The organism is Streptomyces odontomachicola, from assembly GCF_039605595.1.
GTDB lineage: Bacteria > Actinomycetota > Actinomycetes > Streptomycetales > Streptomycetaceae > Streptomyces.
Genome location: NZ_JBCFOK010000018.1, coordinates 112068 through 168913, shown reverse-complemented (window position 1 = coordinate 168913; position 56846 = coordinate 112068). Strand labels below are relative to the sequence as shown.

The following is a 56846-nucleotide window of genomic DNA, read 5'->3' as shown; positions in this document are numbered from 1 at the left end:
GGCCACGGTCGTCAACGACCAGGAACCCGGGGCCGGTCCGTACCGCATCACCGCCCGCTGGGTCATCGGCGCTGACGGCGCGCGCAGCACCGTACGCAGCGAGGCGGGCATCACCTCCACCACCACCCCGGCCACCTTCTCCGCGCTGGTCGGGCAGGTGCGGCTGGACGATCCCGGCGCGGTGCCGCCCGGCTGGACCCGTACACGCGGCGGCTCCCTCCTCGCCAACGTCACCCCGCAAGGGCCGAGCCGCCTGGTCACCCACACCTTCCCCGACACCCTGCCGGACCGGCGTACGCCGCCGAGCGCGCAGGAGCTGCGGGGCGCGGTGGAGCAGATCCTGGGCCGCCCGGTACCGGTGTCCGAGCCCACCCACCTCGCGCGCTTCAGCGACTTCACGCGGCTCGCCGACGCGTACCGGGCCGGCCCCGTGCTGCTCGCCGGCGACGCCGCGCACGTGCACGCGCCGCTCGGCGGGCAGGGTCTCAACACCGGTCTCCAGGACGCGTTCAACCTCGGCTGGCGGCTGGGGCTGGTCGCACGCGGGTACGCGGACGAGGCGCTGCTGGACGGCTACCACGCCGAGCGGCACCCCATCGCCGCGCAGGTCATCGCCAACACCCGGCTCCAGGCCGCGGTGATGCGCCCGGGGCCGGAGAACGACCCGGTGCGGGACTTCGTGACCTCGGCGCTCCAACAGTCCGCGCTGCACGAGCAGTTCGCGGGCCTCGTCAGCGGGCAGGGCATCTCCTACCCCGCGCCACCCGGCAGCGGCGCGTGGGCCGGCCGCTTCCTGCCCAACCACACGCTGCGCACGGCGGAGGGCACCCGCACCGTGGCCCAGCTCCTCGCCGAGGGGGTGCCGCTGCTGCTCGTACGGGAGTCGGCGCATCCCAACTGGCGTGCAACCGGTCGGAGTTGGGCGCCACCGCTGAAGGTGGTCACCATCGAAGGTGAGAGTGAGACTCCGGGCTGGGAGGCGCTGCTGTGCCGCCCCGACGGGTACGCGGCCTGGTCCGCCACGCCCGGCGCCGACCCCGGCGGGGCCTCGTACCGGCGACTGCGGGAGGTCCTGACCGGCTGGTTCGGGCGCGCGTGCGCGAGTACGCGGGCGCGGCCCGCGGTCACCGCCTGATGCGCGGGCCGGGGCGCGTGGGTCACGGCCCGGTATACCTCGCGGGCCCGCGCGTCTCCCTCGTAAGGCCGCACATCCGGCGCGTTCTAGAGTGGCGATCATGTCTTCGTCAAGAAACCCGCAGTCGTCCGCAGCTCAGCACCCGCAGTCCGCCGCGAGGCCCTTCGGCCGGATCAGGAAGCCCCTGGTCGCGGCCGTCGGACTGGGCCTCGCCCTCACGCTGAGTGCCTGCAATGGCAACGGCGGAGGCAGCGACAAGGACGCCGGCGCCGCGAAGTCGCCCGCGGCCGACGCCTCCAAGACCGCCTCGCCGAAGCTGCCCGAGGGCGACAAGCCGATGGTCGCGGGCTGGCAGGCGCAGACGTCGGAGAAGCACCACTTCCGGTACGACGTGCCCGGCAAGGCGAAGCAGTGGAAGCTCTTCCCCGAGCCCGTCGCGCTGTCGTACTCGGACGACTCCGGCAAGCCGATCGTCGTGATGACCTCGGCCTCGCACTACCGCGAGGGCGGCTGCAAGTCGACCCCGAACCCGAAGGCCGTCGGCAAGGCCAGCAAGGGGCAGCTCGCCACGGTGGGCACGACCGGCGGCCTCAAGGACGGCTCGCTCCAGGAGAACGCGCGCAACTGGGCGGGCAACTGGGGCTTCGTCGCGTACGGCGGCGAGGACAACAAGCCGAAGATCAAGGTGAGCAAGCCCAAGCCGTGGAGCAAGAACGGCATCCACGGTTACACGGCGACCGCGCACGTCACCGTCACCAACCGCCCCAGCAAGTGCGTCCCGCCGAAGGCGGTCGTGCACAGCATCGCGCAGAAGCTGCCCGACGGCACGATGCACGGCTGGGTGGCCTACGGCGACCAGGGCGTCCCGAACGCCCTCAAGGAAGCCGACTTCCAGAAGATCATGAACACGGTCCGCCCGACGGACGGCTGACACGCCGTCAGCCTCATCAGCACGACACGGTTGCTTGAGGGAAGGGCCCCGGCACGTTGCGCCGGGGCCCTTCGCGTACCCACGCACGACCCCATCGGCCGCCCGGCGCTCTCAGAGCTGCGGCTCGACCTCGCCGTCCCGGAGGTGGGCGTAACTGGCCGCGTAACGCCCGTATTTGTGCTCGCCGCAGGTGTACGGGACGTACCTCGCGGGGTTTTCCGCGCTCACACATGTCGGCACCGGCTCGACCACGGCGTCGAAATCCATGTCGATGAAGAAAGGGATCGAATAGCGCTCTGCGCCCGTCGTGTTCACGACCCGGTGCACGGTTGAGGAATAGCGGTCGTTGGTCAGGGTCTGTACGAGGTCGCCTATGTTGATGACGAAGGTGTCCTCGACGGGCGGCGCGCTCACCCATTCGCCGTCCCTGTTGCGCACTTGGAGGCCGCCGACGGCGTCCTGGGAGAGGATCGTGAGGAATCCGTAGTCGGTGTGTGCGCCTATGCCCATCTCTTCCTCGGAGACCGCGCCCTCCTGCGGCGGATAGCGCAAGAGCCGCTGGACCGAGATCGGACGGCGCTGCAAGCGCGCGAAGTAGTCCGCCGGCAGATCCAGGCTGAGCGCGAGTGCGCTGATCAGCTTGCGCGCGAGCGCCATCATCGCGGCGTGGTACTCCTCACACAGCTCCCGGAATCCGGGCAGTTCGGCAGGCATCGGGTTGGGGCCGAAGAACGGCGAGACCTCGGCCCCCGGCGCCCCGAAGTCGAAGCACTCCTTGAAGTCGCGCGTGTGGTCAGGGTCCACGTTCTCGGCGTACGTGGGAATGTAACCCCGCAGTGTCGGGCCGGAGTTCGCGATGTTCAGGCTGTTCTTGGACTCGAAGGGCAGGGCGAAGAAGCGCTCCGCCGCGCGGTACATTCCCTCGGTCGATTCCCGGGACACGCCATGGCCCGTGATGTAGAAGAAGCCGACCTTTTCGCAGACGTCGCCGATGCGGCGGGCCACACTCAGCGGATCGGTGCCGTCGAGGAGGGTCGAGACGTCGATGACCGGAATCTCGCGGAAAGCCGTCTGCTTGCTCGCGAGGCGACCGTCGGATTCAGCGCTCACGTGAACTGCTCCTTCGGGATGTCGGAGGTGTTCCCGTACGGCGGCGGCCGCGCACACCGGTGCGAGGCGCCGTCACCGCGGAGTCTTGCCTCGTTCACTGCTGAGGAAAAGCAAACGTTTTTGGAGCCAACCGTGCAATGTCCTTTCACGGAGCGCTCACGGGGCGGACGTTCGCCCCTTCGGCGCGGGCATCAGTCCGGACGAGGAGGCACGGATCAGCTCCAGGGTGCTGGCGACCACGGGATGGCGGGCGCCCCCGTTGCGCGTGGCCGCGAGGATGCGCCGGGCGGGGGCCGGCTCGCCGGAGAGCGGGATGCGGGTGACCTCCCACTCGGTGTTGATGCGGGCCAGGCGCGGCACGAGGATCACGCCGAGGCCCTGCGCGACCATCGCCGTGCCGGTGTCCCACTCGTCGGCCTGGTGCGCCACGTGCGGGGTGAAGCCGGCCGACATGCAGGCCGTCAGCACCAGTTGGTGGTAGGTGCCGCCCGGTGTGCCGACGATCCAGGGTTCGCGCGCCGCGTCGGCGAGCGACACGCGCTTGCGGGAGGCCAGCGGATGCCCCGACGGCACCACGAGGTCCAGCGGGTCGTCGAGCAGCGGCTGTTGCTCGAAGCGCTCGTCGTTCAGCGAGGGCGAGTCGGCGGTGACCACCACCAGGCCGAGGTCGGCCTCTCCGGCCAGCAGCAGCTCGAAGCAGCGGACCGGCTCCGCCTCCACCAGCCGCACGCTGAGCTGCGCATAGCGTTCCAGCAGCCCGGCCGCCGCCAGCGGCAGCAGGTGCGTCGCCGCGGTGGAGAAGCCGCAGAGCGTGAAGGTGCCCGAGGGTTCCTCGGCCGTGGCCGCCAGCTCGCTGCGCGCCTGCTCCCACTGCGCCTGCATGGCCGCGGTGTGCCGCAGCACGATCCGCGCGGCACTGGTCAACTGGATGCCGCGCCCCGCGGGCTCTATCAGCTTCACGCCCAAGTGCTCGGAGAGCTGGCGCAGTTGGTAGGAGACCGCCGAGGGCGTGTAGCGCATGGCCTCGGCCGCGGCCGTCACACCCCCGTACCGCTCGACCATCTGAAGGATCTTGAGCTTCGCATCGATCATGCGCCCAGGATCGTGCAAACCACTTTCACGGTCTACTCCAAAATCGTGCGATTGTCCGCACGAGTCATGGGTGCCACGCTGCACGCGTGTTGTCCGCATACCTCTCCAGCCGCCCTCACCGCGCCGCAGCGGTGACGCCGCCCCGTACCCGCGGACGCCAGACGGCGACGGGGCTGTACGTCCTGGTCGTGCTCACCTTCGGCGCGTATCTGCCCAGCGCGCTCTACCCCGGCTACCAAGAGGTCTTCGGCGTCGGCGATCTGACCATGACGCTGATCTACGCGGTCTTCGCGCTGGTCAGCGCGCCCGCACTCGTGCTGCTCGGCCCGGCGTCCGACGCGCTGGGCGCCCGCCCCGTCCTGCTCTCCGGCATCGCGCTGGCGGCGGCGGGATCGGCCTGCTTCGCACTCGCGCCCAGCGCGGGGTGGCTACTGCTGGGGCGCGCGGCGCAGGGGCTCGCGCTCGGCGCGGCCACCGGAGCGGCCGCCGTGCTCATCAGCGACGGCAGCGCACGCGGACCGCGGCACGGCGCGGTGCTCACCAGCATCGCGTTCGTGGCGGGCACGGCGTGCGGCGCCATGGCGGGCGGGGTGCTCGCGCAGTACGCGCCCGCCCCCACGGTGCTGCCCTTCGTGCTGCACCTGGCGCTGCTGGCTCTCGGCTGGTGGGGCGTGCACACGCTCGCCCCCTCCCCCGCCGCCCGCGCCGGAATGCGGCGCTACCGGCCGACCGCGCCCCGCATTCCCCGGGGGATGCGGGCGGTGTTCTGCACCGCGTCGGCGGTGGGCTTCCTCGCCTGGACGGCCGCCGGGCTGTTCCTCGCGATCATCCCGGCGCTGCTGGAGGGTTCAGGCCAGACCGACATGGCCGTCACCGGCGGCATCCTCGGCGCGGTGCTGGTCTTCTCCGCGCTGGCCCAGCCGCTGGTGCCCCGCCTCGGCCCGCGTACCAGCCAACTCATCGGCCTCACCGGGCTGTTGGCGAGCTTCGCGCTGCTGGCGCCGACCTCCGGCGGCTCGACGGCGCTCACCCTGGCGGCCGCCGTGGTCGCGGGCGTGGGGCACGGCCTCGCGTACGCGGGGGCGGCCGCCGCGATCGACGCCAGGACCCCGGCGGAGGCGCGCGGCGCCGTCACGGGCGCCCTCTATCCGGCCTTCTACCTGGGCTCCGGGGTCCCGGCCGTGGCGGTCGGGCTGCTCACGCTCCGGTACCCGCTGGCCACCGCGACCTCGGCGGTCACCGCCTTCGCCGCCGCGCTCGTCGTCCTGACGGGGCTCGCCGTCGTACGGGTGGACCGCCGCCCCCGCGTACCGACGCGGGTCGTCGCGCGGCAGCGCACGCGGCCCGTGCGCGAATCCCGTCTCTGAACAGCCCTGAGGAGGCGCCAAGGGCCGACCATCACGAGGAAGTTGGGAAGATTCGAGCACGATCCCCTCCGCGCTGCCCGCGCTCTTCCCGACCGACCCCCTCTACGGCGGCCGCACCGCCGATCCCGGCCACCGGGTGACGGCGGCTTCCCCCGCACGGCGGCCCCGGCAGCGCACACACTCGGCCATTCAAACGACCTTCCGGTTGACGGGTGTACCCCCAGGGCAGTCACACCGGGGTCGCCGGTCCGCCACGTGCACATCACAGGACCGGCACCACAGCACCCTGCACGCGCCGAGACCCCCACCTCGGAAGGTCGACCATGTTCCAGCCCGCCCCCGACAGCCCTCCCACCCTGCACGCGCAGCCCGACGGCCTGCTGGCCAAGCCGCTCGCGCAGGTACGCGACCACCTCGAAGGACTGGTCGCCGACTACCCCGCGGAACAGCGCCACTTGAGCGAGGCCGTCGGCCGTCTGCTCCTGCACAGCAGGGCGGACCCGCTCTCCTGCGCCCTCCCGCTGGCCGTGCACGCCGCGCTGACCGGCGCGCCCGAACCGGCCGTTCCGGTCGCCGCCGCCCACGACCTGTGGTGGCGCGCGGCCAACGCCTTCGACGACCTGGCGGACGACATGAGCGAGGAGGCCGCCGACGAGGCGCACGGGACCCCCGCCATGTCGGGCACCGCGCTGATGACCGCCGCCCTGGAGTGCTTCCACACCCTGCCGATGCGCATCCTGATGGACGTCCCCGCCGCCCCGGCGGTACGCGAGGGGCTGCTGCGGGACCTGGCGCACGGCTGCACCCGGGCCGTGGACGGGCAGCTCCACGACCTGGCCGCCACCCCCGCGGGCGCCACCCCGCACACGGTGCTCGCCGCCTACCGGCACAAGAGCGGCGCCCCGTACGCCATGGCCTGCGCCCTCGCGGCCCGCCTGGCCACAGGATCGGCCGAGGCCACGTACGGCACGTACGGCGAAGGCACGGACAACGCCGTCGCGGAGTGGGGCCGCTTCGGCGAACTCCTCGGCCTGCTGGCCCAACTCCGCAACGACTACGACGACCTGCGCACCGGCCGCTTCGAGGACTTCGCCAACGGCACGGCGACCTATCTGCTCGTCCAGCACCTCCACCGCGTCCCGGCCCCGCGCGCCGAGCGGACCCGCGCGCTGCTGCACCGGTGCGCCGAGGACCCCGGCAGCCGCTCCGACCTGCGCGACCTGCTGCTGGAGCCCGAGGCCCTGCACGCCTACCGGGAGTACGTACACGAACTGCGGCACGCCGCCGAGGACTTGCTCGGGCGGCTGGCGACGCCCGGCCCCTTCGCCGCGTACCTCCGCGAGCAGGTGACCGCCACCGCCCACGCGTGCCTGCCGGCCGAAGTGCCCTAGGACACCGGCCGGTCCGGCGCAGGGAGCCTAGCCCTGCGCCGTAGGCCGTACGACGATGTCGCCCACGTCCACGTCCGAGGGCTGCTCGATCGCGAAGGCGATGGCGCGGGCGACGGCCTCGGGCGGCATGGCGATCTCCATCCCGGCAGCGACCCGCTCCCGCATCCGCGGGTCCATCGCGTCCGCGAACTCCGTGCGCGTGATGCCCGGTGAGACCGCCGTGACCCGCAGGCCGTCGCCCGCCTCCTGGCGCAGTCCCTCGCAGAGTGTGCGCACGGCGTTCTTGGTGGCGGCGTAGACCGACTGGTCGGGCACGATGCGGAGCCCGGCCGTCGAGACGGTGTTCACAAAGTGCCCGTGCCCCTGCTCCCTGAAGAGGGGCAGGGCCGCGGCGATCCCGTACAGCACGCCCTTGAAGTTGACGTCGACCATCTCTTCCCAGTCCTCGACGCGCAGGTCGTCGAGCGGCGAGATCAGGCCGACCCCCGCATTGTTCACCAGCACGTCGACCCTGCCGAAGCGGTCGCGGGCGAGGTGCACCAGCGCGGCCACCTCCTCGCGGCGCCGCACGTCGGTGCGCGCCCAGGCGGCCCGGCCGCCCGCCTTCTCGACGCGGGCCGCCAGCTCCTCGAGCCGCTCCGTGCGGCGGCCCCCGAGGACCACGCTCGCCCCGCGCCCGGCGAGCAGCAGCGCCGTGGCCTCGCCGATCCCGCTGCCGGCCCCGGTGATCACGACGACCTTGCCCCGGACGTTCTCCGGCAAGGGGTCCCGTACGGGGTCCCGCGCTGCGTCCCGCGCGCTTCCCTGGACGTCTTCGCTCTCGTACGACATGAAGCGGCCCTTCCGGCAGGGGAATTGGACCGGCGGCGTGGCCTACCATGGAAAGCGGAGGCACCGCCGGTTAGTGTGCGCCGAGACTAAGCGGAGGCGCCTCCACTTGGCAATGCCCACCGACAGCGAGGGAGAGCGATGGCGCGGGAGACGGGGCGGCCGCTGCGTGCCGACGCACGGCGCAACCGGGAGAAGATCCTGGCCGCCGCGGTGCGGGTGTTCACCGAGGACGGACTCGGCGCGCACCTGGAGCGCGTCGCCAAGGAGGCGGGCGTGGGCACCGGCACCCTGTACCGCAACTTCCCCACCCGCGAGGATCTGATCGAGGCCGCGCACCGCAACGAAGTGGCGCGGCTGTGCGATGCCGCGCCCGGGCTGCTGGCCGCCTCTCCGCCGCCGGAGGCGATGCGTTCCTGGATGCACCGCTTCCTCGACTATGCGACTGCGAAGAAGGGAATGGCGGAGGCGCTGCGCTCGCTCGCCGCCACGGGCGCCGACCCGTACGGCTCCAGCCACGAGATGATCCAGGCCGCCGTCACGAAACTCCTCGAGGCGGGCGTCGAATCCGGCGACTTTCGCTCCGACTTCCGCCCCGGAGACCTGTTCGCAGCGCTCGCCGGCATCGCGCTCACCTCGGCTGGACCGGGGCAGCGCGCGCAGGCCGAGCGGCTCGTCGAGCTCACCCTCGCCGGCCTGACCTCCCCGCGCCCACCGGCCTGACCTCCCCGTACGACCGGGCTGACCTCCCCGTACGACATCGGCGGACCGGAGTGACAACCGCCTCACTCATCCCACCTTTACCAATTCTTGGCGTACGGTTTGCGGCGCAACGTACGTCGAGAAAGGCCGGGGGTCATGTCGGGCACCGCAGGTCGGGTGCTGGTCGTCGGGGCCGGGATCGCGGGCATGGCGACCGCGATCCGGCTGCGGGAGTCGGGCTGGGAGCCCACGCTCGTGGAGAAGGCGCCGCAGCGCCGCACCGGCGGCTACTTCATCGGGCTCTATCCGCAGGGCAAGGACGCGGCCCGGCGCCTGGGCATCTACGACCACCTGCACATCCGCACCCCCGACCCGGTGCGCACCTGGGAGATCGACGTCGAGGGCAGGCGCACCCGCAGCATCGGCCTCCTGGAGAACTCCAGCCGCCCCGACGCCGTGCTGCGCGGCGACGTCGAGCAGGCGCTGTGGGACCACCTCGACGGCGTGACCGTCCGCTTCGGCACCACCCCGGTCGCGATCAGCGAGGGCCCCGACGCGGTGGAGGTGGGGCTGCGCGACACCGCGACGGGCGAAGTGTCCACGGAGAGCTACGCGTTGGTGGTCGGCGCAGACGGCGTGCGCTCGACCGTGCGGGAGCTGGCCTTCGGACCGCACGAGCGGTTCATGCGCCCGCTGCCGCGGATCATATGCGCCTACCAGCTCCAGGACCCGGTGCCCTGTGCCGCGCCCAAGGACGGCCTGGTGCTGGCCGACCCCGGTCGTTCGCTGTGGCTGTTCCCCTTCAACGACCGGGCGCCCACGGCGCTGTTCACCTACCGCACCGACGACGTGGACGCCCAGTTCACCCGCCCGCCCCGCGAGGTGCTGCGGGACGTGTTCGGGCACCTCATGGACTCGCAGGTGGTGCGCCACGCGCTGGAACAGTTCGACCGGGCCAGTGACTTCCTCTTCGACTCGGTGCACCAGGTGCACATGCCCTCCTGGAGCACCCGCCGCGTCCTGCTGGTCGGCGACGCCGCCTGGTGCCTGACCCTGTACACGGGCATGGGCGCCTCGCTCGGCCTCATGGGCGCCACCACGCTGGGCCGCATGCTGGACCAGCACCCCGGCGACCTCGACCGCGCGCTGTCCGCCTGGGAGAAGGAGCTGCGCCCGCTCGTACGGAAGCAGCAGACCGTGGCGCGGATAAAGAGCCAGTTCTTCGCACCCGCCAACAAGTTCGTCGGCGGCATGCGCAGCACGGTGCTGCGCATGGCCGGCATGTGGGAAGCGCGCAAGGACGAGACGGCCAACTCGCTGGGCTGAGCGCCCCGTTCACCACCGCTCCGGGGCGCGCTCCAACCCGCTCCCGCGGACCTCTTGACGCGTCAGAACGCCGCGAAATACCTTGCTGTCACTCTGATATATCAGTTGCGTAGTACGGCATTCCCCCGCCCCTCCGACACCGGACCGCGCCCGCATCGAGCGCGGTCCCCTCGTCCTCGCGCAGCCCCCCCCGTCGCCCCTCGACGCCCGCAGGCCCCGGCACTTCGCGGCCGCGTGCGCCCCGGCCGGCGGCGTACGAAGTACAGGAGTCCAGCCATGCAAGAGGTCCGCGCCGTCGTCGCGAAGGCCAAGGACGCACCCGTGAGCGTGGAGACCATCCGCGTGCCGGACCCGGGCCCCGGTGAGGCGGTCGTGCGGGTCCAGGCGTGCGGCGTCTGCCACACCGACCTGCACTACCGGCAAGGCGGCATCAACGACGCATTCCCCTTCCTGCTCGGCCACGAGGCCGCGGGGACCGTGGAGTCCGTGGGCGAGGGCGTGCACAACGTCGTGCCCGGCGACTTCGTGATCCTCAACTGGCGCGCCGTGTGCGGCCAGTGCCGCGCCTGTCTGCGCGGCGAGCCGTGGTACTGCTTCGACACCCACAACGCCGCGCAGAAGATGACGCTCACCGACGGCACCGAGCTCTCGCCCGCGCTGGGCATCGGCGCCTTCGCGGAGAAGACGCTGGTGCACTCGGGGCAGTGCACCAAGGTGGATCCGGACGCCTCGCCCACCGCGGCAGGACTGCTGGGCTGCGGCATGATGGCCGGGCTCGGCGCCGCGCTCAACACCGGCAAGGTCGGGCGCGGGATGAGCGTTGCGGTGATCGGCTGCGGCGGCGTGGGCAGCGCGGCGGTCGCCGGGGCGCGGCTGGCCGGGGCGGCCCGGATCATCGCCGTGGACATCGACGAGCGCAAGCTGCGCTGGGCGCGGGAGATGGGCGCCACGGACACCGTCGACAGCAGGGAGCAGGACCCGGTCGAGGCCGTACGGAAGCTGACCGGGGGCAACGGCGCCGACGTCGTCATCGACGCGGTCGGCCGGCCCGAGACCTATGAACAGGGCTTCTACGCCCGCGACCTGGCCGGGACCCTGGTCCTGGTCGGGGTGCCCACGCCGGAGATGAAGCTGCCGGACATCCCGCTGCTCGACATGTTCGGGCGGGGCGGCGCGCTCAAGTCGAGCTGGTACGGGGACTGCCTGCCCTCGCGCGACTTCCCGCTGCTCATCGACCTCTACCGGCAGGGGCGGCTCGACCTGGACGCGTTCGTGACCGAGACCATCGAACTGGACGCCGTGGAGGACGCGTTCGCGCGCATGCACCACGGCGACGTGCTCCGCTCGGTGGTGGTCCTGTGAGCCGCGGGGGCGCCTTCGGCAGCCGCGACAACCGCGTGCGCATCGACCACGCCGTCATCTCCGGCACCTTCACCCTGGACGGCGAGACGCACCGGGTGGACAACAACGTGTGGGTGCTCGGCGACGACCAGGAGTGCGTGGTCTTCGACGCCCCGCACAACGTGTCCCGCATCCTCGAAGTCGTGGGCGACCGGCGGCTGTCGGCCATCCTGTGCACCCACGCGCACGACGACCACGTACGGGTGGCCCCGCAGCTCTCCGTACGCACCGGAGCACCGGTCCTGCTGCACCCCGACGAGCTGCCGGTGTGGCGGCTGACGCACCCCAGCAGCAGGTGGGACGTGGACCTCGCGGACGGCGAGCTGCTCAAGGTGGCAGGCACCCCGCTGCGGGTGATCCACACGCCGGGCCACGCGCCGGGCGCCGTCTGCTTCTACGCCGAGGAGCTGGGCGTGCTCTTCACCGGGGACACCCTCTTCCACGGCGGGCCCGGCGCGACCGGGCGCTCCTTCAGCGACCACGGCGTGATCACGCAGTCCATCCGGCACCGGCTGTTCCGGCTGCCCGGCAGCACGCTCGTGCACACCGGGCACGGGCCGAGCACCACGCTGGCCGCCGAGTGGGACAACGTCCCGTAGCCGGGCTCCCCGTACACCAACCGCTGTTCATCCACCGCACCAACAGGCCGCGTCCCCGCCGCGGCCCTTCCCCAGGCGTGTCCCGTCCTTAGGAGAGACCCATGAGCAGCACGCCACGCGTCGTCATCATCGGAGCCGGCATCGTCGGGGCGAACCTGGCCGACGAGCTCACCCTGCGCGGCTGGAACCGCGTCACCGTCCTCGACCAGGGGCCCCTGCCGCTCACCGGCGGCTCGACCTCGCACGCGCCGGGGCTCGTGTACCAGACCAGTCCCTCCAAGACGATGAGCGCCTTCGCCACGTACACCGTCGAGAAGCTGCGCGGACTGGGCGGCGACGGGGAGTGGTGCTTCAACCAGGTCGGCGGCCTGGAGGTGGCCACCACTCCGGAGCGCCTCGCCGATCTGCACCGCAAGCAGGGCCTCGCCGCCTCCTGGGGCATTCCCGGCCAGGTCGTCGGACCCGAGGAATGCGCCGAGCTGCACCCGCTGCTGGACGCCGGTCAGGTGCTGGGCGGCTTCCACACACCGACCGACGGGCTGGCCAGCGCGGCACGCGCGGTCGTCGCGCTGGCCCGCCGGGCCGAGTCGCGCGGCGCCGTCTTCCGCGGTTCGACCCGGGTGACGGGCATCAGCCACACCGACGGCAAGGTCACCGGCGTACGGACCGAGGACGGCGAGGTGCCGGCCGACATCGTGGTCTCCTGCGCCGGATTCTGGGGCCCGGTGGTGGGCGAAATGGTCGGCATGCGGGTGCCGCTGCTGCCGCTGGCCCACCAGTACGCGCGTACGGGGCAGGTGGCCGAGCTCGTGGGCCGCAACGACGAGCAGACCGAGGCACGCCTGCCGATCCTGCGCCACCAGGACCGCGACCTGTACTACCGCGAGCACAACGACCGCCTCGGGATCGGCACGTACGCCCACCGTCCGATGCCCGTGGGGATCGCAGACCTGCCCGAGAACGGCGCGCCGACCGAGGCGGCCATGCCCTCGATGCTGCCCTTCACCGAGGAGGACTTCGCGGCCTCCTGGGAGCACAGCAGGCGGCTGCTGCCCGCGCTGCGCCAGGCGAAGATCGAGACCGGCTTCAACGGGGTCATGTCCTTCACCCCCGACGGCGGCCCGCTGCTCGGCGAGTCCCCCTCGGTGTCCGGCTTCTGGATCGCCGAGGCGGTGTGGGTCACGCACTCGGCCGGTGTCGCGCGGGCGGTCGCGCAGGTGCTCACCGAGGGCCGCAGCGAACTCGACCTGCACGGCTGCACCGTGCACCGCTTCGACGAGATCGAGACCACCGAGGAGTACGTCAGCGAGACCGCACAGCGCAATTTCGTCGAGGTCTACGACGTGCTGCACCCGCTCCAGCCCAAGCTCTCGCCGCGCGACCTGCGGGTGAGCCCCTTCCACGCCAGGCAGCGCGAGCTGGGCGCCTTCTTCCTGGAGGCGCACGGCTGGGAGCGGCCGCACTGGTACGAGGCGAACGCGCACCTCGTCAAGGAGCTGCCGCCCGAGTGGCAGCCTCCGTCGCGGGATGCCTGGTCGGCGATGTTCCACTCGCCGATCGCGGCCGCCGAGGCGTGGAAGACGCGCACGGCGGTGGCCATGTACGACATGACGCCGCTCAAGCGCGTCGAGGTGAGCGGCCCCGGCGCGGTCGCCCTCCTGGAGCGGCTGGTCACCAGCAAGATGGACAAGTCCGTCGGCTCGGTCACCTACACCCTCGCGCTGGACGAGGCCGGGGGCGTGCGCAGCGACCTGACCGTGGCGCGGCTGGGTCCCGAACTGTTCCAGGTCGGCGCCAACGGCAACATCGACGTGGACTACCTGCGCCGGCAGGCGCCGGACGACGACAGCGTCCAGATCCGCGACATCACCGGCGCCACCTGCTGCATCGGCGTGTGGGGGCCGCTGGCCCGCGACGTGGTCCAGCCGCTCAGCCGACAGGACTTCTCCCACGAGGCGTTGAAGTTCTTCCGCTGCATGCCCGCGCGCATCGCCGGCATCCCGGTCACCGCGATGCGGCTGTCGTACGTGGGCGAGCTCGGCTGGGAGATCTACACCAGCGCCGAGTACGGGCAGAAGCTGTGGGACGTGCTGTGGGAGGCGGGCCGCGAACACGGGGTGATCGCCGCGGGCCGCGCGGCCTTCAACAGCCTGCGCCTGGAGAAGGGGTACCGGGCGTGGGGTGCCGACATGACGACCGAGCACAATCCGTACGAGGCGGGCGTCGGCTTCGCGGTGCGGCCCAAGTACAAGGGCGCGTTCGTGGGCCGCGAGGCGGTGGAAGGGCTCGCAGCGGACACCGTCACACGGCGTCTGACCTGCCTGACCGTGGACGACGGCCGGAGTGTGGTGCTGGGGCACGAGCCGGTGTTCCTGGACGGCGAGGCTGCGGGGTACGTCACCTCGGCCGCGTTCGGCCACACCGTCGGCAGGCCGATCGCCTACGCCTGGCTGCCGGCCGAGGCCACGGTCGGCACCTCCGTGGAGATCCAGTACTTCGGCCGGAAGGTGCGGGCCACGGTGGCCGCCGAGCCGCTGGTGGATCCGGAGATGGAGCGGATTCGGCGCTGAGGCCGGACTCCGCGCCGAGGCGGGGGTGCGGGTCCGATCACGGCCTCGTACCCCCGCGCCCCCAACTACCGCTCTTCGCATGCCAGTTGAGCCCCCGCAATGTGAGCCCTCCTCCCCTCTCCGAAAGAGCATGCCGATGCGCACCGACACCCTGGAGACCTTCCTGCACTCGCTGGCCGACCGCGTTCCGGCGCCCGGCGGGGGCGCCAGCGCCGCGTTGAGCGCCGCACAGGCCGCCGCGCTGGTCGAGATGGCCGCCCGCTACAGCGACGGACCGAAGTACGCCGAGCACGCCTCCGCCATCGCCGCGATCCGTACGTCGGCCGAGGAGTACCGCGAGGTCGCGCTCGCACTCGCCGCACAGGACGCCGAGGCGTTCTCCGAGGTCGGGGCCGCCTACCGGCTCCCGCGCAGCACCGAGGAGGAGAAGGCCGCACGGTCCGCCGCGATCGCCTCGGCCCTCCTCGCCGCCGGGCGGGTCCCGGCGAGCGTGATCGCCGTGAGCGCCCAACTCATCGGCCTGACCGAGCAGTTGCGCCCGCTCGGCAACCGCAACGTGATCAGTGACATCGCCGTCGCCGCGGACGCCGCGGCCGCCGCCACCTCGTCGGCCCGCGTGAACGTCGAGGTCAACCTCGGCGGCATCACCGACGCCCGCGCCCGCGCCGAACTGACCGAGGCCCTCACCGGGGTCGACGACCTGCTCGCCCGCGCCGACAAGGTCACCGCCGCCGTACGGGAGGACATCCGATGACGCAGCAGGTCACGACGGGCCAGGTAGCGACGGAGCAGCCGGCCGGCGAGAACGGCACCGCCGTGCTCTCCGGCGGCGCGCTCTCCCGCTCGCTGCGCGCCCACGTCACGGCCGAGGCCGACGAGTTGACCGCCGCCGGTACGCATCCGCGGCTGGCGGTCGTGGTCGCCACCGACGACGAGTCCAGTGCCTGGTACGTACGGTCCATCGCCAAGGCCGCGGAGAAGACCGGCATCCGCTGCGACGTCGTGGACCTGGGCGCCGAGGCCGGGCCGGAGGAGATCCGCGCCGCCCTGGAAGCCCTCAGCGACGATCCCTCGGTGCACGGGATCATGCTCCAGACCCCGCTGCCCGCCGGCGCCCGCTTCGAGGACCTGGCCTCCTCGATCGCGCCGGAGAAGGACGTGGACGGGGCGAACCCGCTTTCGCTGGGGCGCCTGGCCGCCGGCCTGCCCGCCTTCGCGCCGGCCACGGCGGCCGCCGTACTCGCCCTGCTCGACCACCACGGCGTCCCGCTCGCCGGGCGCGCCGCCACCGTGGTCGGGCGCTCCAACGTGGTGGGCAAGCCGGTGGCCCACCTCCTGCTGCAACGCGATGCGACCGTGTCCGTCTGCCACCGCCACACCAAGGACCTCGCACAGCACACACGCGCCGCCGACGTACTGGTCGTCGCGGTCGGCCGCACCGGTCTGATCACCGCGGCGCACACCGGGCCGCACAGCGTGGTCGTCGACGTGGGCACCAACCCGACCGTGGACGGCGGCCTGGCCGGAGACGTCGACGCCGCCCACGTCACGGGCCGCGTCGCAGGCCTGACCCCGGTCCCGGGCGGCGTGGGCCCGGTCACCACGGCGCTGCTGCTGCACCACACGCTCCGTTCCGCCGCACGGACCCACACCACGTCGGAGGGGCCATGACCACGACAGGGCTCACCGGGAGCACCGCGGGTACGGCGACACCTCTGACGGCGAGCGCCGCAAGCACAGCACCACCCAGCCCCGCGCCCGTCACGGAAAACCCCGTACCGCAAACCCCACTTGAGCCCCCGCCCGACCGACACCAGCACCAGCAGCACCCCGAAATGCCCGCGCCGGCCCCCGTACAGGCGCCCCCGCAGTCCTCCTCGGCCGGCTCGCTGCGGGCCGTCGGGCTGCTGGCGCGGCTGCGGGCGTCGCAGCCGCTGCTGTGCGGGATCCTCAACGTCACTCCGGACTCCTTCTCCGACGGGGGCGCCTTCCGGGACCGCGAGGCGGCGGTCGCGCACGGGCTGCGGCTGGCCTCCGAGGGCGCCGAACTCCTCGACGTCGGCGGGGAGTCCACCCGCCCGGGTGCGCGCCCGCCCTCAGCGGCGGAGGAGCTGGAGCGGGTGGTGCCCGTGATCGAGGAGCTGGCGGCCCGGGTGCCGGTGCCGATCTCGGTGGACACCTCGCGCGCCGAGGTGATGCAGGCCGCCGTGCGCGCCGGGGCCGGCATGATCAACGACGTACGGGCGCTGCGGCGGCCCGGCGCGCTGGAGACCGCCGCGCGACTGCGGGTCCCGGTGTGCCTGACCCACATGCCGGCCGCGCCCGAGGTGATGCAGGACGACCCGCGGTACGAGGACGTACTCGGCGAGGTGGCGGACTTCCTGCGCGAGCGGCTGCTGGCGTGCCGCCGTGCCGGCATTCCCTCCGGGCATCTGCTGGTCGATCCCGGATTCGGCTTCGGCAAGCTGCTGGAGCACAACCTCGCGCTGCTGCGATCGCTGCACGTCTTCGGCGAGTTGGGGGCTCCGGTCATGGCCGGGCTCTCGCGCAAGGCGATGCTCGGGCAGCTCACCGGCCGCCCGGCGGGTCAGCGCGAGGCGGCCTCGGCAGCGGCCGCCGTCCTCGCGGCGCAGCGCGGCGCGAAGGTGCTGCGGGTGCACGACGTGGCGGCGGCCCGCGACGCGCTCGCGGTCCTCGAGGCCGCGGGCTGAGGCGCCCGGTGTCCAGGCGAACAGGGTCCCGGCGTACGGCACCGGCACCCGCGCCCCGGCGGCGTACCACCACCGCACGGCGCGCCCGCTCAGATCACCGCGCGCACCGCCTTCTCGAAGCCGATGACGTGCTCGTGCGCGAGGTGCTCGGCCTCGTCCGCCTTGCGTCCCGCGATCGCCCGCAGCAGCCCGGTGTGCTCGCCCACGTGCCGGTCGAAGTGCTCCATCCGGTCGAGGAAGAGGCAGAAGATGCGGGTGGCGAGGTTGTTGTAGCGGACGAGGGTGTCTTCGAGGTACGGGTTGCCCGAGGCGCGGTAGATGGCGCGGTGCACGCGCAGGTCCCAGCGCATCAGCTCGGCGCGCTCCATGGCGTGGACGTCCAGCTTCTCGGTGGCGTCGGCCAGTTCGCGGAGTCCGGTGCGGGCCTGCGCGCCGCCGGTCGTGGCGGCGCGGTACGCGGCCAGCGGCTCCAGCTCGGCGCGGATCTCGGAGATGTGCGCGAGATCGGTGATGTCCACTCCGGTGGCGAAGGTGCCGCGGCGCGGATAGGAGACCACGAGGCGGTCGCCCTCCAGGCGCTTGAGCGCCTCGCGCACCGGCGTGCGGCCCACGCCCAGGGACTCGATCAACTCCACGTCGTCGATCGGCGCCTGCGGCGGGATGTCCAGCATGATCAGCCGGTCCTGTATCGCGAGGTACGCGCGATCGGCCTGCGACAGGGAGGCCGACTCCAGCTCCTGGCTTTCCTGAGATGCAGTGGTCACGCAGGTCATCTTAGGTGCTGGTCCCGCGCTGGGGAATTGAGACTTCAAGCGCGCATTCTTGACATACCAGGCGTCGGTCCCGCACTCGCCCCCTCCCCCGCACCCCCTCGGCCTCCCCGGGAGCGCTCATGACCATTTCGGTGTTCGACCTGTTCAAGGTCGGTATCGGGCCCTCCAGTTCGCACACGGTGGGGCCCATGCGCGCGGCCTTCCTCTTCGTCGGCAGGCTGCGCGAGACGGGGGCGCTGGCGCGTACCGCCGCGCTGCGCTGCGAGCTGTACGGCTCGCTCGGCGCGACCGGGCACGGGCACGGCAGCGTCGGCGCCGTGGTGCTCGGGCTGTGCGGGGAGCAGCCGCATCTGGTCGATCCGGTGGCCGCGCAGCCGCAGGTCGCGGCGGTGCGCGGGGACGGTCTCATCAGCCTCGGCGGCGAGCACAAGATCGCCTTCAGCGTGGACGAGGACGTCGTGCTGCACCGCCGCGCGCGGCTGGACTTCCACTCCAACGGGATGCTCTTCACCGCGTACGACGCCGGGGGCGCGGAGCTGGAGCGCCGCGCGTACTACTCGGTGGGCGGCGGCTTCGTCCTGGACGAGGACGAGGCGGGCCGCCCGGTGCTGGCGGAGGACGCGACCCCGGTACCGCACCCGTTCAGCACCGGCGACGAACTGCTCGCGCTCACCCGCCGTACGGGGCTGCGGATCAGCGACATCATGCTGGCCAACGAGCGGTCCTGGCGCGGCGAGGAGGAGATCCGCTCCGGGCTGCTGCACATCTGGTCCGTCATGCGCGAGTGCGTGGAGCGCGGCACCCGCACGGAGGGCGTGCTGCCCGGCGGGTTGAAGGTCAGGCGGCGCGCGGCCCGGCTGCGCGCGCGGCTCGAATCCGGCACCGAGGAGCCCCAGGTCCTGCACGCCATGGAGTGGGTGACGCTCTACGCGCTGGCGGTGAACGAGGAGAACGCCGCGGGCGGGCGGGTGGTGACGGCGCCGACCAACGGCGCCGCGGGCATCGTGCCGGCGGTCATGCACTACGCGGCGCGCTTCCTGCCGTTCTCCGACGAGGAGGCGGTGCGCTTCCTGCTGACCGCGGGGGCGATGGGCCTGCTGTTCAAGGAGAACGCCTCGATCTCGGGCGCCGAGGTGGGCTGCCAGGGCGAGGTCGGCTCCGCCTGCTCGATGGCGGCCGCCGGGCTCGCCGAGATCATCGGCTGCACTCCCGAACAGGTGGAGAACGCCGCGGAGATCGGCATCGAGCACAACCTGGGCCTGACCTGCGATCCGGTCGGCGGGCTCGTGCAGATCCCGTGCATCGAGCGGAACGCGGTGGCCTCCGTCAAGGCCATCACCGCCGCGCAGATGGCGATACGGGGCGACGGCGCGCACCACGTCTCGCTGGACAAGGCGATCAAGACCATGCGCGAGACGGGCGCCGACATGAAGGACAAGTACAAGGAGACCGCCCGCGGAGGGCTGGCTCTCAACATCGTGGAGTGCTGAGACACCGCGAAGTGCCGAAACACCGTGGAGTGCTGAGGAGACCCTCGTGACCCGTTCCTTCACCCTGACCCTGAGCTGCCCGAACCGCACCGGCATCGTGCGCGCGGTCAGCGCCTACCTCTTCGAGCACGGCTGCGACATCGCCGAGCACCAGCAGTTCGACGACCCGGTACGCGAGCGGCTGTTCCTGCGTACCCAGGTCACGGCCGACCACGACGTGGACCTGGACGAGATCTCGCGCCGATTCGCCCCGGTGGCGGCCGACTTCGCGATGGACTACCACTTCGCGCCGGACCGGCCCGCGCGCGTCCTCGTGATGGTCTCCAAGCAGGGCCACTGCCTCAACGACCTGATCTACCGCTGGCGCGCGGGCAGCCTGGGCGCCGACATCGTCGCCGTCGTCTCCAACCACGAGGACCTGCGGCCCATGGCCGAGGCAGCGGGCCTGCCCTTCGTCCACGTACCGGTCACCCGGGAGACCAAGCCGGAGGCCGAGGCCCGTCTGCTGGAGCTGGTCGAGGAGTACGAGGCCGAACTCGTCGTGCTCGCGCGCTACATGCAGGTGCTCTCCGACCAGACCTGCAAGGCCCTGCACGGCCGCGCGATCAACATCCACCACTCCTTCCTGCCGGGCTTCAAGGGAGCTCGGCCCTACCACCAGGCGTACGAGCGCGGCGTGAAGCTCGTCGGCGCCACCGCCCACTACGTGACCCCCGACCTGGACGAGGGCCCGATCATCGAGCAGGAGATCACCCGCATCGACCACACCCACTCCCCCGCCGCGCTCCAGACGCTCGGCCGGGACGCCGAGGCCCTGGCGCTCTCCCGCGCGGTCCGCTGGCACTGCGAGCGCCGCGTGCTGCTGAACGGGACGAGCACGGTGATCTTCCGCTGAGCGGGAGGGGCGGCGGCGGTGCGTGCCGGAGCGCGCGGTGATCCTCGGCCGGGCACGCGGCGGCCTCGCTGAGCGCCCGGCGCCGCCCCGCACCCCCACCCCGTAGGATTGCCCGCGTACGCAAAAACCTCGCGCGCCATTAGCGCGCGCTTGCAAATAACCGGCGTGTGCAAGTAATGTCGGGAGCGGCGGTCCCGAAGGGCCGCATTCCACCGCATCAAGGACTCTCGTCATGCCACTCGCACTGCTGGCCCTGGCCATCGGGGCCTTCGGGATCGGGACCACCGAATTCGTGATCATGGGTCTGCTGCCCCAGGTCGGCGCGGACCTCGGCGTCCCGGTGCCGACCGCGGGCCTCCTCGTGACCGGCTACGCGCTCGGCGTGCTGGCCGGGGCCCCTGTCATGACGGTCCTCGGCACCCGCGTCTCGCGGAAGAACATGCTCATGCTGCTCATGGGCCTGTTCATCCTCGGCAACATCGTCTCCGCGCTCGCGCCGGCCTTCTCCGTCATGCTGATCGGCCGGATCGTGGCCTCGCTCGCGCACGGCGCCTTCTTCGGCATCGGCTCGATCGTCGCCGCCGAGCTGGTCGCGCCGCACAAGAAGGCCGGGGCGATCTCGATGATGTTCACCGGCCTGACCGTCGCCAACGTCGTCGGCGTACCGCTGGGCACCTTCCTCGGCCAGAGCGCGGGCTGGCGGGTGACCTTCCTGGTCGTCGCCGGGCTCGGCGTGCTGGGCCTGGCCGGCATCGCCGCGCTGGTCCCCGACCTGCCCAAGCCCGAGGGCGTACGGCTGCGGGACGAGGTGCGCGCCTTCAAGAACGCGCAGGTCCTGCTCGCCATGGCGATGACCGTGCTCGGCTTCGGCGGCGTCTTCGCGGCGATCACCTACATCGCGCCGATGATGACGGACGTCGCGGGCTACGCCGGCTCCTCCGTCACCTGGCTGATGGTCCTCTTCGGCCTGGGCATGGTCACCGGCAACCTGCTCGGCGGGCGCTTCGCCGACCGGCGCCTGATGCCGATGCTCTACACCGCGCTGAGCGGCCTGGCCCTGGTGCTCGCGCTGTTCGTCGCCGGTGCGCACCACAAGGTCACCGCCGCCGTCGCCGTCTTCCTGATCGGGGCGCTGGGCTTCGCCACCGTGCCCCCGCTCCAGAAGCGGGTGCTGGACCACGCGCACGCCGCGCCCACCCTGGCCTCGGCGGCCAACATCGGCGCCTTCAACCTGGGCAACGCGCTCTCGGCCTGGCTCGGCGGGCTCGTCATCGCCGCCGGCTACGGCTACACGGCGCCCAACGCGGTCGGCGCCGTGCTGACCGCCGCCGCCCTGGTCCTCGCGGTGATCTCGCACCGCCTGGAGCGCGGCTCCCGCCGGAAGGCGCCCGCGCGGCCGGAGCGGCAGTCCGCCCCGGCGCCCGCGCCCGCCGCGCCGGACGCCGACCTCGTACGCGGCTGAGCCCCGCGGCCCCTGATATCCCCGTAGAACCACGGATCGCAGAACCGCAGATCCGTAGAACCACCCCGGAAGGACCCCTCCCATGAGCACCATCCCGAACGTGACGCTCAACAACGGTGTCGCGATGCCGCAGCTCGGCTTCGGCGTCTTCCAGGTCCCCGACGAGGAGACCACCGCCGCGGTCGCCAGCGCGCTGGAGGCCGGTTACCGCAGCATCGACACGGCCACCGTGTACGGCAACGAGCGCGGCGTGGGCCGGGCGCTGGCCGAGTCCGGCGTCGCCCGCGACGAGCTGTTCGTGACCACCAAGCTGTGGAACGACGACCAGGGCTACGACAGCACCCTGGCCGCCTTCGACGCCTCGCTGGAGAAGCTCGGCCTCGACTACGTGGACCTGTACCTCATCCACTGGCCGACCCCGGCCCGCGACCTGTACACGGACACCTGGCGCGCCTTCGAGAAGATCTACGCGGACGGCCGCGCCCGCGCCATCGGCGTCTCCAACTTCCAGGCGCCGCACCTCCAGCGCCTCATCGACCTGGGCGGCACCGTCCCGGCCGTCAACCAGGTCGAGCTGCACCCCGGGCTCCAGCAGAAGGAGCTGCGCGACTTCCACGCGGCCAACGGCATCGTCACCGAGGCCTGGAGCCCGCTGGCCCAGGGCGCGGTGCTCAAGGACCAGGCCGTGACCGACATCGCCGCCCGGTACGGGGTGAGCCCGGCGCAGGTCGTGCTGCGCTGGCACCTGCAGACCGGCAACGTCGTGATCCCGAAGTCGGTGACGCCCGAGCGCATCCGCCAGAACCTCGACGTGTTCGGCTTCGAGCTCACCGCGGGCGACCTGGAGGCCCTCTCCGCCCTCGACCGCGACCTGCGCACGGGCCCGCACCCCGACACCCTCAACTGAGCCGCACACAGGGCTGATTGCTCCAAGGCCGCCGCTCCCCGCTCACGCCGGGGGCGGCGGCCTTCCGCGTACGGGGTACGGCGTACGGGGTCACGCGGCGGGGCGGCGCGCGTACACCTCGATCTCGATCTTCATGCGCGGGTCGGCGAGTCCGCACATCAGCATCGTGGCGGCCGGACGCACCTCGCCGAAGCGGCGGCGCAGCACGGGCCAGCAGGGCTCGAAGTCCTCGCGGTCCGGCAGCATGTAGCGCACCCGCACCACGTCGGCGAAGGTGCACTTGGCCTCGGTGAGCGCGGACTCGATGTTGCGCAGGCACTGTTCGGCCTGCTCCACCACGTCGTCGGAGATCGTCATGGTGGCGTAGTCGAAGCCGGTCGTCCCCGACACGTGCACCCACTCGCCGTCCACGACGGCACGGGCGTACCCGATCTGCTCCTCGAACGCCGAACCGCTGAGGACCGCACGTCTCTCTGTCATGCGCGGAACGTTAAGCGCCCCGCATGCTTTCGTCCATTGCGCCTGATTCCTCACCGGCAGGTCCGTCCACGACAGGTGGCCACCACCGCTCAACCGAGCTCCTTCACGTACCAGTGCTCCGCGTCCCCGCCGGTGTTGTACGGGGCCGTCTCCCGGTAGCCGTGTGCGGTGTACAGGGCGCGGGCCTCGTGGAGTCCGGTGCGGGTGTCCAGGACGGTGCGGGTGGCGCCCAGGGTGCGGGCCGACTCCTCGGCCGCCAGCAGGAGTGCGCGGCCCAGTCCCGTGCCGCGGTGCGCGGGGCGTACGTACATCCGCTTGAGTTCCGCCGTGCCGGGGAGAGCGGGCAGCAGGCGCAGCCCCGCACAGCCGAGGAGCGCGCCGCGCTCGGTGCGGGCGAGCAGGAACTCACCGTGCGGGGGCGCCAGTCCGGTGTGCGGGTCGCGGGCCAGGACCGCGCGGATCTCGGCGTCGGTCGCCGGGCGGCCCGCCACGCGCCGGCCCACCTCGGCCACGTACTCCCACAGGAGCGCGGCGACGGGCGGGGTGTCGGGCGGTGCCGGGGTGATGGTCCATGGAGGCATGCGGGACATGGTCGGCGGGCGCTGCCGCGGGTGTCCACGGGGCGCCCGCCGGGGTCACGCCCCGATGCCCACGTCGGGGATTGACATATCAGTCGCGCGTCAACAGACGCCGCGCGGCGCGCCGTTCAGGCCGCGGTCAGGGCCGAGGGGGCCACGAGGGTGCGGCGGAGGCGGTTGAAGGGCTTGGGGCGGTTCATGGAGAGCACCGCGACCGGGGACTCCTGGCGGTAGTAGACGGCGGTGAAGGACCGGTCCTGCACGTCGCCCTCGACGATCCGCGGCCGCGCGCCGGGAGCGGCGTACCCGGCGAACTGCAGCCGCACCCCGAACTGGTCCGACCAGAAGTACGGCACCCGCACCGGCGGCGGCTCCGAGACCCCGGCCAGCAGGGTGCGGACCGCGCATCCGGCCTGCTCCATGGCGCTGGTCCAGTGCTCGACCCGCGCGTGCCGGCCGGTGAACGGGTCGGGGCGGCGGGCGACATCGCCGACGGCGACCACGTTCGGGACGCTGGAGGCGCACCCCGCGTCGCAGACCACGCCGTCGTCCACCGCGACCCCGGAGCCCGCGAGCCACTCGGTGACGGGCTGGACGCCGACGCCGACCAGCACCGTGTCGGCGGGCAGCACCTCGCCGCCGGCCAGGCACACGCCGGTGACCCGGCCCTCGCCGGTGAAGCCGACCGTGCGGTCCTGCACACGGCGCACCCCGTGGTCGCCGTGCAGGGTGTCGGCCAGCTCCCCCATCTCGCGGCCGAGCGCCCGCTCCAGGGGTACGTCGACGGGGTCCACGACCGTCACGTCCAGCCCCATCTTCCGGGCGGTGGAGGCCACTTCGGCGCCGATGAAGCCCGCGCCGAGGATCACCACGTTCCCGGGGCCGTTGCGCAGGTCGTCGCGCAGGGCCACGGCGTCGTCGAGGGTGCGCAGCGTGTGGATGCCGGCCAGCCCCTCGGCGCCGGGCAGCACGCGGGGCGTCGCCCCCGTGGCCACCACGACGCCGTCGGTGAGCACCTGGCGGCCGCCCGACAGCTCCAGGGTGCGGGACGCCGGGTCGAGGCGCAGCGCACGCTGCCCCAGCAGCCACTGGGCGCCCAGCACTTCGTAGTCGTCGCCGTCCGCGAGCTCCAGCGACTCGGCCTCGACCGCGCCGGACAGGAAGTCCTTGGACAGCGGGGGCCTGTCGTACGGGCGGTGCTCCTCGGCACCGACCACCGTGATCTCCCCGTCGTACCCCTCGGCGCGCAGCGCGCGCACCGTGCTCAGTCCGGCCAGCGAGGCGCCGACCACCGTGATGTTCTTCATGCGGGCTCTCCTACGGTGATGTGCAGCTTGATCTGGCCGTCGACCACGGAAACCGGGTGGGTGCGCACGGCCGCCTTGGCCGGCGGGCAGGTGGGGCGCCCGTCGCGCAGGTCGAAGAAGGAGGTGTGCAGCGGGCATTCGACGAAGCAGCCCTCCAGCCAGCCGTCGGCGAGGGAGGCGTCCTGGTGGGTGCAGGTGTCGTCGATCGCGTACACGGTGCCGTCCGCGTTGAAGACCGCGATGGGGGCCGGCACCCCCTCGGTGATGCGCAGGGACTCGCCGGGGGGCAGGTCCTCGAGTGAGCACACCGTGATCATGGAAACCTCCGGGTTCGGTTGCCCGATGGGGATCTGAAGAGAGATGCGCGACCGGTTCTCCGGTGGCCGGGCAGGCATGCGGGGCCACCGGTCCAGGGACCGGGTGAGGCGGGACGTCGGGGACGCTCAATGGAGATGATGTGCGCGGATGTTCGCGAGGAGCTGTTCCGCAATGCGCAACAGCGATCGCACTGCGCAACAGAATTTCTGGGTGCGCGGGGGGTTGTCAAGGGGTGACCCCGCGTAGAACTCCACTGGTCCGCGGCGCCTTTCGGGCACGGGAACGAAGCCGCAGCGCATACGCGTACGCGCGCGTAGAAACTCGTGCCGTACCACGGGGCCCGCAGAAGCGACCGGGGAAGCGGCCGCGACGCCCGTGAGCCCCGCGCTCCCGCGACCCCTTGACAGCCAACTCGCGGCTGCCGCACCGTCTCTCACAGCGCAACGGAATGCGCGATGCGAAACACCGGGCGGTGCCCGGCCGTTGGGACGCTTCGCGCACCGGGCGCCGGCTCCACCCGGTTCCCCGCAGGTCCCCGCACCGCCTCTCCCCGCTCCACCACAGCCCCTGTCCGCCGCGCGGCCCCACCGGCCGCGGGGTGGACACCCCTGCGCGTCCCGTCCGCACCAAGGAGCTCCCGCACCTTGACGAAAGGTGGCACCACGATGACCCTCACCAGCCTCCCGCCCAGCCTGATCGCCACGCTGCCCGGCAGCGCCTATACGGATCCCGAGTTCTTCGCGCGGGAACAGCGCTACCTCTTCGAGCGGATGTGGTTCTGCGCCGTGCGCGCCGACGAGCTGGACAAACCCGGCGCCTTCCGCACCGTGCAGGCCGGCCGCGAGAGCGTGCTGATCACCCGTGCGCGGAACGGCTCGGTGCGCGCCTTCCTCAACATCTGCCGGCACCGCGGCGCCCGCCTGTGCACCGAGGAGTCCGGCGAGGTCAAGCGCGCCTTCCAATGTCCGTACCACGCCTGGACGTACGGGCTCGACGGCAAGCTGGTGGCCGCGCCCAACCTCACCTCCATGCCCGACATCGACCGCGGCGCCTACGGTCTGGTCCATGTGAACGTGCGCGAGTGGCTGGGTCATGTGTGGGTGTGCCTGGCCGAGGACCCGCCCTCCTTCGAGGAGGAGGTGATGGGCGCGGTAGCCGAGCGGCTGGGCGACACCGAGGCCGTGGAGCGCTACGGCATCGAGAACCTTCGCGTCGGCAAACGCATCACCTACGACGTGGCGGCCAACTGGAAGCTCATCATCGAGAACTTCATGGAGTGCTACCACTGCGCCACCATCCACCCCGAACTCACCGAGGTGCTCCCCGAGTTCGCCGACGGGCTGGCGGCGCAGTATTACGTGGGCCACGGCGCCGAGTTCTCCGAGGAGGCCAAGGGCTTCACGGTGGACGGCTCCGAGGGTCTCGAGCGCATTCCGACCGTCTCCGAGGAACAGGACCGGCGGTATTACGCGATCACCGTGCGCCCGCAGGTGTTCATCAACCTCGTGCCCGACCACGTGATCTTCCACCGGATGTTCCCGATGGCACACGACCGCACCGTGGTTGAGTGCGACTGGCTCTACCTGCCGCACGTGGTCGAGGGCGGTGCGGACGTGGAGCGCTCCGTGGAGCTCTTCCACCGCGTCAATCAACAGGACTTCGACGCGTGCGAGCGCACCCAGCCGGGCATGGGCTCGCGCGCCTACGCCGGGGGCGGAGTGCTCGTACCCAGCGAGCACCACATCGGCGAGTTCCACTCCTGGCTCCGGACCCGGCTGGCGAAGGAGGAGGCGGAGGGCTGAGCCCGCCCCGGACCGGCCCGTCGGCCGCGCCCCTCGCTGTGAGGGTGAGGGGGGAGCGGCCGACGGGCCCCGCATCGGGGACGGGTACCCTCCGGGTGCCACGACAGCAGGAAAGGACGAGCTCCATGCGCGACAGGCACGACGGGCTTGAGAGGCCGGACATCGAGGGTGCGGACGAGGAGAAGCTGTCCGTCTCCGCGCCCAAAACCTGGGCCACCGGCGCACCGGCCGTCGCGCACGCCCTCCAGTACGCGCTGGGCCAGACCTCTCCGCGGCGTACGGCGCTGACGCTGCTGAACATCAACCAGGCCAAGGGCTTCGACTGCCCCGGCTGCGCCTGGCCCGACCCGGGGCCGAAGGAACGGCACTCCAACGAGTACTGCGAGAACGGCGCCAAGCACATCGCGGACGAGGCCACCTCACGCCGTATCACCCCCGACTTCTTCCGTCGGCACACGGTCGAGGAGCTGGGCCGCGCCACCGACCACTGGCTCAACCAGCAGGGCCGCCTCACCGAGCCGATGGTGCTGCGCCCGGGCGCCGAGCACTACGAGCCCATCGGCTGGGAAGAGGCGCTGGACCTGCTCGCCGAGGAGCTGCGCGCGCTGGAGAACCCGGACGAGGCGCTGTTCTACACCTCGGGGCGGCTGGCGAACGAGCCGGCCTTCCTGCTCCAGCTCTTCGCGCGCGCCTTCGGCACCAACAACCTGCCCGACTGCTCCAACATGTGCCACGAGTCCAGCGGCTCGGCCCTCAACGAGACGCTGGGCATCGGCAAGGGCAGCGTGAGCCTGGACGATCTGTACGAGGCCGACCTCGTGTTCGTGGTGGGCCAGAACCCGGGCACCAACCACCCGCGGATGCTCTCCGCGCTGGAGGAGACCAAGCGCCGGGGCGGCCAGGTCGTCGCCGTGAACCCGCTGCCCGAGGCGGGCCTCAAGCGCTTCAAGCACCCGCAGAAGGTGCGCGGCGTGCTCGGCCGGGGCACCGAGATCGCCGACCAGTTCCTGCAGATCCGCCCCGGCGGCGACCTCGCCCTCTTCCAGGCGCTGAACCTGCTGCTCCTGGAGGCCGAGGAGAAGGAGCCCGGCACCGTCCTGGACCGCGAGTTCATCGACGCGCACACCAGCGGCTTCGAGGAGTTCGCCGAGCACATCCGCGGCACCTCGTGGGACGCGGTGCTTCAGGACACCGGACTCACCCGCGAGCAGATCGAGGAGGTCCACGAGCGGGTACGGGGCAGCGGCAAGGTGATCGTGTGCTGGGCCATGGGCCTCACCCAGCACAAGCACGGCGTGCCCACCATCCGCGAGGTGGTCAACTTCCTGCTGCTGCGCGGCAACATCGGCCGCCCCGGCGCCGGGGTCTGCCCGGTGCGCGGGCACAGCAACGTGCAGGGCGACAGGACCATGGGCATCTGGGAGCGGATGCCCGAGCCCTTCATGGACGCGCTGGAGAAGGAGTTCCGCTTCAGCCCGCCCCGCGCGCACGGGCTCGACTCGGTGGACTCGATCCGCGCCATGCGGGACGGCAAGGCCAAGGTGTTCCTGGGGGTCGCGGGCAACTTCGTACGGGCCACCCCCGACAGCGAGGCCACCGAGGCGGCGCTGCGCAACTGCCGTCTCACCGCGCACATCTCCACCAAGCTCAACCGCTCGCACGCGGTGTGCGGGCGCACCGCGCTGATCCTGCCGACGCTCGGGCGCAGCGACCACGACGTGCAGGCGAGCGGCGAGCAGTTCATGACGGTCGAGGACTCCATGAGCGAGGTGCACTCCACCCGCGGTCGCCTCAAGCCAGCATCGCCGCACCTGCTGAGCGAGGTCAGCATCATCACGCGCCTGGCCCGCAAGGTGCTGGGCGACCGTGGGGAGGGACCCGCGATCCCCTGGGCGGAGTTCGAGGCGGACTACGACACGATCCGCGAGCGCATCGCCCGGGTGGTCGCCGGCTTCGAGGACTTCAACGCGCGGGTGCGCGAGCCGGGCGGCTTCCGCCTGCCCAACCCGGTCAACGAGCGGGTCTTCCGCACGCCGACGGGCAAGGCGAACTTCACCGCGAACGCGTACGAGGCCCCCGAGGTCCCCGCGGGCCATCTGCTCCTGCAGACCCTCCGCTCGCACGACCAGTGGAACACCATCCCCTACGCCCTCGACGACCGCTACCGCGGCATCAAGGGCGGCCGCCGCGTGGTGCTCGTCAACCCCTCCGACCTGCGCGAACTGGGCATCGCCGACGGCAGCACGGTGGACCTGGTGGGCGTGTGGAGCGACGGCGCCGAGCGCCGGGCCCCGAACTTCCGCGTGGTCTCCTACCCCACTCCCCCGGGCTCGGCCGCCTCCTACTACCCGGAGACCAACGTCCTGGTCCCCCTGGACAGCGTCGCCGACATCAGCAACACGCCGACGTCGAAGAGCGTGGTCGTACGGCTGGAGGCGGCGGACGGCGCGGCGGCGGAAGGCGGTTCCGTGGCGGACGACGCTTCCGTGGTGGGCGGCGCCTCTTGACCGACCGGTCGGTCACGGCTGAGGCTGTGGCCGACCCGAGGGAGGCCCCGTTGACGCGCCATCTGCCGCAGAGCCCGCAACTCGCCGCCGTACAGACGCACTTCACGGTGCCCACCGCGCTGGGCGAGGTGTCCGTACGCGTCATCGGAGACGGAGACGGGGGCTGGGGCGGAAGCGGGGGCGCCGCCGTCCTGCTGCTGCACGCCAACCCCGGCGACAGCCGCGACTTCGACGCGGTCCTCCCCGCACTGGCCCGCGAGGCGACCGTGGTGACGCTCGACTGGCCCGGCTTCGGCGGCTCCACCACGACCGCCCCCGCGCAGGTCACGGCGGAGGGACTGGTCACCGTGGCCGAGGAGGTCGTCGACGCGCTCGCCTCCCGTGGCCTGACGCGGCTCTCGGTGCTCGGCAACAGTGTCGGCGGGTACGTCGCCGCGCGGCTGGCGCGGCGCCGTCCCGCCGCGGTCGCCGGCGTGATCCTGGTCGACCCCGGCGGCTTCACTCCGCGCAACGCGCTCACCCGTTTCTTCTGCCGCACCGTCATGGGCCGCCCGCGCACCGCGCGCCTGCTGGCCGCGCCGCTGGCCCGCGCCTATCTGGGGCGGCTGCGCACGTCCAGTGCCCGCGCCACGTATGCGCGGGCGAAGCGACTGCGGTACGAGCGGGCCCGGTTGGAGACGCACTGCGCGCTCTGGCGGAGCTTCACCGAGCCCTCCTTCGACCTCGGCGGCGGCGCGGGCGGGCAGCCGTGCGTACCCGGGACCGTGCCGACGCTGCTCATCTGGGGGCGCCGCGACCCCGTCGTACCCGATCCGGTCGACGGGCGGCGTGCGCGTGCGGCGCTGCCGCATGCCACGGCGGTGCGTCTGCCCACCGGGCACGAGCCGTTCAACGAGAGGCCGCGCGAATTCCTCGGCCACGTGCTGCCGTTCCTGCGCGCCCGGACCGCGACCGGTGGGGCCGATCGTGCGGCCCACTGAGCCCGCAGGAGGGCCCCGCGAGGACCTTCGCGACGCCGCCGTACGCCTGGCGGCCGACGGGCCCGGCGCGGCTCGGGCGGAGAAGCGCCAGGAGGACGCCCAGCCGCCGCCGACCGCCCTGCTGGAGAGGTAGGAGTCGCGGAGCGCCTTGCGCAGCCCGGGCACGGCGGCGTCGAAGCGTTCCGCGAGCGCCCTGAACTCCCCCTTGTAAGCGCGCCGTTCCCAGGCGTCGAACACGCTGGTCACCTCGACCTCGGCTGGGCTTCCCGGCGGAGCCGCTTGCCGGAGCGGCGTCCCGCCCACACCACCGTGAGCAGGGCCAGGCCCAGGAGCGGGTAGCCCATCGCGACGCGGGCGACGGCCAGCCAGCCGGTGTGGTCGCCGTCGTACAGCCACTGCCACACGACGAAGCGCAGCGCGAAGACTGCGGTGAGGGCGAGCGTGGCGATGTCGTAGTCGCGGCGCGAGCGCCTGTCGCCGAGCCAGGCGGTCCCGGTCCCGTTCAGCGCGCCCCACACGATCCCGGCCAGCGGGCGGCGTACGGCGACCGAGAGGAGGAACAGCAGGCACAGCGCGAGGTTGGACCAGATGCCCATCAGGAAGAAGCCCTTGGCCGAGCCGGTCTTCCATGCCACGAACGAGGCGACCGCGACGCCGAACAGGCCGGAGAGCGCGGGCTGCAGCGGCTCCCTGCGCACCAGGCGCAGCACGCTGATCGCTACGGCGACACCGACGGCGGTCACGATGGCCGCGGTCAGGCCGAGCGAGGCGTTGGCGAGCACGAAGGCCGCGATGGGCAGCATCGTGTAGACCAGCCCGGTCGTGCCGCCCATCTGCTCCAGCAGGGCGGGCTTCGCCGCGGGCTCGGGCGCGGGCTCGGGCTCGGGCTCGGACTCCGGCTTGGGAGCGGTGGAAGGTATGGGTTCCGTCATGACGTGAGGTCACCTCACCAAGTGGGTGTGGGTTCGGGCGTCTTGCCGAAGGTGGAGATCACCGCAGGTGGCGGGCCAGGAAGGCGTCGGCCACGCGGTACATGTCGATGTTGTTCGCCGGGTTCACGAAGCCGTGGCCCTCGTCGTCCTTGACCATGTACTCGACGGCGACGCCGCGCTCCCGCAGCGCCTCCACGATCCGGTCGGACTCGGCCCGCGGCACGCGCGGGTCGTTGGCGCCCTGCACCACCATCAGCGGCGTACGGATGTGCTCGGCGCGGCTGAGCGGCGAGCGCGCCCACAGCTCCGCCGCCTGCCGCGGGTCCTCGGGGTCGCCCGCGTACCGGTGCCAGTTGTTGACCAGGTACGGCTTGGCGAAGTCCGGCACGCTGCGCAGGAACGTCACGAGGTTCGAGATCCCGCAGAAGTCGACGGCCGCGGCGAACACGCCCGGCGTGAAGGAGACCCCGACCAGCGCGGCGTAGCCGCCGTAGGACCCGCCGAAGACGGCGACCCTGTCCCGGTCCGCGTAGCCCTCGCGCACCGCCCAGTCCACGGCGTCGATCAGGTCGTCGTGCATCGCGCCGGCCAGCTCGCCGATCCCGGCCTGCTGGAACGCCTTCCCGTACCCGGCGGAACCACGGAAGTTGACCTGCAACACCGCATATCCGCGATTCGCCAGCAACTGCGCGGTCGGATCGAAGCCCCAGCTATCGCGGTGCCAGGGTCCGCCGTGCACCAGCAGCACCATCGGCAGCCGCGCGGGCTCCGCGCCCAGCGGGAGCGTCAGATACGCGGGCAGCCGCAGCCCGTCGCGCGCGGTGATGCTCACCGGCGTCATCGGCGCGAGCACATCGGGCCCCAGATGCGGCAGGGGCCGGAAGAGCAGCCGGCTCTCGCCGGTGGCGTGGTCGTAGAAGTACGTGACACCCGGATCGCGGTCGCGCGTGAAGGTGACCACCCACCGCTGCCCGCTCTCGTCCGAGGAGAGAGCGCCCACATCGCCCTCCGAGAGCCGCTCCAACTCCCCCAGTACGGCCGCGAAGCGCGGGTCCAGCGCGCGTATCACCTGCCGCTCACCGAGGTACCGCACCCCGAGCAGCTCCCCCGTGCCCCGGTGGCGGATGAGCGGCGAGGGCAGCGTGGGGAAGACGGCGGAGCGCGTGTCGAGGTCGTACGCGGGGTGCCCGCCGGGATGCCCGTCAGGGTCGCCTTCGACCTCCGTCTCCTCGCCGGTGGTCAGGTCGAGGCGCACCAGCCGGGTGCGGTCGGTGCCCCGGTTGGAGCCGAGCCAGACGCCGGTGCCGTCCGGGGTGAGCTCGAAGGGGTGGATGTCCAGCGGATAGTCGGCGCCGTCGAAGGTGATCACCGGGCGCAGCTCCCCCGTCGCCGCGTCCCACTCCGACAGCCGGATGTCGCCCTGTCCGGTGAGGGTGTGCGCGTAGAGCGCGCCGTCCTTCGCGTGCAGGAAGTTGCCGATGTGCCCCGGGTTCTCCGCCAGCAGCGTCAACTCGCCGGTGGCGATGGTGAGTTCGTGGAGGTCGAACTGCGCGGGGTCGCGGTGGTTCAGCCGTACGAGTGCCCTGCCCGGTCGCGCGGGGCTCGTCTCGAAGCCGACGGCCCGCGCGCCGGGGAACGGGGTGAGGTCGACGGCCGGGGCCTCAGGGTCCTCCAGGTCGACCCGGTACACGTGCCAGTTCTCGTCCCCGTCGCCGTCCTGCTCGTACAGCAGCCAGCGCGGGTCGTCGCACCAGTGGTAGACGTGCACGCTGCGCTTGTCGTCGGCGGTGACGCAGCGCGCCTCCGCCCGGCCGTCGCCGCCCTGTGCTGCGTCGATGGCCTCGACCCAGACGTTCAACCGCCCGCGCCACGGCGCCAGATACGCGATCCGCCTCCCGTCGGGCGAGATGCGCGCCCCCGCCCGCACGGGCGCCCCGAAGAGCTCCTCGACGGCGAGACGCCGAACGCCACGCGATGCCTGCACACTTGTCATGCGATTGATCCCCCGTTCTCTTCCTGTCGCCCGGTCGCTGTTGACCGGTCGCGGGCGCCGCGGCCCCGTCAGGTCACCGGATCGCCGAGCGCCCCTCCTGTGGCGGTGCGGATCGCCCGGGACAGCCGCCCGGCCAGCGCCGGTACGTCCTGGAACTCCGCGAGGTCGGCCCCGTCGAGGATCGCGGCCCCGATGTGCTCGTCCAGCACCCGCACCACGGAGGCTGCGGCCGCCGCGTGCAGCCGCACCTCCAGGTCCTCGGCCGTGCGCCCGAGGCGGTCGGCGACGATCTCCCGCAGCGCGCGCTCCGACTGGTCGCAGGCCATCAACCACGCGGTGCGCAGCGCCGGTTCGGTGTCCGCGAGCCTGATCATCTTCATGCCCAGCGCCTCGTCGGCCTGCGAGACCGGCGCCCCGTCGCGGAGCTTCGGCAGCTCGGCCTTCAGGTGCTCCTCCAGCGAACTGCCGTGCGGCCAGCGGCGCAGCACCGTGACCAGCGTGACGACGCCCTGCATGACGACGGGTTCGGCGCAGCTCTCCTTGCTGCGGAAGTGCCGCCAGATGGTGCGCGTCGAGAGCCCGACCGCCTCCGCGATCTGGTCCCCACTGGTGGCGGCGACCCCCTGCTCCCAGAACAGCCGCGCCGCCTCCCGGGAGATCTCCAGCCGCAGCCGCGCGCGCCGCTGCTCGCTCATGCCTCCCCCGCCGCGCTTCTCCTCGGTCGCCATGACGCCCGCGCCCCGCCTTCCTCTCGATGTCGTCAAGCGACAGTATGTCACTTAGTGACACACCGCAAGAGTGCTGCGCACGAGTGCCCGGGGATACGGCGGGAACGCGGTCGCACAGCGCGGTCGCACGGACGGGCCGGGGGTACCGCGCCGTCGCCCCGCAGCGCGGCGATTAACCCGCACGGGCGGCCCGGAGGACGGTGATTCGCGTCCGGCTCCATGGCAGTGTGAGGGCGACCCGATCAGGACAATTGCCTTTTAAAGGAGAGACCATGCGCCTTCTCACTGCCACCACCGCCGCCGCTGCCCTCGCGGGGGCGAGCCTCGTCGGTACGGCAGGCAGCGCCGCGGCGGAGGCGAACACCCTCAGCGACGCCACCCACCAGGCGGCCACAGCGGCGCAGATCACCGCCGACAACCTCAACCTCCTGCCCAAGGAGGCCAACAACACGATCGAGCTGGGCGGTTCCTAAGCGGCTCCCCGGTCCCCGACGGCGCCGTCGCCGGCGGGCACGCGCGGCCCGGCCTCCCGCGCGCACGCCAGCCGCGCGACCGCCGGGGCCGCCGCGCCGGCGAGCAGGAAGAGCAGGGCGAAGGCCAGCCATCCGTACGGCGCCCTGCCCAGCACGAGCGTGGTGCCCAGCACCGGGGCGGCCATGCCGCCGAGCTGGATCGAGGCGTTGAAGAACCCCTGGTACCTGCCGTGCGCGTGCTCGGGCGCGAGCGCGAAGACCAGCGACCAGGACCCCGCGCTGTAGAGCAGCTCGCCCGCCAGGTGGACGACCGCTCCGGCGAGCAGTACCGCGACGGCCCACCCCGCGGGCCGTCCCGAGGCCAGCGCGAAGACGGCGCAGCAGGCCCCGAGCAGCACGCCGGAGCGGCGCAACGCCCGTACCCCGCCCGCCAGTCGGGCCGTGCCGCGGCTGGCGCGCACCTGCAGGAGCACGATGCCGAGGGTGTTCAGCACCAGGATCGCCGAGTACACGCTCACCGGGGCCGCCGTGTGCTCGGCGATCCACAGCGGCAGCACCACGGTCAGCAGCCCGTCGTTCATCACCAGCAGCACGTTGAGCGCGGCGAACAGCACGAACGGGCGGTCCCGCAGCACGCCACGGGCCGGTACGTGTGCGGGGCGCGGCACCGGCGCGGTGCGCGGCAGGCGCAGGCATCCGAGACCGGCGGCGGCGAGCAGCGCCCCGCACACGAGGAAGGCCGTCGCGTACGCCGTACCGGAGTCGAGCTGGAGCACCAGACCGCCCAGTGCGGCGCCCAGCGACATGCCCGCGTTGGTCACCGCGTGCAGCGCCGCGCGTGCCCGCACACGCCCCGGGCCCTCCACGGTGTTCGCGACCAGTGCGCCGTAGACCGTCTCTGAGGCGGCGTGGAAGGCGATGGCCGCGCTCGCCGCGGCGACGAACGCGGCCATGTTCGCCGTGACCGCGTACGCCAGGGCCGCCGCTCCCTGGAGCACGCCGAGGACGACCGCGGTGGGCCTGGCCCCGCACGCGTCCGCGACCCGTCCGGCCAGCGGGCCCGCCACGGTGCCGCAGGCTGCGGCGACGGTCATGGCGAGCCCGGCCTGCTGGGCGGAGAGGCCGACGGTGCGGGTGGCGTACAGCACCCCCACCGACAGCAGGAAGCCGAAACCGGTGGCGCGCGCCGACTCGGCGGCCGCGAGCGTGCGTACGGGGCCCGGGAAGGAACGCAGCCACCGCAGGGCCGCAGCCCCTGCCCTCAACGTGCCGCCCTCGCGGGGCGTTGGGCGGTCGTTGCGGCGGGGCTTCGAGCGGCCGTTGCCGCTGAGCGCTGAGCCGTCGTTGCCGCGGGGCGCTGAGCGGTCGTCGCCGCAGGGTGCTGGGCGGTCGCCGGCGAGGTGCGGCAGGAGGTGCCGGGCCGCGGCGGGCGCCCGGTGAGCAGGTAGCCGGCCTCGTGGGCTCGGGCGCACGCGGAGTGCAGGATCCCGGTGTGCCCCTCGCCGTGCACGGTCAGCAGCCGCCCGCGCTCCATGCGCGCGGTGAGGCTCAGCGCCCAGGGGTAGGGGGTCGCGGGGTCCCCCGTCGTGTTGACCACCAGGATCGGCGGCGTACCGGAGATCCGGTGCGGGCGCGGCGGGTTGGCCGGGCGCACGGGCCATCCGAGGCAGCCGCTGGTCCAGTCCCAGAACTCGGAGTGGCGCCAGGTGTGCGGCGCCTCCGCGCGCAACTCGGCGACGCGGGCGCGCAGATCGCGCGGGCCGCGGACGCGCGGCGCGAAGTCGTGGCAGCCCACCGCGCGGTAGGCCGGGTAGCCGGGCTGGTGGTAGCCCGCCGCGCGGGCGAGTCCGGTGGCGTCGGCGCGGTGGCGCTCCGTTCCGTACGCCGCGGCCAGGGACTCCGCCAGGGACGGCCATTGCGCGCGGAGGGTGAGCTGCGCGTAGGCCCCTGCGGCCAGTTCGCCGGCGGTGGCGCGGCGGCCCAGCCCCGGCGCCGGCAGTCCGCCGCGGTCCCCGGCGCGCAGCACCCGGTCGTAGATCCGCTCCGGGTCCCGGCCGTGCAGGGCGCACCCCGTGTCGGTGCGGCACCATGCGGTGAAGCGCCGGAACGCGGCCTCCGTGGCGCGCGCCTCGTCCCTGGCGGCGCGCCGCGCGGTACGGCTGTGGTCCACGGCGCCGTCCAGGACCATGGCCCGCACCCGCTCCGGGTACCGCTCGGCGTACAGGGCGCCGATCTCGGTGCCGTAGGACAGCCCGAGCCAGGAGATCCGCGGCGCGCCGAGCGCCCGGCGCACCGCGTCCACATCGCGTACGACGCTCCCCGTGTCCACGTGCTCCAGCAGGGGTCCCGTGGCGCGGCGGCAGTCCTCCCCCGCCTGCCTGTTGTGCTTCCGCAGCCGCTCGTACCCGGCACGGGTGACGGGCGTGCGGCTCACGGACGGGTCGTGCAGCGGGGTGTGCCCGCAGCGGACCCGGTCGCTGTCGCCGACGCCGCGCGGGTCCATCCCGACGAGGTCGAAGCGGGCGCGGAGCGGGGCGAGTTCGGCGGCGTCGAAGGGCGGGTCGCCGCGCGCCACGTCCGGCACGGCGGGCCCGCCGGGGCCTCCCCCGTTGTAGAGCAGCGGCCCGATCCTGCGGTCCGGGTCGGTGGCAGGGAGGCGTACGAGGGCCAGCCGCGTGGTACGCCCGCGCGGCCGCTCCCAGTCGAGCGGCACCCGCAACGTGGCGCACTGGGCGCGGGGCAGCGCCTCCGGGTCCCGGCAGTCGTGCCACCTCAGGGGCGCGGGCGCGCGGGCGCCCGGCGCCGGGGAGTGCGCCGTTGCGGGAGGCGGGACGAGCACGGCGGCGAAGACCCAGGCCGCGGCCATCGCGAGGGCGCGGGTCACGCGGTGGGTCACTGCGCGTTCCCCGCATCCCGGTCAGGGACACCGTCCCCAAGTCCCGCGCCATCCCCGGCTCGCCCGCCACCCCCACCATGCGCGGCCACCGCCAGCAGGGAGCTGCCGAAAGGTGCGGGCAGGGTGCGGGTCAGCGCGTGTTCGGCGCGGCTCCATCCGTACAGGGCGGCGTTGAGCGGTCGGGGCGGCGGCTGGACGAAGGAGCTGTGCTCGGAGGCGGCGGCCCGGAAGAAGAGCCTGCGCGCGAACAGCGGCGGCACGGTCCACACCGAGCAGTAGCGCAGCGCGAGCACCCGCAGCCCCGCGCCCTCCAGTGCCGCACGCAGCGAGGCCCTGGTGTAGCGCCGGAAGTGCCCGCTGAGGGTGTCGAACTCGCTCCACAGCACGGGCAGCGCGGGCACCGTGAGCAGGAACCTGCCGTGCGGGGCGAGGAGCCGGCGCACCCGGTCCAGCGCGGCGCGCTCGTCCCCGATGTGCTCCAGGACGTCGAGCATGACCATCAGGTCGTGGTCGGCGGCGCGCGGCCTGCCCCGGAGGAAGTCCGCGACCTCGATGCGCGGCAGATGGGGCGAACCGGGGGCGAGCAGCGAGGCGTCGGGCTCGATGCCCTCGATGTCCCCCTCCTCGCGCAGGGACCGCCAGTTGAGCCCGTCGGCGCAGCCCACGTCCAGGATCTTGGCGTGGCCCCTGCGCCAGGTGCGGTGCCTTCGCACGGTGTGCTTGACGTTCTCCTCGCGCGCACGCCACCACCAGTGCCGCGCGTACATGTCGCTGTACATTCCGGCGTAACCGGAGTCCATCAGGGTGCTCGGCTCGCTCATGAGCGCTCCACGGGGTCGGTCGACGGGCGGGACTCGGCGGACGGGCGGGCCCCGGTCGGCGGGTGGGGCTCAGCCGACGGGTGCGGCCAGGTGCCGCGCAGCACGGTGAACGCCTCGGCCGCCGGCACGTCCGCGTGCGCTCCGTACAGTTCGGCCTCGGCGCGCATCGCCCGCAGGGAGCGGGGGTGGGGGAAGGCGCGCAGCTCGGAGGAGTAGCACTCCATCGCGGCGAGCTTGTCCTCGAGGGTGTCCTGTATCGGGGCGTAGAGCACGGGGTGGAAGCCGGGCCGTCCCCCGTAGCCCGCCTCGGTCGAGGAGAGCGTGGGGAAGCCGAGGAGCCAGCGGACCGTGCTGACGTGCGGCCGGCAGGCGATCATCGTGGCGCGGGCGGTGAGTTCGTGGTCGGCGTTGAGGTCGCCGCCGTGGTGGGTGTAGACGATGTCCGGTTCCGCCCGGCCGACCGACTCCCCCACGTACTGCGCCAGTTCCAGCAGCGGGTAGCCGTCGAGGCGGTTGTCGGCCAGGTCGAGGCGGCGGTATCCGGTGATCCCCAGGCGCTTGCAGGCGGCGGCCGTCTCGCGGCGGGAGAGGTCGGCGGTGTCCTCGCCGGCCTCGTCGGGGCCGCGTGACGTCTTGCCCTCGGCGAGGATCAGCACCTCCACCCGGTCGCCCGCCGCCGCGTGCCGGGCGAGGGTGCCGCCGACGCCGATCACTTCGTCGTCGGGGTGGGCCACGACGGCCAGCACGCGGCTCATACCAGGCTCTCCTTCAGCACGTCGGCCGCGCCCGGACCGCAGTTCACCAGCAGGTCGAGCGCGGACAGATGAGAGGTGAACCCGCCGTGCAGCTGCGGGTATTCGGGGTGCGCGTAGGAGAAGAACTCGACCCGTACGCCGTCCCGTGCGACCGCCTCGCGGTCCAGGTAGTCGCGGGCCTGCGGCCCCGCGATGAAGGTGTCGGCGCCGAACTCCCTACACAGCTCGGGGATGATGGTCTGCCGGTCCACCGGGGGCAGCCCCAGGTCGGAGAGCTGCCAGGTCGGCGTGGACACCCCCAGGGCGGCGGCGAAGTACGCGATGAGGGGGCGGCATGCTTCGTCCAGGGTCTCGTGGGCGGTGGCGTAGTAGTCGGCGAGGAACTCCGCGTGCAGGTCGAAATAGGGGGCCCGGCGGTAGGCGAGCTGGATGGCCTTCCAGTGCTTGCGCCGCCACCCGTCGTCCACCAGCCGGATCTCGTTCAGCGGCCGCTCGTCCCGTACGTCGCGGCCGGCCAGCGGCACGGTGAGCAGCATGGGGCCGTCGGCGGTGCCGATGCGGTTGCGGTGCAGCATGTTGCGGCGTCCGATGCGGCTGCGGTCGTGGAGGACGAACGCGTCGGAGCTCGCCATCTTGGCGAAGTAGCCCAGCCACGGCAGATACGCGGGCTGGTGGGCGCTGAGGACGGTCACCTCTCCCCCTCCCTGGTCGTGGACACGAGGCGGGTCGCCGCCGGCACGGCGCCCCAGTGGCGTTTGAACCGTTCCTGTCCCGCGCCCGCCGCCGAGCCCAGGTCCACCCGCCGCGCCCCGCGCCGCTCCAGCTCCTCCAGCGCGCTCCAGAAGGCGAGGTGCCCCGCGTTGGTGCGGCGGCCCTGCGCCGAGGTGAGCTGCATCAGGTGGTAGCCGGTCGCGGCGCCGAGGGCGAAGACCGTGGCGGCCTGCACGGTGCCCGAGCCGTCCTCGACCACGGAGGACACCGCGTCCCGGGCGGCGAGGACGTGCAGGTCCTGCGCCGTGTACGCGGAGGCGCCGCCGTTGCGGTCGAGGGTCTCGTGGTGCAGCGCGGCGAGCACCGGTGCGTGCCGCCCGCTCGCCGCCACGGCGCGCAGCCCGGCGTCGCGGGCCCGGCGCACAGCGGTGCGCACGCTGCCCCGCGCCGCCTCCCACGCCGCCGCGCTGCCCTGGGACAGGTCGAGCAGATGGGTGGTGGGCCCCGGCCGGGCCGGCCATTCGCCCACCCACGGCTCCAGCCGGGGTACGAGACCGCGCGGCGGCAGCAGGGTGCGCACCCCCGCAGCCCCGCCCGCCGCCGCGCCGATCCGCGCGGCGAGCCCCCGGAAGCCGGGAGCCACGCGGGGCTTCTCCTCGCTCGCGGGGCAGAGGGTCCCATAGCCGTAACAGCCGATCTGGGCCTGCCCGTCGGGGGTGCGGACGACCGGCACCAGCAGGTGATGCCCCTCCTCGGTACGCAGTTCCAGCGGCAGCAGCCTGAGCCGCGGGTCCCCGCGCAGCCCCAGCCGCAGCCAGTGCAGGGCGGCGAAGGGAAGCAGCGGCGCGTGGTCCCGTACCCGCTGGTCCCACCTCTCCGGATCGAGCAGCGTCACGGCGTCATCCGTCGGCAGGGCGCCGGTCATGCGGTCTCCCCTCGCGCGGCGGCGCGGTCGGCGGCGAGCAGGGCGCGCGCCAAGTGGTCGGCGTCCAGGCGGGGTTGGGGCTGTTTGGGGACGGTGAGGACGCGGCGCCACAGGTCGTCGGCCGCGGGCAGCGCGGTCGGCGCGTAGCGCGCGTACGGGCGCATGCGGTGCAGGGGGTACGGGTTCCAGGTGCTCGGTACGCCGTGTGCGGCCAGGGCGCGGGCGAACGCGTAGCGGTCTCCCCGGCGCCGGAAGGCGAGTTCGATCCCGTCGCACAGGTCGGGATCGCCGGGCATGAGGCGGCAGGTGCCGAGCCGCCCGTCGACGGCGGCGCGCACCCGCGCCCCGGTGGCGGCCGCCGCGGCCCGTCGCCGCGAGGCGGTGGCCAGCGTCCTGACGGCGGCCGCGGTCTGCCAGGGGTCAGGGGCCTCCCACCGCACGTCCTCCGGCTGTCGGGGCAGGTGGGCGGCCTTCGTGTCGGACCATCCCGGGGCCCGGCCGCGGCGGCGAACGGCGGCTGCCCGCACCGCGCCGGGCGCGTGCTCCACCAGCCATCGGCCGGCGGCCCGGCGCAGCGCGGCCGCTCCTCCCCGGTCCGCCGCGTGCGTGTCGGGCGCGGGGGGCGCGGCGAGCCAGGGGACGGCGTGCAGGAGCGCTCCGCCGCCGAGCGCGCCCAGCGGCTTGCCCTCGCCGAAGCTGAGCACGAGCGGCGGCGGGCTTCCCCCGGCGGTCCTGAACCGGGCCAGCACCTCGGGCGCGGGCAGCGCCTGGGCGAGGTCGAGCACCGGGGTGCCGCCGCGCCGCGTGATCTCCTCGGCGTGCTGGGCGTGTTCGTCCCTGCCGAACCCGTGGGTGAGCACCGCGATCCGTCCGTCCAGCCCGGCCGCCGTGTAGTGCGGGCCCTCGTGCTCGTCGGCGTCGACCAGTACGGGGGTGGCGCCGGTGGCGAGCACGGCGTCGATCACGGCGGGGCAGGTGAGGGTCGAGAGCACCACCTCACGCCCCGGCCCGGCCCCCAGCGCTCCGAGCGCCGTCCGCAGCGCGCCGCGCCCGGAGCTGGCGAGCAGGCACGCCGGCCGCCCGGAGGCCGCGCACAGCAGCTCCTCCAACGTCCGCTCCGCGGTCCCCGCGCGCCGCTGCCGCCAGACGCCCAGCGCGGTCGCCGGGCTCATCCGCGAGGGGTGCAGTTCGCCCAACGGGCGGGCGGGGGGCGGGACATAGCGCAGGTCGTCCTGCCAGTGCCCGTCCACGCCCGCCGTCGCCCCGTATCCGGTACGCGTCACCGCGCGGCCCCCAGCCCCGGGGACGGCTGCCCCTCAGGCGCCCGCCCGGCAGGCTCCTGTCCAGCGGGCGCCTGTCCGGCGGGTGTCACGGCCGTCCCCGTCCCGGCGAGCGGCCAGTCCGTGCGGTGCAGCCTGAGCGGCCAGGCCCCTCCTCCCCCGGCGTACCACTGGACGGTCTCACGCAGGCCCTCCGGGAGCTCGCGGCGCGGCTCGTAGCCGAGCAGGGCGCGGGCCTTGCCGATGTCGGGCCGGCGTCCGCGGATGTCGGGTCCGGCGCGCTCGGCGCGTACCAGCGGCGCCCCGGTGCCGCTCTCCTCCCGTATGCGCTCGGCCAGTTCGGCGACCGTCAGCTCGCAGCGGTCGTCGCCGATGTTGAACGCCTCGCCCTCGGCCGCCCCGGTGTCCAGGGTGCGGATCAGGCCGTTGGCGAAGTCCTCGGCGTGGCACCAGGCGCGCCGCTGCCGCCCGTCGCCGTGCACGGTCAGCGCATCGCCCGCCGCCGCCTGCCGGGCCAGTGCGCCCACCGCGTACGAGCCGCCGCGCAGCGGGCCGTACACGTTGAAGGGCCGCACCAGGGTGTAGGGCAGCCCGTTTTCGGTGCCGTGCGCCGCGGTGAGGGACTCGGCCGTGACCTTGCTGACCGCGTAGGACCAGCGCGGATCGTCGGTGCGCACCGCGAGCCACTCGCTCTCGGCCGCGCCCCGCGCGTCGGCCCCGTACACCTCGCTGGTGCTCAGCAGGACGAACCGGCGCAGGCCCGGCTGCCTGCCCGCGTAGTCGAGGCAGGCCGTGGTGCCGTCGATGTTGACGCGCAGGGTCTCCAGCGGCGCGGAGCGCACGGCGTCCACGCCGAGCAGGGCGGCGGCGTGGACGACGTAGTCGGCGGTGCCGCAGGCGTCCAGCGCGCCGGCCCTGGTGATGTCCGCGGTGACCGTGGTCAGGTGCGGGTCCCCGGTGAGTCCCGCGAGGTCGAGGGGGCTGCCGGCGACCTTCCGGTTGTCCACGGCGACGACGTGGTGTCCGCTGCGCAGCAGGCCCGCCGCGATCCAGGCGGCCAGGAAGCCGAAGCCTCCGGTGATCAGGGTGCGGGGGGAACTCCCCGCGGGGAGACGGTCGTTCACGGAGCGGTCCTTTCGCTGCGGGAGGTGCGCGAGGTGCGGGGCGCGCCGAGCGTGAGCTGCCGTACGGTGTCGATGACCCGGTCCTGGTCCCGCTCGCGCATCCCGCGCCACAGCGGCAGCGAGACCAGCCCGGGGAAGGCGGCGTCGAGCGTGTCCAGCGGGGTGCGCAGCCGCGCGGGTACGTCGCCGAAGGCGGGCAGCCGGTGCAGCGGGGTGTAGTGCACCTGACAACGGATGCGGCGCGCGGCGAAGGTCTCCAGCACCTCACGCTTGCCCAGCCCGAGGTGCGCGAGGTCGAAGACGACGGGGAAGAGATGGTGCGCCGAGCCGGGCCGCGGGCGCGCGGGCACCGTGCGCACCCCTGGCAGCCCGGCCAGCGCACGGTGGTAGCGGTGGGCGAGCCGTGCACGCTCCCGCCGCGACTCCTCGACGCGGCGCGCCTGCACCAGGCCGAGTGCCGCGTGCAGTTCGGACAGCCGGTGGTTGGCTCCCGGCTCCGGCACGGTGTAGGGCCAGGGCGCCAGGTCGTGGGCGTGCTCGCGCATCGGGGTCATGTGGTGGTTGCGGAACGACCGCAGCCGTTCCACGAGTTCGGCGTCGCGGCTGGCCACGGCCCCTCCCTCGCCGGTCGCGAGCGGCTTGACGGGGTGGAAGCTGAAGTAGGCGGCGCGCGCCGAGGGCCAGGAGCCCACCGGCCGCGCGGGGTCGCCGTAGTGCGCGCCGATGGCGTGGCAGGCGTCCTCCACCAGCAGCGCGCCGTGCGCCGAGCACACCGCGTCGAGCGCGGACATGTCGGCGGTGTGCCCCGCGTAGTGCACCGGCATCACGACGGTCGTCGCGTACCGGCCGCCGTTGCGCTCCAGCAGCTCCGCCACGTGCGCGGGGCTGAGCGTCAGGTCCCCGGCCGTGACGTCGGCCAGCGCGATGTCCCAGCCCTGGAGCAGCGCGGCGGCGGGGGCGGCGGCGAAGGTGAGCGCGGGGGTGACGAGCAGGCGGGGGCCGGCGTGCTCCGCGGCCAGCGCGTGCAGGAGCCCGTGCACGGCGGTGGTCCCGCTGGAACTGGTGACGGTGGGGGCGCCGGTGAGGCGGGCCAGTTCCGCCTCGAATGCGCGCCCGCGCTCGCCGTTGGTCCAGATCCCCGAGTCCAGGGCCGCCAGCAGCTCCTTGGCCTCCTCCTCGCCCCAGTGCGGGCGGGCGTACGGCAGGTCGTCGAGCTCGGTCAGGTCTTCGGGTCCGGTCGCTTCTCGGGGCTCGGTCGCGGCTTCGGGCCCGGTCACGCCTCGGGGCCCGGTCAGGCCTTGGGGCCCGGCCACGCCTCGGGTCCCCGCCACGTCCTCGGGGTCAGTCACGGAGTCCGCCTCCCGCGATTCCGGGGTCACAGGTGCGCGCCGGTGCCGGCGGTTCGTCGGGCGCCGCCCCGCCGGACAGCCGTGGCAGCAGCCACTCGCGGGTGCTCCAGCAGTTGCTGCGCCGCAGGTAGTCCTCCTCCTGGACCTCCAGCACCATGGACGCCCCGGGAGCCGCGCCGCGGCGCGCCGCGCGCAGCATCCGCTCCAGCAACTCCGGCCCGGCATCCCCGCGTTGGGGCGTCACCCCCTCATGGCAGACCCCGGCCCTGAAGGGCAGCGCCTGTCCGGCGAAGGAGGCGAAGTGCAGGTGGTGCACGGGCACAGGGGGCAGGGCGCCCGGGTCCCAGGAGGGGCGCCGCTGCCTGAGCTGGTCGAAGGAGGCCCACGTGGTGTAGGTGACGGCCCAGTGGCACAGGTCCCAGGTCGCGCCGATCCGGCGGGAGTCGAGGTCGCGCAGCGGCAGGTAGTCCTCGGGGGCGACGAACACCGGGTCGTAGTCGGTGCCTTCGGCGCCGATCACCGGCAGGTTCTCGACACCGATCCACAGCGGCAGCCCGTACAGGTCGGCGTCGAGTGCGGCGAGCCTGGCGACCACCTTGCGGCGGGCCGCCGCCACGTCGAAGTCCAGCCAGTCGGCCTGCTGCACGAACTGGTTGGCGTGCAGCACCACCCCCTCCGCGCCGTGCTCGGCGGCCGTACGGCAGAAGCGGCGCAGCATCGCCCAGGACTCGGGGTCGTTCACCCAGTCTGCGTTCTCGGTCGGGAAATGGCAGGTGAGCGGGGTGGCTCCCAGGTCAGCGGCGGTGGACAGCGCGGCTCGCAGCGCGTCCCAGCCCGCCTCGGAGGCCAGGTCGGCCCCGTCGAAGACATAGGCCTCAAGCCCTCCGGCCTCGCGCACCCAGCGCTTGTCGATCTGCTCGGGCCGCAGCCCGTCGAAGGTGATCTGGAGCGGCATTGCAGCGGCGGCGTTCCCTGTCCGGCTCATAGCTGCTCCACCTCCGGCGCGCTGAACCAGCCGCGGCAGTCCAGGACCAGGCGCGCGGCGTCCAGCACCAGCCGGGCGTCCACGTCCGCGTGGTCGGTCACCAGCATCACGGCGTCGGCGGCAGCGCACTCCTCCGCGGTGAGCTCGACCGGCGTGAAGTCCTCGCTCGCCCCTTCGGTGCCCAGCCAGGAGTCGGCGACCCGCACCTCGGCCCCGGCCGCCGCCAGCAGGGAACTGATCGCGTGGGCCGGCGCGTTGCGCGCGTCGGCGACCCCGGCCTTGAAGGCGCGGCCGAGGATGAGCACCCGGGAGCCCTCCAGCGGCGTGCCGTTGCGCAGCAGCCCCCGGCGCAGCCGCTCCACCACGTAACCGGGCATCGAGTCGTTGACGCGCTCGGCGGCCGCGAGCAGCGCGCTGGGGTGGCCGGCCTCCTCCAGCGCGTGGTTGAGGTAGTGGATGTTGTTGGGCAGGCAGTGCCCGCCGACGCCGGGGCCGTGGTGGAAGGGCATGAAGCCGTACGGTTTCGTGGCCGCCGCGTCCACCACCTCGCGGAAGGAGACGCCCATGGCGTGGGCGCCCTTGCTCAGCTCGTTGACGAAGGCGATGTTGACGTAGCGGAAGGTGTTCTCGCACAGCTTGGCGAACTCGGCGATCTCGCTGCTGGACACCTGGATCACGTCGTCGAAGACGGTCTCGTAGAACTCCCTGGCCAGCTTGGCCGCGCGGTCGTCGAGGCCGGAGACCAGCTTCGGCACGGAGCGCAGCGGCGTGCCGCGCCCGGGGTCGACCCGCTCGGGGCTGTAGCCGAAGTGCACGCTCTCGCCCGCCCGCAGGCCGGAGAGCCGCTCGAAGCGGGGCGCCACATGGCGGCGCAGCGCCCCCGGGTAGACGGTCGACTCCAGCACCACCAGCGCGCCGGGGGCGGCGGTGCGGGCGACCGCCTCCAGGGCGCCGTCCACCGCTCCGAGGTCGGGCTCTTTCGACGGGGTCAGCGGGGTGGGGGTCGCGATGAGGTAGACGTCGCTGCTGGGGGCCTGCGCGGCATCCCGTACGGGGCGGAGCCTGCCGCTGTCCAGTAACGCGCGGAGTTCGTGGGAGGGGACATCGGATACGTAGGACGTGCCGTCGACCAGTGCGCTGTAGCGGGTGGGGTCGGTCTCGGCCGCGTACACCGTGTGGCCCGCCGAGGCGATCGCCACCGACCCGGGCAGGCCGACATAGCCCTGCCCGATGACAGTTACCTGCACGGTTTCCTCGTTTCCCGCGGGGTCAGGCCGGGTCGCCCGACGTGCCGGCGAAGATCGGAAGTTCGGTGTCCGAGTCGGTCAGCGAGGTGCGGAGGAAGGACTCCGCTGCCCCGGCGGCCACGAGGCCCATCCCCGCTCCCGCCAGGTACGCCGCCGTACGCGCCCGGGAGCGGCCGCGCAGGCGCGAGGCGGCGGCCGCCGCGGCGCCGAGCGCGGCCGCCGTGCCGCCGCAGCGGCTGAGGACCCCGGTCAACGCCAGGGAGCCGACTGCCTCTTCGACGTGTCCGCGCAGGCCGAGCCGGGAGTCGGCGCGGTAGCTCGCGGGCTTGTCGTAGGTGACGGCCTCGATGCCCAGGCCGAGCGCGGCGAGTACGGAGCCGACGTTGCCCTTGGTGAAGCGCAGCCTGGCCACCCGGTGCGCGGCGTCCCTGCGCATCACGAAGAAGGAACTCGCGCCGTGCGGGATGGGGTTGCGGCTCAGCCGGGTCTGCACGAAGTAGAAGACGGCCTGCCCGGCGAGCAGCCGCACCGGGTCCTTGCGGCGGCGCGTGGAGGTGGTGCCGAAGACGGCAGCGGTGTAAGGGCCCGCGCTCTCCAGCGCGTCGGCCAGCCGGGGCACCAGCTCCGGCGGGGTCTGCAGGTCGGCGTCCAGCACGGCGACCATCCGGCCGCGCGCGGCCAGCAGCGCGGCCTTGCTGGAGGCGGGCTGGCCGCAGTTGGGGCGGAGCTGCACCCAGCGGAAGCGGTCGTGGGTGTCCTGGAGTCCGGCGAGCAGCTCCGGTGTGCGGTCGCTGCTGCCGTCGTCCACGGCGAGCACCTCGTAGCTGCGCCCGGACTCCGCGCCGGCCTTGAGCACCCGGGTCACGGCCTCGTGCACGATGCCCTCTTCGTTGTACATGGGGAGGGCGAAGGTCAGGTCCACCTCGTCCGTCTCCCCGGCGCCGGGTGTCCCGGCTGCTGCGGTGCCGACTGCGGTCACAGGGGCCTCCCGTGGTCGGTGCCGGGGCGCCCGGGTGCTTCGGGCGCCCGCTGGAACTGCATGGTCATCTGCGCGGTGGGCGCGAACGGCAGCCGCGCGTAGTCCAGCGCCGCGAACAACGCGGTGAGCGGCTCGTAGGTCCAGTGCCGGTAGGCGGGGCGCTCCGGGGTGATGCGGATCAGGCGCCGGTCGTGCAGCCAGGCCATGACGCTCAGCGCCCACTGCGGCGCGCCCTGGGTGTAGGAACTGGCGCGGGTGCGCAGTCCGCAGCGCGCGCCCACGGTGGAGAGGCCCTCACGGGTGAAGAGCACGAAGTGGCGTGGGCAGTGGAAACCGCCCCAGTTGCGGTGCCGGAAGACGCGGCAGTCCAGGGTGGCGGTGTTGGGCGTCTTGAGCAGCAGCACACCGCGGTCGGTGAGCAGTTCGCGCATCCGCCGCAGCACGAGCACGGGGTCGGGTACGTGCTCGATGACGCTCATCGCCATGATCAGGTCGAACCTGGTGTCCGGGGCGAACTCCTCGACCGGCATGCAGTGGTACACGTGCCCCGCGCGTTCGGCGACGGGAGCGGCCGCGGCCTGCATGTCCACCTCGTGGGTCTCGGTGACCCGCGGGCAGACCCGGCGCGCGGTGGTGAGCGACCAGCCGGCGCCGCCGCCCACGTCCAGCACCCGCAGCCGGTCCCCCGGTATGTCCTTGAGGATCTTGCGCAGGGTCCGGCCGTCCAGCCGCTCCTTGATGCGCTCGGTGATCGCTGTGGAGCCCTCGATGCCCCCGTACGAGTAGTAGTTGGCCGGATAGATCTCCTCCAGGCGGTCAGCCGGCGGCTGGTCGAGGTAGACCGCCGTGCAGGCCCGGCAGCGTGCGTACCGGAACTCGCGGGGGCTGGTGAGGTACTCCTTGTCGAAGGCTCTGGCGAACAGCTCGGGCTCGGACACCCCGCACACGGGGCAGTCCATCAGCAGGTCACCCACGTCGTGCCACCACCATCATTCCCTTCAGTGCCGCCCCGTAGCCGGTGCGGCCGGATTCCATTTCTGCGGCCAGCGGAGTACGCGCGAAGAATTCCTCCATCTCGGAGAATCGGGTGTAGGAGATCGCCGGATCCCAGTGGTGCAGCAGGTGCTTGTTGAATCCGGCAGCGCCGAAGGTACGGGAGAGCGGGCCGTCGCCGAAAAGGCGGTTCACCGGGCCGTGCTCGGTCTCCGTGAAATCCACGGAACAGGGCGCGTCGGGCTGCCGGTGCTCGACCACGGTGCGCAGCAGCGCGCACAGCGGGAAAACACAGCCGGCGCCGATGATCCAGGAAAGCGCGACGGGCCACAACCCCGCCGTCGAGAATCCGCCGACGGTTCCCGCGTGCAGGACGACCGTACGCAGCGAGGCGCGCATTTCACGCCGGGCGCCGGAACGCGAGGGGCCCTTTTTGCCGGAGGTCTCATTTCTGCGGTCGCGCAGCAGGACTTGCAGCACGTGGATTCCGGTCATCCCCTTGAGGATGTTGGCCACGGAAAGACACAGGTAGTACGTCGTCTCGGTGTCCCCTGCACCGCCCAGGTGCGTGTGGTGGGCCATGTGCGTGCGCCGGTACTGCGCCGTGGTGGAGCCGAACGGCAGCCACACGCACCAGTCCCCCAGCCGGTCGTTGCGCCGTCGCCGCGGGGCGAGGTTGGTGTGTGCGGCCTCGTGTCCGAAGAGGAACAGCGCATGCATCCACCAGCCGGTCCAGGCTCCCGCCGGCACCGCGACGACCAGCGCGGGGACCGGGCCGAGACGCCCGGTGGCGAGCGCGGTGGCGGCGAGGCCGGCGGCCAGGGCCAGGTAGCACAGCCCGATGTCCCGCCACACCACCGCGTACCGGGGCGTGAGGGTCTTGCGGAAGTCCATCCATCTGGTCCCGTCCGAGGAGACCACGGACGGCAGGTGCGGGGACCCGGGGTTTCCTCTCCGGCTCTTTCTCTCGGTCATATCGGAATGCGACACATACACTCCTCTGACACGGATAAGCGCGCAGCACTGCCACCGCGGGGCAGTCCGTTACCGCGCGGATGAAACCCTTCTGGTGGCCGCCGGGGAAATCACACAGGGGCTCGAACGCATTCGCATGCGGGCCTCTGCGGGCATGCCTGAGGAAGGGGAGGAAGATAGGGAAATGACCTCGGACGCATTCCTGCGACTACGCCGCGGAGAGGGCTCCGCGGGGTGGCAGAGAATGCCGGTGCGACACGACTGTAGGAGATGTTCTCACGTCGTGCAATCCCCGGAAAGGATTCGCCAAGCGGCGGCCGCGTGAAATAGCATCGCGGCACATCCGACCGAGAAGGAGGAAAAGTGATTCGACCTGCACAGGAAAGCGATGTGCCACGCCTGAGGGACATCGAGCGCGCGGCCGGACTGGCGTTCGCGGACATCGACATGAAGGCGGTCGCGGACGACGAGCCGCCGTCCCGCGAGGTGCTCCTGGGCTACATGAACGGCGGCCGCGCCTGGGTGCACGCCGTGGAGGGCGAGCCGGCCGCGTACATCCTGGCGGACCTGATCGACGGGAACGCCCACGTCGAACAGGTCTCGGTGCACCCCGACTTCCGGGGGCGGCGCCTGGGGCACGAGCTGGTGGAGCACGTGGCGCAGTGGGCCGCTGCGCAGGGGCTGCCCGCGCTGACCCTGACCACCTTCAGGGACGTGGTGTGGAACGGGCCGTACTACGAGCGGTGCGGCTTTCGCTGGCTGACCGAGGAGGAGATCACGCCGGGGCTGCGCGAGCTGCGCAAGGCCGAGGCCGACCACGGTCTCGACCGCTGGCCGCGCGGCTGCATGCGGCGCGAACTCCCGGCGGCCTGAGAGCAGTCGGACACCGGATAAGCCGGCCTCCGTCGCGGGGGCCCCAGGGGCGGCCTCGCGGAGGGGCCGCCCCGTGCGGTCGCGGGGCGTGCGGTCGCGGAGTAAGCGGGAAGGCACCCGGGTTTCCGGGCGCGAGCAGAGCGGTGCAGGCACAACGGCTCCTCTCACCACCCGGGCGGGCACTCCGGGGCGGTGTCGGGATGGGAGTGGGGGAAGAGGTGGGGGACGGATCGGCGGCGAATTTCGGCCACGGCAAAACACGGGAACAGGCGCATCCGACGGGCACTCCGGACCGCGCGCGAACCCCACGCTGAAGCATACGAATTGATGTGAGGAAGTTCAACAGCAGGCAAAGTCCGCGCAAAGGGCGCGAACCTTCAATTCCTTGGTTGAAATCCGCAAACACACGGCAGCGCGCCGCCCGGCCACCGGCGACAGCCGCCTCGCGCGGGCGTGAACACCCCCTCCCCTCCTCCGAAGGCATGCGTCAGACATACGTCGCCGCAGGTCAGAGGAGCTCTCTGCGCCATCATGGATGCTGGAGGAGATCCCTGCCGGGCCCTCCGTCACGGGTGGTCACCCCGTGCGCGCACATGCTTCGGTCACATCATCGTGCTCGAGCACGCAGGCAATCATAGACACGTAACAGGTAAAGGTCCAGAACGCCCATGACCTGGCATCCGTCATTAACGAAATGCTTCCGCTTCCCTGTGCCAAAGACAGGGAAAAGCCGCTCGTGAGGGGCCTGCCACGGCTCCCGCACGGCGCTAGCCTCACAGGATGGACTGGCCTCGGATTCTCGGCTTCCTCGCCGCCGTCACGCCGCTGACCCTGCTCCCCGGCACCAGCTTCACGCTCGTGACGCAGCGGGTGGTCGCGGGGTCACGAGCCGACGGTGCGCGGGCCGCGCTCGGCTCGGCGTGCGGGCTCGCGGTCCATGCGGCGTTCGCGGCGGTCGGCCTGTCGGCGCTGGTCATGTCGTCGGCGCAGGCACTGACCGCGGTGAAGCTCGTCGGCGGCGCCTATCTCGTGTGGCTGGGCGCGAGCACCTGGCGCTCGGCCCGGCGCGAAGCTCCCTCCCGCGCGGAGCCCCGCGGCGAAGCGGAGCGGACACCGGGAGCCCGCCGGCAGGCGCGAGCGCGGCGGCCGCGGGTTCCGTGGGCGCGGCTCGGGGGCTTCGGCCAGGGCCTGTGGTCCAACGTGCTCAACCCGAAGGCGGGTTCGGTCTACCTCACCCTCGTACCGCAGTTCCTCACAGCGGGGCGCCCGCTCGCCCCGCAGATCGCGGCGCTCGCCCTCGCGCACATGCTGCTGGTGCTCGCGTGGCTGCTGTCCTGGACGCTGATGGTCGCCGCCGCGCGCACGGCGCTGGACACGCCGCGCCTCCGTGCGGGGTTGAGCCGCCTGGCGGGCGCGGTGCTGATCGGGCTGGGAATCCGTACGGCGGTGGCGAGTTGAGCGGTGGCGAGTTGAGCGGCGGCGGGCGCCGGCCGGCGGGGCGCGCCGTGCGGCCGGGGCGCTAGAAGCCGGAGCGCGCCGTGCGGCGGTGGTGCAGTTCCGCGTTGAACTGGGCGCCGGCCAGCAGCGCGAGGTTCGACAGCCACAGCCAGACCAGGAAGACGACCACGCCGGCGAGCGATCCGTACAGTCGGTGGTACGTGCCCACGTGCGCGGCGTAGAAGGCGAAGCCGCCGCAGGTGATCAGCCACAGGACCACGGCGAGCACCCCGCCGGGCAGCCGGTGCCGCAGCCCGCCGACCGGGGGTCCCGTGCGGAAGACGACCAGGACCAGCACCGACACCAGGAGCAGCAGCACGGGCCAGCGCAGCGTCTGCCACATGCGCGCCGCCACCGCGTCCATGCCGGCCATGTGGCCCACGGCGCGTGCCAGTTCCCCGGAGATCATCAGCACGCACACGCTGCCCATCAGCAGGAGCAGCAGCGTCGTCGCGGTGAGCACGATGCGCGGGATCTTGCGGCGCACCGGGCGGGTGTCGGGTACCCGGTGCATGGAGTGCAGGGCGCGGCGGAAGACGGCCAGGTAGCTGGAGGAGGACCACAGGGCCCAGATCGTGCCGAGCACGGCGAGCAGCCACGCGTCCGTGCGCTGCCCGGCCATCGCGCGCAGCGCCCCGCCCAGCGGATCCCGTGAGGTCTCCGGGAGGACGGTGGTGATGGCGTGGATGAGCTGGGCCGTGGTCGCGGGACCGGCGATGCCCACGAGCGAGAGGGTCACCAGGAGCGTGGGGAAGAGCGCGAGCACCGCGTAGTAGGTCAGCGCCGCGGCCCAGTCGGTGACGTCGTCGTTCCAGATGGACGCGGGGACGCGGCACAGGGCGCGGCCCATCTCGCCGATCCGCAACCGGCCCCGCGTACGGACCGAGCCGCCCTCCTGCCCCTCCTCGGCGTGCCTCGCCCCGGAGTCCCGCGTCGCGTGCTCACCCGACACATCGGCTCCGGTGCGCGGCGGCACGCGGTTCCGGCGTGCGCCCGCGGCGATGCGCCTGCGTGGTCATGTCCCCCGCCTTCAGCCGTGCGTACGTACTCCTCAAGGCTACGCACGGCGATCAGGCGCCCGGCTTCCGGCACCCGGAAACCCGGCGGCGCGGGCGACACGGACGAGTGCTCACAGATGCGGCGCGGGGTCGGGCGCCGTCGCCCAGGCCACCACGCGGTCCCGGTCGGCGTGCAGCGCGCTGTGGAACAGCTCCGCGTACTCCGCCTCGCCGATCCGTACGCGCGCGCTCTCCCTGCCCCGTTCGCGCAGCGGTGCCACCTCGGGCGTGCCGCGCTGCGGGTGGCCGACGATCTCCCAGTGCTGGGCGCCCGCGCCGTAGGCCAGCGCGGCGTGCCGCGGCCTGCCGCTCTCCGCCCAGGCGGCGGCCAGCAGTTCCAGGCCCAGCGCGATGCCGAACCTGTCGCCGATGCGGCGCTTGGCGGCGAGCATGTCCCGCGCGTGGGCGGCGGCCTCCTCGTACCGGTGCTCGAAGAGGGCGATCAGCGCCAGTTGGTAGTCGGTGTACGCGCGCGTCCAGCAGTCCCCCACGCGCACGCACTTGCGGCGCAGCACGTCGGCCTCGAGACGCGCCTCCTTCAGCCGGCCCGCGCCGGTCAGCGCGAAGACCCGCACCAGGCGGCAGAGCAGCACGCCGAAACCGGGCTCGGGGTGGTCGGCCGTGCTGCGCAGCGCGCCCTCAGCCGCGGTCAGCGCCTCCAGCGGGCGGCCGGTCAGCAGCGCGGCGAGCCCTTCCAGGTAGGCGGCCTGGCGCAGGCCCTCGCTGTCGCCGGTCCGTGCGGCCGACTCGCGGCTGAGCGCGGCGAGTTCGCGGCCCGCCGCGTGGTCGCCCTGGAGTACGTGGGCCACGCCGAGCGACCACAGGCCCCGGGTGCGGCACGGGCCTGGGCGGTCGGTGGAGGCCAGCGCGAGTTCCAGGTAGTGGCCGGTCTCGTGCAGGTGGCCGCAGCAGACCCAGAAGAAGGCCACGTTCCCCGCGAGTTCCAGGGCCTGTTCGGGGTGGGTGACCAGCAGGCGCCGGAGCGCGGCGTGCACGTCGTGGTACAGCTCCTCCATCCGCCGGTACCAGGAGGCCTGGGCCGCGCCGAACCACTGGGTGCGCGCCCGGCGCGACAGCTCCACCACCGCCGAGGCGTGCCGGGCCTCGACGTACTCCTCCTCGCCCAGCTCGCGCAGCCACATCGCCCCGTACTCGCGGATGCTGTCCAGCAGCCGGTAGCGCCCGCCCTCGCGTGTCACGACCGACTTGTCGACAAGTCCCCGCAGGCAGGTACGGAGTTCGCGCGGACTCAACGGGCCGCCGGAGCAGACCTGTTCGGCGATCCCGGCGTCGAAGGCGCGGGGGAAGACGGCCAGCCGCGCCCACAGCAGCCGCTCGGCCGGACGGCACAGCTCGTGGCTCCAGCCGACGGCGGTGCGGACGGCGGTGTGCCGCGCGGGGCGGTCGGGGGCGGCGGGTGCGCCGTCGGTGCTGGGCGTCGCCCCGGGTGCCGCGGGCTCGGACAGGTCGAGGGGGTGCTGCGCACGCCGTACGGTCTGGTCGAGGGTGTGGTGGCGTAGCTGCGCCGCGGCGAGTTCCAGCGCGAGCGGTACGCCGTCGAGGCGCGCGCACAACAGGGCGGCACCGCGCCGCTCCCCCGCGTCCCGCAGCGGCGCACCGGCCCCCGCCGCGCGCTGCTCGAACAGCGTCAGCGCCTCGGTGGCCGCGGCCAGCGGAGGCACCCGCAGCACCGTCTCGCCCTCGGCGCCCAGCGGTTCGCGGCTGGTGGCCAGCACCCTCAGCCGGGGGCAGGCGGAGAGCAGCCGCGCGAGGAGCTGCCGGCACTGCGGGATCAGGTGCTCGCAGGAGTCCAGCACCAGGAGCACGGGCCGGTCGGCGACCCAGGCGCACAGTGCCTCCGCCGGGGAGCGCGCGGTGTGGTCGGCGAGCCCCAGCGCGTCGGCGAGCACGGCGGCGAGCAGCCCGTCGTCCTGCACCGGCCACAGATCGGCCCAGCTCGCGAACTCCGCGAGGTCGGCGGGCTCGGGCGGCTCGGTGGGCTCGGGCGGCTCGGCGGGGGCGCCGGCGGGTGCCGCAGTCTCCGCCGGCTGCGGTGTCCGCTCCGGCTCGACGGGCCCTGGCGTCCGCGCGGGCTCGGCGGCCGTGCCGGTGGTCACCGCGCGCAGGGCCAGCCGCGACTTGCCGACGCCGGCCGCCCCGACGAGGGTGACCAGCCGCGCTTCGCCGAGCGCCGCGTGCAGCCGCGCGAGCTCGGCCGACCTGCCGACGAAGGATGTCGTCTCCCGCGGAATGTTCCTGCGCATGCCCCGGTCTCACCTCACCCTGCGTCCGGCCGTACCCAACGCCAATCCCACCGCGAGGAGTTGGGCTGTTCCACCGGATGCTTGCGAAAGGCGGCGACGCGCCGCAAGCGATCCCGGAAGCTGCCACTCCTGCGAGCGGAAGCGGGGGCGCGCGGCCCGGCCGGGCCGGGTCAGGGGCGCCGCAGCCATCCGGAGACCGCGTGCCCGATCGCGAGGTAGAGCACCGCGGGCAGCCCGTAGCTCAGCAGGAGCCGCATGCCGTCGTTGTCCATGGTGAAGAGGGAGCGGGACCACCAGCCGAGCCCCTCGGCCGCGTAACGCGCCCCCTCCACGCAGGGGTTGGCCCTGTCGGCGCCGAGCGAATACAGCACGATCCACAACGCCAGGCATCCCGCGGCCAGATCCGCGAACGCCTGCACGGCGAGGGCCGCGCGCCGCGCGCCGGCTCCCTCCGCACGCTCCGTCTGCCCTGTTCCCTCTGGTTCGTCATCCTTCACACGGCCCCCATCCGCCCAGACGGAACGCTGTGTGCGCCCGCTCTCCCTCTGCGTCACGGGCGCGGCCGGGCGTTACGCACGCCTCCGACCTGCCGAAAGCGCCGGGCAGCACGCCGGGCGGCACAGAGAACCCGGACAGCACGAAGGCCGGGGACGCCCACCCCCCACAGGGGACGCCCCCGGCCACATGACGTGCCACCGACACGCCACATCCTCCTCAGCGACACGACCGGGCAGAGCGTTACCCGTACGGGCCGAGGGGTGGGGCGCGCCGGAACGCTCAGGACTCCTCGGCCCCGACCTCGGCGTCCTCCGCCTCCGCCGTGCCCTCGCCCTTCGCCGAGCCTTCGCCCTTGGCCGAGCTCTCGCCCTTGGCCGTCTTCTCCGTGCCCTCCGTCGTCCTCGCGGCATCCGCCTCCCGGGCGGCCGCCGCCTTCCTGCGCCGGTACGCGAGGGCGCCGCCCAGCGCGAGGAGCAGGACGGCGACGGCGGCCGAGCCGAGCGCGACGTGCTCGGCGAACAGCTTCACCAGCACCTCCAGCGTGCCGACGCCGACGGTCGCGTACAGCAGGGCCCAGGCCGCGCCGCCCACGAACAGCGCGGGCAGATAGCGCGAGAGCGGCATCCGCAGGGTCCCGGCCAGGAAGTTCGCGGCGGTCTGGAAGCCGACGGTCAGGAAGGAGACGGCGACGACCGGCGCGCCCCAGCGCTGGATCGCCCGCTCCAGGCGCTGGAACCTGGGGGAGGTCATCCGCTCGGCGAGGCGGCTGCGCCGGACGCCCGCGCCGGCCAGCCAGCCGACGGCGAAGGTGCCGCCCGCGCGCAGCAG

Annotated in this window: 51 protein-coding genes and 1 pseudogene (2 of these 52 cut by a window edge); 23 read left to right on the top strand and 29 right to left on the bottom strand. The window is 73.2% G+C overall.

Features of this window, described 5'->3' with window-relative positions; all coding sequences use genetic code 11:
• Together ABEE00_RS29160 and ABEE00_RS29155 are read left to right on the top strand one after the other, a co-directional pair.
• On the top strand, nt 1-1135 hold the 3' portion of the coding sequence (locus ABEE00_RS29160) for an FAD-dependent monooxygenase (protein WP_345748716.1). Its footprint begins 434 nt before the window's first position; the window shows 1135 of its 1569 coding nt (coding positions 435-1569); its start codon lies off the left edge, out of view; the stop codon is at nt 1133-1135.
• A 100-nt stretch (nt 1136-1235) separates the two neighbouring features.
• On the top strand, nt 1236-2066 hold the full coding sequence (locus ABEE00_RS29155; RefSeq protein ID WP_345748715.1) for a DUF8017 domain-containing protein: 831 nt from the start codon (nt 1236-1238) through the stop codon (nt 2064-2066).
• A 111-nt stretch (nt 2067-2177) separates the two neighbouring features.
• On the opposite strand, the gene ABEE00_RS29150 is transcribed toward ABEE00_RS29155, so the two are convergent.
• Nucleotides 2178-3176, bottom strand: coding sequence for an isopenicillin N synthase family dioxygenase (locus ABEE00_RS29150; RefSeq protein WP_345748714.1), 999 nt, complete (start codon nt 3174-3176; stop codon nt 2178-2180).
• Between the two features lie 156 nt (nt 3177-3332).
• Nucleotides 3333-4268, bottom strand: coding sequence for a LysR family transcriptional regulator (locus tag ABEE00_RS29145; protein ID WP_345748713.1), 936 nt, complete (start codon nt 4266-4268; stop codon nt 3333-3335).
• An 86-nt stretch (nt 4269-4354) separates the two neighbouring features.
• On the opposite strand from ABEE00_RS29145, the gene ABEE00_RS29140 reads away from it, so the two are divergent.
• Together ABEE00_RS29140 and ABEE00_RS29135 are read left to right on the top strand one after the other, a co-directional pair.
• Complete coding sequence (locus ABEE00_RS29140) at nt 4355-5635, top strand: MFS transporter (RefSeq protein WP_345748712.1); 1281 nt, start codon at nt 4355-4357, stop codon at nt 5633-5635.
• 323 nt (nt 5636-5958) lie between these two features.
• Complete coding sequence (locus tag ABEE00_RS29135; protein ID WP_345748711.1) at nt 5959-7026, top strand: polyprenyl synthetase family protein; 1068 nt, start codon at nt 5959-5961, stop codon at nt 7024-7026.
• A 27-nt stretch (nt 7027-7053) separates the two neighbouring features.
• Here the strand turns inward: ABEE00_RS29135 and ABEE00_RS29130 are convergent, their stop codons facing one another.
• Nucleotides 7054-7857, bottom strand: a complete 804-nt coding sequence (locus ABEE00_RS29130) for an SDR family oxidoreductase (RefSeq protein WP_345748710.1) — start codon at nt 7855-7857, stop codon at nt 7054-7056.
• 138 nt (nt 7858-7995) lie between these two features.
• On the opposite strand from ABEE00_RS29130, the gene ABEE00_RS29125 reads away from it, so the two are divergent.
• From ABEE00_RS29125 to folP, 8 genes are all read left to right on the top strand, one after another.
• On the top strand, nt 7996-8577 hold the full coding sequence (locus ABEE00_RS29125; protein ID WP_345748709.1) for a TetR/AcrR family transcriptional regulator: 582 nt from the start codon (nt 7996-7998) through the stop codon (nt 8575-8577).
• A 135-nt stretch (nt 8578-8712) separates the two neighbouring features.
• Entirely contained in the window at nt 8713-9882 is a 1170-nt protein-coding gene (locus tag ABEE00_RS29120; protein ID WP_345748708.1) for an FAD-dependent oxidoreductase, read from the top strand.
• 276 nt (nt 9883-10158) lie between these two features.
• On the top strand, nt 10159-11244 hold the full coding sequence (locus ABEE00_RS29115; RefSeq protein WP_345748707.1) for an S-(hydroxymethyl)mycothiol dehydrogenase: 1086 nt from the start codon (nt 10159-10161) through the stop codon (nt 11242-11244).
• Nucleotides 11241-11882, top strand: coding sequence for an MBL fold metallo-hydrolase (locus ABEE00_RS29110; protein ID WP_345748706.1), 642 nt, complete (start codon nt 11241-11243; stop codon nt 11880-11882). Before ABEE00_RS29115 ends, ABEE00_RS29110 begins: the two co-directional genes overlap by 4 nt.
• Before the next feature lie 101 nt (nt 11883-11983).
• Nucleotides 11984-14452, top strand: a complete 2469-nt coding sequence (locus tag ABEE00_RS29105; RefSeq protein ID WP_345748705.1) for a GcvT family protein — start codon at nt 11984-11986, stop codon at nt 14450-14452.
• Between the two features lie 136 nt (nt 14453-14588).
• A complete protein-coding gene (locus ABEE00_RS29100; RefSeq protein ID WP_345748704.1) occupies nt 14589-15206 on the top strand; it encodes a cyclodeaminase/cyclohydrolase family protein in 618 nt (205 codons plus the stop codon).
• Nucleotides 15203-16123, top strand: coding sequence for a bifunctional 5,10-methylenetetrahydrofolate dehydrogenase/5,10-methenyltetrahydrofolate cyclohydrolase (locus ABEE00_RS29095; protein WP_345748703.1), 921 nt, complete (start codon nt 15203-15205; stop codon nt 16121-16123). The genes ABEE00_RS29100 and ABEE00_RS29095 overlap by 4 nt, the downstream gene beginning before the upstream one ends.
• Nucleotides 16124-16287: 164 nt before the next feature.
• The gene (gene folP / locus ABEE00_RS29090) at nt 16288-17163 is read left to right on the top strand and encodes a dihydropteroate synthase (RefSeq protein ID WP_345748702.1); all 876 of its coding nucleotides are present in this window, start codon (nt 16288-16290) and stop codon (nt 17161-17163) included.
• Between the two features lie 89 nt (nt 17164-17252).
• Here the strand turns inward: folP and ABEE00_RS29085 are convergent, their stop codons facing one another.
• Complete coding sequence (locus tag ABEE00_RS29085; RefSeq protein ID WP_345748701.1) at nt 17253-17927, bottom strand: GntR family transcriptional regulator; 675 nt, start codon at nt 17925-17927, stop codon at nt 17253-17255.
• 128 nt (nt 17928-18055) lie between these two features.
• Here ABEE00_RS29085 and ABEE00_RS29080 point away from each other — a divergent pair, with 128 nt between their 5' ends.
• From ABEE00_RS29080 to ABEE00_RS29065, 4 genes are all read left to right on the top strand, one after another.
• A complete protein-coding gene (locus ABEE00_RS29080; RefSeq protein ID WP_345748700.1) occupies nt 18056-19426 on the top strand; it encodes an L-serine ammonia-lyase in 1371 nt (456 codons plus the stop codon).
• 46 nt (nt 19427-19472) lie between these two features.
• Nucleotides 19473-20321 carry a formyltetrahydrofolate deformylase gene (gene purU, locus ABEE00_RS29075; protein WP_345748699.1) on the top strand — a complete coding sequence of 283 codons (849 nt, stop codon included), beginning with the start codon at nt 19473-19475 and terminating at the stop codon, nt 20319-20321.
• Between the two features lie 232 nt (nt 20322-20553).
• On the top strand, nt 20554-21783 hold the full coding sequence (locus ABEE00_RS29070; protein ID WP_345748698.1) for an MFS transporter: 1230 nt from the start codon (nt 20554-20556) through the stop codon (nt 21781-21783).
• An 82-nt stretch (nt 21784-21865) separates the two neighbouring features.
• The gene (locus ABEE00_RS29065) at nt 21866-22690 is read left to right on the top strand and encodes an aldo/keto reductase (RefSeq protein ID WP_345748697.1); all 825 of its coding nucleotides are present in this window, start codon (nt 21866-21868) and stop codon (nt 22688-22690) included.
• Nucleotides 22691-22780: 90 nt separating this feature from the next.
• On the opposite strand, the gene ABEE00_RS29060 is transcribed toward ABEE00_RS29065, so the two are convergent.
• The 4 genes from ABEE00_RS29060 to ABEE00_RS29045 all read right to left on the bottom strand — a co-directional run bounded on the left by ABEE00_RS29060 (nt 22781) and on the right by ABEE00_RS29045 (nt 25372).
• Nucleotides 22781-23170: a RidA family protein gene (locus tag ABEE00_RS29060; RefSeq protein ID WP_345748696.1), complete on the bottom strand. Its 390-nt coding sequence runs from the start codon at nt 23168-23170 to the stop codon at nt 22781-22783.
• An 89-nt stretch (nt 23171-23259) separates the two neighbouring features.
• Nucleotides 23260-23751: a GNAT family N-acetyltransferase gene (locus ABEE00_RS29055; RefSeq protein ID WP_345748695.1), complete on the bottom strand. Its 492-nt coding sequence runs from the start codon at nt 23749-23751 to the stop codon at nt 23260-23262.
• Between the two features lie 125 nt (nt 23752-23876).
• Nucleotides 23877-25055 carry an NAD(P)/FAD-dependent oxidoreductase gene (locus ABEE00_RS29050; RefSeq protein WP_345748694.1) on the bottom strand — a complete coding sequence of 393 codons (1179 nt, stop codon included), beginning with the start codon at nt 25053-25055 and terminating at the stop codon, nt 23877-23879.
• A complete protein-coding gene (locus ABEE00_RS29045) occupies nt 25052-25372 on the bottom strand; it encodes a bifunctional 3-phenylpropionate/cinnamic acid dioxygenase ferredoxin subunit (protein ID WP_345748693.1) in 321 nt (106 codons plus the stop codon). Before ABEE00_RS29045 ends, ABEE00_RS29050 begins: the two co-directional genes overlap by 4 nt.
• Nucleotides 25373-26038: 666 nt before the next feature.
• On the opposite strand from ABEE00_RS29045, the gene ABEE00_RS29040 reads away from it, so the two are divergent.
• The 4 genes from ABEE00_RS29040 to ABEE00_RS29025 all read left to right on the top strand — a co-directional run bounded on the left by ABEE00_RS29040 (nt 26039) and on the right by ABEE00_RS29025 (nt 30795).
• Nucleotides 26039-27175 carry an aromatic ring-hydroxylating oxygenase subunit alpha gene (locus tag ABEE00_RS29040; protein WP_345748692.1) on the top strand — a complete coding sequence of 379 codons (1137 nt, stop codon included), beginning with the start codon at nt 26039-26041 and terminating at the stop codon, nt 27173-27175.
• 125 nt (nt 27176-27300) lie between these two features.
• Nucleotides 27301-29682 (top strand): FdhF/YdeP family oxidoreductase, encoded by a 2382-nt coding sequence (locus ABEE00_RS29035; protein WP_345748691.1) that lies wholly within the window; start codon nt 27301-27303, stop codon nt 29680-29682.
• A gap of 50 nt (nt 29683-29732) precedes the next feature.
• On the top strand, nt 29733-30662 hold the full coding sequence (locus ABEE00_RS29030; protein WP_345748690.1) for an alpha/beta fold hydrolase: 930 nt from the start codon (nt 29733-29735) through the stop codon (nt 30660-30662).
• Complete coding sequence (locus tag ABEE00_RS29025) at nt 30649-30795, top strand: hypothetical protein (RefSeq protein WP_345748689.1); 147 nt, start codon at nt 30649-30651, stop codon at nt 30793-30795. The genes ABEE00_RS29030 and ABEE00_RS29025 overlap by 14 nt, the downstream gene beginning before the upstream one ends.
• Nucleotides 30796-30904: 109 nt before the next feature.
• Here ABEE00_RS29025 and ABEE00_RS29020 read toward each other — a convergent pair whose 3' ends face one another.
• The 3 genes from ABEE00_RS29020 to ABEE00_RS29010 all read right to left on the bottom strand — a co-directional run bounded on the left by ABEE00_RS29020 (nt 30905) and on the right by ABEE00_RS29010 (nt 34315).
• Nucleotides 30905-31594 carry a DUF3159 domain-containing protein gene (locus tag ABEE00_RS29020; protein ID WP_345748688.1) on the bottom strand — a complete coding sequence of 230 codons (690 nt, stop codon included), beginning with the start codon at nt 31592-31594 and terminating at the stop codon, nt 30905-30907.
• 58 nt (nt 31595-31652) lie between these two features.
• Nucleotides 31653-33587, bottom strand: coding sequence for a S9 family peptidase (locus ABEE00_RS29015; RefSeq protein ID WP_345748687.1), 1935 nt, complete (start codon nt 33585-33587; stop codon nt 31653-31655).
• Between the two features lie 68 nt (nt 33588-33655).
• Nucleotides 33656-34315 carry a TetR/AcrR family transcriptional regulator gene (locus ABEE00_RS29010; RefSeq protein WP_345748686.1) on the bottom strand — a complete coding sequence of 220 codons (660 nt, stop codon included), beginning with the start codon at nt 34313-34315 and terminating at the stop codon, nt 33656-33658.
• A gap of 272 nt (nt 34316-34587) precedes the next feature.
• Between ABEE00_RS29010 and ABEE00_RS29005 the strand changes: the two genes are divergently transcribed.
• Nucleotides 34588-34788 carry a hypothetical protein gene (locus tag ABEE00_RS29005; RefSeq protein ID WP_345748685.1) on the top strand — a complete coding sequence of 67 codons (201 nt, stop codon included), beginning with the start codon at nt 34588-34590 and terminating at the stop codon, nt 34786-34788.
• On the opposite strand, the gene ABEE00_RS29000 is transcribed toward ABEE00_RS29005, so the two are convergent.
• The 14 genes from ABEE00_RS29000 to ABEE00_RS28935 are packed head-to-tail and all read right to left on the bottom strand — an operon-like array spanning nt 34785 to nt 49828.
• Nucleotides 34785-36053, bottom strand: a complete 1269-nt coding sequence (locus ABEE00_RS29000; RefSeq protein WP_345748684.1) for an MFS transporter — start codon at nt 36051-36053, stop codon at nt 34785-34787. The genes ABEE00_RS29005 and ABEE00_RS29000 overlap by 4 nt on opposite strands.
• A complete protein-coding gene (locus ABEE00_RS28995) occupies nt 36050-37684 on the bottom strand; it encodes an alpha/beta hydrolase (RefSeq protein ID WP_345748683.1) in 1635 nt (544 codons plus the stop codon). The genes ABEE00_RS29000 and ABEE00_RS28995 overlap by 4 nt, the downstream gene beginning before the upstream one ends.
• A complete protein-coding gene (locus ABEE00_RS28990) occupies nt 37681-38505 on the bottom strand; it encodes a class I SAM-dependent DNA methyltransferase (RefSeq protein ID WP_345748682.1) in 825 nt (274 codons plus the stop codon). Before ABEE00_RS28990 ends, ABEE00_RS28995 begins: the two co-directional genes overlap by 4 nt.
• Nucleotides 38502-39260 carry a PIG-L deacetylase family protein gene (locus ABEE00_RS28985; protein ID WP_345748681.1) on the bottom strand — a complete coding sequence of 253 codons (759 nt, stop codon included), beginning with the start codon at nt 39258-39260 and terminating at the stop codon, nt 38502-38504. The genes ABEE00_RS28990 and ABEE00_RS28985 overlap by 4 nt, the downstream gene beginning before the upstream one ends.
• A complete protein-coding gene (locus ABEE00_RS28980; protein ID WP_345748680.1) occupies nt 39257-39952 on the bottom strand; it encodes a WbqC family protein in 696 nt (231 codons plus the stop codon). The genes ABEE00_RS28985 and ABEE00_RS28980 overlap by 4 nt, the downstream gene beginning before the upstream one ends.
• On the bottom strand, nt 39949-40896 hold the full coding sequence (locus ABEE00_RS28975; protein WP_345748679.1) for a GNAT family N-acetyltransferase: 948 nt from the start codon (nt 40894-40896) through the stop codon (nt 39949-39951). Before ABEE00_RS28975 ends, ABEE00_RS28980 begins: the two co-directional genes overlap by 4 nt.
• Nucleotides 40893-42179, bottom strand: a complete 1287-nt coding sequence (locus tag ABEE00_RS28970) for a DegT/DnrJ/EryC1/StrS family aminotransferase (RefSeq protein WP_345748678.1) — start codon at nt 42177-42179, stop codon at nt 40893-40895. Before ABEE00_RS28970 ends, ABEE00_RS28975 begins: the two co-directional genes overlap by 4 nt.
• Nucleotides 42176-43300: an NAD-dependent epimerase/dehydratase family protein gene (locus ABEE00_RS28965; RefSeq protein ID WP_345748677.1), complete on the bottom strand. Its 1125-nt coding sequence runs from the start codon at nt 43298-43300 to the stop codon at nt 42176-42178. The genes ABEE00_RS28970 and ABEE00_RS28965 overlap by 4 nt, the downstream gene beginning before the upstream one ends.
• The gene (locus tag ABEE00_RS28960) at nt 43297-44649 is read right to left on the bottom strand and encodes a DegT/DnrJ/EryC1/StrS family aminotransferase (protein ID WP_345748676.1); all 1353 of its coding nucleotides are present in this window, start codon (nt 44647-44649) and stop codon (nt 43297-43299) included. Before ABEE00_RS28960 ends, ABEE00_RS28965 begins: the two co-directional genes overlap by 4 nt.
• Complete coding sequence (locus ABEE00_RS28955; protein WP_345748675.1) at nt 44642-45634, bottom strand: sugar phosphate isomerase/epimerase family protein; 993 nt, start codon at nt 45632-45634, stop codon at nt 44642-44644. The genes ABEE00_RS28960 and ABEE00_RS28955 overlap by 8 nt, the downstream gene beginning before the upstream one ends.
• Entirely contained in the window at nt 45631-46881 is a 1251-nt protein-coding gene (locus ABEE00_RS28950) for a nucleotide sugar dehydrogenase (RefSeq protein WP_345748674.1), read from the bottom strand. Before ABEE00_RS28950 ends, ABEE00_RS28955 begins: the two co-directional genes overlap by 4 nt.
• 22 nt (nt 46882-46903) lie before the next feature.
• Nucleotides 46904-47860, bottom strand: coding sequence for a glycosyltransferase (locus tag ABEE00_RS28945; protein WP_345748673.1), 957 nt, complete (start codon nt 47858-47860; stop codon nt 46904-46906).
• Nucleotides 47857-48834: a class I SAM-dependent methyltransferase gene (locus ABEE00_RS28940; protein WP_345748672.1), complete on the bottom strand. Its 978-nt coding sequence runs from the start codon at nt 48832-48834 to the stop codon at nt 47857-47859. Before ABEE00_RS28940 ends, ABEE00_RS28945 begins: the two co-directional genes overlap by 4 nt.
• Nucleotides 48827-49828: a fatty acid desaturase gene (locus ABEE00_RS28935; protein ID WP_345748671.1), complete on the bottom strand. Its 1002-nt coding sequence runs from the start codon at nt 49826-49828 to the stop codon at nt 48827-48829. Before ABEE00_RS28935 ends, ABEE00_RS28940 begins: the two co-directional genes overlap by 8 nt.
• 390 nt (nt 49829-50218) lie before the next feature.
• Here ABEE00_RS28935 and ABEE00_RS28930 point away from each other — a divergent pair, with 390 nt between their 5' ends.
• Both ABEE00_RS28930 and ABEE00_RS28925 read left to right on the top strand, forming a co-directional pair.
• On the top strand, nt 50219-50701 hold the full coding sequence (locus ABEE00_RS28930) for a GNAT family N-acetyltransferase (RefSeq protein WP_345748670.1): 483 nt from the start codon (nt 50219-50221) through the stop codon (nt 50699-50701).
• A 780-nt stretch (nt 50702-51481) separates the two neighbouring features.
• The gene (locus ABEE00_RS28925) at nt 51482-52159 is read left to right on the top strand and encodes a LysE family translocator (protein ID WP_345748669.1); all 678 of its coding nucleotides are present in this window, start codon (nt 51482-51484) and stop codon (nt 52157-52159) included.
• 61 nt (nt 52160-52220) lie between these two features.
• Here ABEE00_RS28925 and ABEE00_RS28920 read toward each other — a convergent pair whose 3' ends face one another.
• The 4 genes and pseudogenes from ABEE00_RS28920 to ABEE00_RS28905 all read right to left on the bottom strand — a co-directional run.
• Nucleotides 52221-53150, bottom strand: coding sequence for a YihY/virulence factor BrkB family protein (locus tag ABEE00_RS28920; RefSeq protein ID WP_345748668.1), 930 nt, complete (start codon nt 53148-53150; stop codon nt 52221-52223).
• 177 nt (nt 53151-53327) lie between these two features.
• Entirely contained in the window at nt 53328-55520 is a 2193-nt protein-coding gene (locus tag ABEE00_RS28915; RefSeq protein ID WP_345748667.1) for an ATP-binding protein, read from the bottom strand.
• Between the two features lie 170 nt (nt 55521-55690).
• Nucleotides 55691-56017, bottom strand: coding sequence for a hypothetical protein (locus ABEE00_RS28910; protein WP_345748666.1), 327 nt, complete (start codon nt 56015-56017; stop codon nt 55691-55693).
• A 427-nt stretch (nt 56018-56444) separates the two neighbouring features.
• Nucleotides 56445-56846 (bottom strand): annotated as a pseudogene (locus tag ABEE00_RS28905) (DedA family protein); its annotated part runs 45 nt beyond the window's last position; the annotation flags it as partial.

Coding starts and splice junctions, on each gene's coding strand:
- ABEE00_RS29035 (WP_345748691.1), top strand. CDS start 27,301: ATGCGCGACAGGCACGACGGGCTTGAGAGGCCGGACATCGAGGGTGCG.
- ABEE00_RS29040 (WP_345748692.1), top strand. CDS start 26,039: ATGACCCTCACCAGCCTCCCGCCCAGCCTGATCGCCACGCTGCCCGGC.
- ABEE00_RS29135 (WP_345748711.1), top strand. CDS start 5,959: ATGTTCCAGCCCGCCCCCGACAGCCCTCCCACCCTGCACGCGCAGCCC.
- ABEE00_RS28935 (WP_345748671.1), bottom strand. CDS start 49,828: ATGACCGAGAGAAAGAGCCGGAGAGGAAACCCCGGGTCCCCGCACCTG.
- ABEE00_RS29010 (WP_345748686.1), bottom strand. CDS start 34,315: ATGGCGACCGAGGAGAAGCGCGGCGGGGGAGGCATGAGCGAGCAGCGG.
- ABEE00_RS29145 (WP_345748713.1), bottom strand. CDS start 4,268: ATGATCGATGCGAAGCTCAAGATCCTTCAGATGGTCGAGCGGTACGGG.
- ABEE00_RS29100 (WP_345748704.1), top strand. CDS start 14,589: ATGCGCACCGACACCCTGGAGACCTTCCTGCACTCGCTGGCCGACCGC.
- ABEE00_RS28975 (WP_345748679.1), bottom strand. CDS start 40,896: ATGACCGGCGCCCTGCCGACGGATGACGCCGTGACGCTGCTCGATCCG.
- ABEE00_RS29045 (WP_345748693.1), bottom strand. CDS start 25,372: ATGATCACGGTGTGCTCACTCGAGGACCTGCCCCCCGGCGAGTCCCTG.
- ABEE00_RS29005 (WP_345748685.1), top strand. CDS start 34,588: ATGCGCCTTCTCACTGCCACCACCGCCGCCGCTGCCCTCGCGGGGGCG.
- ABEE00_RS29105 (WP_345748705.1), top strand. CDS start 11,984: ATGAGCAGCACGCCACGCGTCGTCATCATCGGAGCCGGCATCGTCGGG.
- ABEE00_RS29155 (WP_345748715.1), top strand. CDS start 1,236: ATGTCTTCGTCAAGAAACCCGCAGTCGTCCGCAGCTCAGCACCCGCAG.
- ABEE00_RS29125 (WP_345748709.1), top strand. CDS start 7,996: ATGGCGCGGGAGACGGGGCGGCCGCTGCGTGCCGACGCACGGCGCAAC.
- ABEE00_RS29020 (WP_345748688.1), bottom strand. CDS start 31,594: ATGACGGAACCCATACCTTCCACCGCTCCCAAGCCGGAGTCCGAGCCC.
- ABEE00_RS28985 (WP_345748681.1), bottom strand. CDS start 39,260: ATGAGCCGCGTGCTGGCCGTCGTGGCCCACCCCGACGACGAAGTGATC.
- ABEE00_RS29015 (WP_345748687.1), bottom strand. CDS start 33,587: ATGACAAGTGTGCAGGCATCGCGTGGCGTTCGGCGTCTCGCCGTCGAG.
- ABEE00_RS29130 (WP_345748710.1), bottom strand. CDS start 7,857: ATGTCGTACGAGAGCGAAGACGTCCAGGGAAGCGCGCGGGACGCAGCG.
- ABEE00_RS29055 (WP_345748695.1), bottom strand. CDS start 23,751: ATGCCTCCATGGACCATCACCCCGGCACCGCCCGACACCCCGCCCGTC.
- ABEE00_RS28955 (WP_345748675.1), bottom strand. CDS start 45,634: ATGAGCCGGACAGGGAACGCCGCCGCTGCAATGCCGCTCCAGATCACC.
- ABEE00_RS29080 (WP_345748700.1), top strand. CDS start 18,056: ATGACCATTTCGGTGTTCGACCTGTTCAAGGTCGGTATCGGGCCCTCC.
- ABEE00_RS29070 (WP_345748698.1), top strand. CDS start 20,554: ATGCCACTCGCACTGCTGGCCCTGGCCATCGGGGCCTTCGGGATCGGG.
- ABEE00_RS29060 (WP_345748696.1), bottom strand. CDS start 23,170: ATGACAGAGAGACGTGCGGTCCTCAGCGGTTCGGCGTTCGAGGAGCAG.
- ABEE00_RS29050 (WP_345748694.1), bottom strand. CDS start 25,055: ATGAAGAACATCACGGTGGTCGGCGCCTCGCTGGCCGGACTGAGCACG.
- ABEE00_RS29065 (WP_345748697.1), top strand. CDS start 21,866: ATGAGCACCATCCCGAACGTGACGCTCAACAACGGTGTCGCGATGCCG.
- ABEE00_RS29115 (WP_345748707.1), top strand. CDS start 10,159: ATGCAAGAGGTCCGCGCCGTCGTCGCGAAGGCCAAGGACGCACCCGTG.
- folP (WP_345748702.1), top strand. CDS start 16,288: ATGCCCGCGCCGGCCCCCGTACAGGCGCCCCCGCAGTCCTCCTCGGCC.
- ABEE00_RS28915 (WP_345748667.1), bottom strand. CDS start 55,520: ATGCGCAGGAACATTCCGCGGGAGACGACATCCTTCGTCGGCAGGTCG.
- ABEE00_RS29120 (WP_345748708.1), top strand. CDS start 8,713: ATGTCGGGCACCGCAGGTCGGGTGCTGGTCGTCGGGGCCGGGATCGCG.
- ABEE00_RS28990 (WP_345748682.1), bottom strand. CDS start 38,505: ATGAGCGAGCCGAGCACCCTGATGGACTCCGGTTACGCCGGAATGTAC.
- ABEE00_RS29095 (WP_345748703.1), top strand. CDS start 15,203: ATGACGCAGCAGGTCACGACGGGCCAGGTAGCGACGGAGCAGCCGGCC.
- ABEE00_RS28925 (WP_345748669.1), top strand. CDS start 51,482: ATGGACTGGCCTCGGATTCTCGGCTTCCTCGCCGCCGTCACGCCGCTG.